Source organism: Marinobacter lipolyticus SM19, assembly GCF_000397065.2.
GTDB classification, from domain to species: domain Bacteria; phylum Pseudomonadota; class Gammaproteobacteria; order Pseudomonadales; family Oleiphilaceae; genus Marinobacter; species Marinobacter lipolyticus.
This window is the reverse complement of the sequence record NZ_KE007306.1, coordinates 354,448-411,288: the sequence shown is the minus strand read 5'-3', so window position 1 is coordinate 411,288 and position 56,841 is coordinate 354,448. Positions and strand designations below refer to the sequence as shown.

Sequence of the window (56,841 nt, the reverse complement as noted above, 5' to 3'; positions counted from 1 at the left end):
GAACAGAAAGCGAGAAGTTCACGAGTTGACAAACTTTCACAAGTGATATCAGGCCAACTGCGCACCCGAGCCGGGTGTCATGCGAACAGGTCGATGGGCGTTTTTCCCGTTTTTCCGGGCACCTCTCGCACCAGTCTGGGAACCAGGAATCCGGGTAACATTGCCAGCAGGTTTCGCACAAGCTCTCGTGCCCGGTCGTCGGTGACGTCAAAGTGGTGCGCACCGGCAACCGGATCGAAGGCGTGAAGGTAGTAGGGTAGCACGCCTGCGTCAAATAGCCGTTCGCTGAGTTCGCAAAGCACGTCCGCGTTGTCGTTGACCCCCTTCAGGATGACGCTCTGGTTGAGCAGAGTGACGCCGGCTGACCGCAATTGGCCAAGCACCTGGCGGGTTTGCAGGTCCAGTTCCGCGGGGTGGTTAACGTGGAGTACCATCACGGCCTGCAAGCGCGTCCTCGAAAGCCAGGCCAGCAGGGAGTCGCACACCCGCTGGGGGATCACCACCGGTAACCGGGTGTGAATGCGCAGTCGTCGAATGTGGGGGATGGTGCTGATGGATTCTGCCCAGGCGGCGAGTAGCCTGTCATTGACGGCCAGGGGGTCCCCGCCACTGAAGATGACTTCATTTATTTCGCTGTCCCGGGCCAGGGTGTCGATGACATGGGCCCGGTCCGCAGCCGATAAACGGTGTTCTTCATAGGGGAAGTGGCGGCGGAAGCAGTAGCGGCAGTTAATGGCGCATTGTCCGGTCACCATCAGCAGTGCCCGACTGCGGTACTTGCGGATCAACCCCGTGGCTTTCAGGGCGCCGGACTCCTGTAGGGGATCGGAAACGTAGCCTTCCACAGGCTCGTTCTCCGCGGTTAGCGGAAGCACCTGACGTAATAGCGGGTCGTGGGGATTTCCCCGGGTTATCCGGCTCAGATAGGGTTCCGGTACCCGAACCGGAAACAGCCGGTGGCCTTGTCTGGCGCCAGCCAGCCATTGTTCCGGATCCAGATCCAGCCGTTCGAGCAGTTGCTCCGGGCTGGTTATGGACTCCGAAAGCAGTTGTTGCCAGCTGCGGGAGTCGTTATCGGCCAGCCGGGCTTCTATACGGGTGGGGGTTCGCTGTATCATAGCGACCCTTGATTTTTTAATTGCATCTTTTCGGGTGAACATTTCATGGCTTCATATTCTACCAACGAATTTCGCAGCGGTCTTAAGGTTTTGCTGGATGGTGACCCCTGCGTAATTCTTGAGAACGAATTCGTAAAGCCGGGTAAAGGTCAGGCCTTTAACCGGGTAAAACTCCGTAACCTGATGAGCAACCGGGTGTGGGAACGCACTTTCAAGTCCGGCGAAAGTCTGGAAGCGGCTGACGTCATGGATCAGGATATGGAGTATCTGTACACCGACGGTGAATTCTGGCATTTCATGCTGACCGACGGCTCCTTTGAACAGTTTCCTGCCGATGCCAAGGCTGTAGGCGATACTGTGAAGTGGCTGAAAGAGCAGGATGTGTATACGGTCACCCTGTACAACGGAGCGCCGCTGTCTGTTACACCACCAAACTTTGTCGAGCTCGAAGTCGTGGATACGGATCCCGGCATGAAAGGCGATACCGCCCAGGGTGGGTCCAAGCCGGCTACCCTGTCTACCGGTGCTGTAGTTAACGTGCCGCTGTTCATTACCATCGGTGAAGTGCTGAAAGTTGATACCCGCTCCGGTGAGTACGTCAACCGCGTCAAGAGCAGCTGACGGCTGTTGTTGTGATCGACGCGTTAGAGTGGCAGCCATCGGCTTCGCTAAGCGCCCTCAAAAGCCGCGCAGACCAGCTTGCCTGGGTGCGCGGTTTTTTTGCGCAAAGGGGCGTGCTGGAAGTGGAAACGCCGGTGCTGGGTCGTCACGGTGTGACGGATCCTAATCTGGACGGTATTTACGCCAATTCTTCTGCCCTGGCGGGCGGTGCCGCCGGGGGGTGGCTCCAGACCTCACCGGAATATCACATGAAGCGCTTGCTGGCTGCTGGCTCCGGAGCCATTTTCCAGATCTCCAAAGTGTTTCGGGACGGTGAGCGCGGACGTCGTCACAATCCGGAATTTTCCATGCTGGAGTGGTACCGGCCGGGGTATACGGACAGCGAGCTGATGGCGGAAGTGGGCGATCTGGTGTGCGGCTGGCTGGGGTGTGCTCAGCCCGGGGTGATGAGTTATCGGAATGCTTTATACCAGTATGCCGGACTGGACCCCTTCCTGGCTTCCGATCGGGAGTTGACGCGCCGCTGCGAGGCCTGGTTGGAGCCGGAGCAAGCCATGACGCTGGGGCGTGACGGCTGCCTGGATCTGTTGATGAGCTATCTGGTGGAGCCGGCCCTGGCGGAACATGGTCCGGTGTTTATCACCGGCTACCCGGAATCCCAGGCCGCACTGGCCAGGGTCAGTGAGCGTGATGGAGTGCGCCAGGCGCATCGCTTTGAGCTGTATGTTCAGGGGATTGAGTTGTGCAATGGCTATTGGGAGCTGACCGAGCCGGCTGAGCAGAGCCGACGGTTTGCCGTTGACAATCAGGTCCGGCGTCAGTCGGGGAAACCCGAGATGGCGATTGATACGGCTTTCCTGGAGGCTTTAAAGGCGGGGATTCCGGAATGTTCCGGTGTCGCGCTTGGGCTGGATCGACTCTTGATGCTGAAGCTGGGAACCAGTGATATCGCCGATGTTCTCGCCTTCCCTTTTGAGCGGGCCTGACAGCCCCTGGCGATGTGCCGGGGCTGTCTGAGGCCTGATCAGGCGATGGTGCCGAAGGCTTCCCCCATTCTGACGGTTTTCTCCGGCACCTCGTCTTCATTCCACGTGACCGAGCCTTTCGGCATCATCAGCACCACGGTTGAGCCCAAGCGGAAGCGGCCCATTTCCTGACCTTTCTCGAATTGAATGTCCGGTTGGTCACCATCGTAACGGGTGGATGTGATCAGCCCGGTTCCGGGCGCCACGACACCGCTCCAGGTGGTTTCAACGCTGCCGACAATCATCGCTCCAACCAATACCATCGCCATCGGGCCGGCATCGGTGTCGAAAATACAGGCCACGCGTTCGTTCCTGGCAAAGAGATTGGGCACGTTTTCGGCAGTGACCGGGTTTACGGAAAACAACTTGCCGGGGATGTACACCATTTCCCGGAGCTTGCCAGCGAGGGGCATGTGGATCCGGTGGTAGTCCTTGGGCGAGAGGTAGATGGTGGCGAATTCGCCTTCTGCAAACTCTGCAGCCCGCTGTTCGTCGCCCCCGAGCAGTTCCGTCAGGCTGAAGGACTGGCCTTTGGCCTGAAATACCCGGTCACCGGTGACCTGTCCGAGCTGGCTTATGGCGCCGTCCACCGGGCTGACCAGTACCGAGTCCCTGCTGTCCACCGGGCGCACGCCTGGCTTCAGGGCGCGCGTGAAAAAGGCGTTAAAGCTTGGATACGCTTCCGGGTTTGATTCCGCCGCTTCGCTCATGTTTACGCCATAGCGGCCGATAAACCATCGAACAACGCGGTTCTTGAGCGCCGGCGTGCGGTCATAGTCCGCCAGGCGACCTGCCAGCCGTGAAACAGCCAGCTGGGGTGTAATGTACTGGCTTAAAACGAAGAGCTTGTTGAACATTAAATGGGATCCTTTGCGCTCGAAGGCGCGAAGTTTACCAAATACAGCGGCTTGTATAGAAATTGTTTCACAGCTTCGCGGTTCAAGCCGGCCCTTGCTATTATCAGCACTGATTCGGTGGTGCGATTACGATAATAATTTCCCGATACCTATTACATAAGGCGTTCTCTCTTCCCATGTTGCTTATTATCGGTGCGGTCATAGTAGTTGCGAGTGTTCTCGGTGGGTACATCCTGCACGGCGGGAACCTGATGGTGCTGTGGCAGCCCACCGAGATCCTGATTATCGGTGGAGCGGCTGTCGGCTCCTTTATTATCGCGAATCCGATGCACACCGTTAAAGAGGTGTTTCAGGGAGTCATGCGCCTGTTGACAGGCTCTCCGTACAATAAGGCGTTCTATATGGATCTCCTGAGCCTTTTGTACGACATCTTCGACAAGTCCCGCAAACAGGGTGTCATGGCTATCGAGGAGGACATCGATAACCCCGAGTCCAGCCAGATCTTTTCCCGCTACCCGGCGATCATGAAGTCCAGCCATTTATTGGCGTTTGTGACCGACTACCTGCGCATCATCAGTTCCGGCAACATGGCCACCCATGAACTCGAAGGCATGATGGAAAATGAGATCGATAGCCGTCAGCACGAACTGGAAGAGCCGGTGCATGCGGTCAATAAAATAGCTGATGCCTTGCCCGGCCTGGGTATCGTGGCGGCGGTACTGGGTATCGTGATTACCATGAACTTCCTGTCTGAAGGGCCAGAAAAAATTGGTCTCAGCGTGGCTGCGGCACTGGTGGGTACCTTCCTCGGGATCTGGATGGGGTATGGCTTTGTTGGCCCAACCTCCATCGCCCTTGAGCACGCCGTCAAGTACGAGCTGAAAGCGTATGAGTGTGTGAAAGCGTCAGTTGTGGCAACGGTCTCTGGTCAGGCGCCGCAAATGGCGATCGAATTTGGCCGCAAAGCGTTGCCAACGGACAAGCGCCCGGGATTCCAGGAGCTTAACGACCACGTTCGGTCGAAGTAGGGCCAGCCAGGGGCTGTTGGAGCAGGTTTGTGGAAGAACAACCGATCATTGTAAAGCGTAAAAAGAAGGTTGCCGGTGGTCACCATGGTGGCTCCTGGAAGGTTGCCTTCGCGGACTTCGCGACGGCGATGATGGCGTTCTTCCTGGTGCTGTGGTTAACCGCCACCGCTTCTCCTGAGCAAAAGCGGGCGGTGGAAGGCTACTTCAAGGATCCGGTGGGATTTACCGAGGGTGGCTCACCAAATCCGGTTGATCTCGAAGGCAGTGCCTCGGTGGTCAATGAAAGTACTGTGGATATCGAAAGGAGCGATATTCAGATCGAAGACCAGGTGGTGGAAGAGCTGGCGGAAACCCTTGAGCAACGCAAGATGGAAGAGTTGTTTCAGGAGCTCCAGGACCGCATAGAGCAAAGCGAAACACTGCAGGAGTTCAAGGATCAGCTGCTGATTGATATTACCAGTGAGGGTCTGCGTATCCAGATTGTGGATCGCTCTCAGCGCCCGATGTTTGACAGTGGTCGGGCCGAGCTCAAGTACTACTCCCAGGATATTCTGTTCGAACTGGCCAAACCCCTTGGGGCGGTCAGCAACAAACTGAGTATTACCGGTCATACCGATGCCACGCCATTCAATGGGCGCCCGGGCTACACCAACTGGGAATTGTCCGCGGATCGCGCCAATACCGCTCGCCGGGCTCTGGTTGCCGGTGGGGTTGGTTCAGGTCAGATTGCCCGTGTGGTCGGTTTGAGTGATTCCGTGCTGTTTGATAAGGACGACCCCACTGCGCCGGTGAATCGCCGCATTTCGATTATTGTCCTCAACAAGAAAGCGGCGCAAGGTATCCAGAACAATGCGGGGAGTGGTGATGAGCCCCTGATTGACCTGACCCGGCCAACGGAAGCAGAACAGGACGAGGCGATGGAAACCCTCAAGCAGGGTGACTGGATGCGTGAGCAGGAAGAGCCCGCCGAGGGCGAACTCAACTGGTAAGGGTAAGTCGGGTCAGTCCAGCTTGAGACCCCGTGACTGCTGTTCCGCCATGTCCTTGAGGATGCGATGGAAGCTCTTCAGGCGAGGATAGCTGATGCGTCCATCCTCGGCAGCCACGTCAATGGCGCAGCCGGGATCGCCCAGATGGCGGCAGTTGCGGAAACGACAGTGTCCGATCAGGTCGCGGATTTCCCGAAACCCGTATTCAATCTCCTGCGGCGTCATATGCCAGAGCCCAAACTCCCGGATGCCCGGGGAATCAATCAAGTCACCACCGATGGCAAGGTGGAACAGTTTGGCGGTCGTCGTGGTATGGGTGCCCTTTCCCGTGCTCTCCGACAGCGCCCCGACCCTGAGCGACTCATCCGGCAGCAAGGTCTGGATAATGGACGACTTTCCAACGCCTGACTGACCCACAAAAACGCTGGTCTGATCCCGGACAAGAGCCTCCACCTGCGGTGACGGCGTGCTTCCGGATGCCGTTGCGGACGTGCGAACCACCTGATACCCCAGTGCCTCGTAGCGCGCCAGTAGTTCATCGATATCCTGACGGTTCTGGTCGGTCAGAAGATCGGTCTTGTTCAGCAGGATCACCACCGGAATGTCGGTGCTCTCGGCCGCCACCAGATACCGGTCAATCAGGTTGTCATGGGGCTCCGGCTCCGAAGCGATCACCAGAATAATGTGATCGATATTCGCCGCCACCGGTTTCAGAGCACCGAAGTTGTCCGGGCGCTGCAGCAGGTTGGTGCGATCACAGCGGGCAACGATGACTCCGGTTTCGCTCTTGCCGGGCCGCCAGATAACTTTGTCACCGGTGACCAGGCTGTCGATGTTGGCGCGCACAAAACAGCGCACCACCTGACCCTGGTGTTCGCCTTCCAGCGCTTCCACATCCAGCTGCTGACCGTAGTGAGCAATAATCAGCCCCTGCTGCTCAGGGCCCAGCTCACCGGCTTCCGTCAGTTCCTCAATGGCCTTCTCCTTTCGGGAAACCCGCGCCGTCCGTTCCGCCTGGATTTTCTTGATGCGCCATTGCTGCTGTTTGTTCAGTCGCCGTTTAGCCATGAAGTAATTTCTGGATTCTTGATGAAGGGTGGTATTTGCTGTGACATCATACGCTAACCTGAGGATCGCAGCCCGCACGATTGGCATCAACCTCTGAGAATTTATCTGACTTTACGGGCACTGGCGGGTGCCACGCTCCGGGACACGCTACAAGCACATCCCTGTGCGCTTGATCTCCGGCCATCCATGGCCTCCGACAGTCCCGGACCGTGACACCCGCCAGCACCCTGCACCAAACCGACAGTTTTGAGGAATTACGCATGGCGGACGTGAATAACCTGGTATGGATTGATCTGGAAATGACCGGTCTGGATCCGGAAAAGGAACGAATTATCGAGATGGCAACCATCGTCACCGACTCGGAGCTGAACGTGGTGGCCGAAGGCCCGGTGATTGCCATCCATCAGTCAGATAGCCTGCTCGACGCCATGGATGAATGGTGCACCAAAACTCATGGAGAGAACGGTCTCACCCAGCGGGTGAAAGACAGCAAGGTCTCCGAACGCGAAGCAGAACTGGAAACCCTTGAGTTCCTGAAGCAGTATCTGGAGCCCGGCAAGTCACCACTGTGTGGCAATAGCATCGGCCAGGATCGGCGCTTTCTGGTGAAATACATGCCGGAACTGGAAGGCTTCTTCCATTACCGGAATCTGGATGTCAGCACTATCAAGGAACTGGCGCGGCGCTGGCGGCCGGATGTGCTGGCCGGTGTGCAGAAGAAGGGCAGTCATCTGGCGCTGGATGATATTCGGGACTCCATCAACGAGCTGCGCCACTACCGGGAAAACTTCTTCAAATTATAAGCCGTGCTGCCTCAGGGCCCATTGGACGTGTTCCCGCACCAAGTCTGATGGGTAGTCGGCACGCTTCTTCAGGGCCTCGATCACCGGGATGGTTGAGGGCGCATTGCCGAGGCCGACCGCCAGGTTGCGGAGCCAGCCTTCGTAGCCGGTACGGCGAATGGCCGAACCCTCGGTGCGTTTCAGGAACTGTTCCTCCGTCCACATAAACAGCTCGGCAAGTTCGCTGTTGTTCAGGCCGTGCCGCGGCTGGAAGTCGGGTTCGCGGGTGGGTTTGCTGAATTTGTTCCAGGGGCAGACCAACTGACAGTCGTCGCAGCCGAACACCCGGTTGCCCATCAGCGGGCGCAGCTCTTCGGGGATGCTACCCTTGAGTTCGATGGTCAGGTAACTGATGCACCGGCGGGCGTCCAGCAGGTGAGGGCCCTTGAAAGCGTCTGTCGGGCAGAGGTCCAGGCAGGCGCTGCAGCTGCCGCAGTGATCGGCTTCAAACGGCTCGTCCACCGGCAGCGGGGCGCTGGTGAAGATTTCTCCCAGGAAAAAAAACGAACCGGCCTTGGGATGAATAACCATATTGTTCTTGCCAATCCAGCCCAGGCCCGCGCGTTGGGCCAGGGCCCTTTCCAGTACCGGTGCGCTGTCCACGAACGCGCGGTAATCGTGGCCGCTGACCGCCTCGTCAATGCGTTTGGCCAAGGTGGCCAGGCGCTTTCGCATCAATTTATGGTAGTCCCGACCCAGTGCGTAGCGGGTGACGTAGGCTTTTTCCCGGTTAGTAAGCGCTTCTTTCGGGCTGTCCGGTGATGCCAGGTAATCCAGGCGTACGGAAATCACCCGCAGGGTCCCGGGCACCAGGGATGTGGGCGTATAGCGCTTGTCGCCATGGTCTCCCATGTACGTCATTTCGCCATGGTAGCCTTTTGCCAGCCAGCTCTTGAGACGCTCACCATGGATGCCAGTATCCGGCAAGGTTATGCCCGCGTCACTGAAACCCAGTTCCCGTGCCCAGGAGCGAATGGATTCCGGCAGGTTTTCAATCACAGTGGTTGGTTTTGCGGTCATTTCCATGGGATCAGGGTGAACGTACGGAATTTTAATCTGATTAAGTTATGACCTTTTTCTCTGTTTTGCTATTCTTTACAGGTATCTGGCCAATTTTCTTAAACTGATTTCTTTAGCTGGAGCGCGGGTGCATGCCCCTGTCTGATCTACACAGTCTACCAGAAGACCTGTATTCCGCAGATGCCGTGCGGGAGATCGATCGTTATGTGATTGATGAAAAAGGGGTTAATGGTTTCGATCTGATGCAGGCGGCAGCGGCCTCGGTTTTTCGTCGGTTGGTGAAACGGTGGCCTGAGCCAGGCCGGATTCTGGTGCTGTGTGGTGCTGGAAATAATGGCGGCGATGGTTATCTGGTGGCTGCCGCTGCCAAACGACACGGTCTGGATGTGAACTGTGTAGCTGTAGCTCCGGTCAGGAAGCTGTCGGGCGATGCCCGTCTGGCCTGGCAGAAAGCAAAACAGGATGGGGTTGGTATTGTCGCGTGTGCCGGTATGGCTCCGGATGAACTGGATGCCCTGTTTGGATCAGCAAATCTGCTTGTGGACGCCATGCTGGGTACCGGCGTTACTGGAGCGCCGCGGGAGCCGTTTGCGGAGATGATCCGCCGCTGTGAGTCTGCCCGCGTACCCGTTGTTGCGGTGGATCTGCCATCGGGGCTGGACGCGACAACAGGCGCGGCAGCAGGGGATGTGATCCGGGCGGATATGACGGTCACCTTTATCGGTTTGAAGGCGGGCCTGTTTACCGGGCACGGACCGGAAGCCTGCGGTGACATCTGTTTCGAGTCACTGGAAACGGAGCCGTGGCTGGAGGGCTGTGGACAGCAGCCCCTGGCGCTCCGTGCTGACTGGGCCTCCGTGTCGACTTCCTTGCCGCGTCGGCCAGTTACTGCCCATAAGGGGCGTTTTGGTCACGTGTTGATAGTAGCTGGTGATAGGGGGTTTGGGGGTGCGGGAATTCTGGCTGCCGAAGCGGCTTCCCGTGCTGGTGCGGGGCTGGTCACCCTGGCGACGCGTCCTGAGTATGTTGCACCGGCCCTGGCACGTTGCCCGTCGATTATGGTTCAGGGGCTGATCCATGGCTCAGAACTGCCTGCTTTGCTGGATGTTGCTGATGTGGTCGTATGCGGCCCGGGCATTGGCCGGAGTGCCTGGGGGCAGCAAATGCTCGAGCAGGTGGTGGCCAGTGGCAGGCCCAGGGTTTTGGATGCCGATGCGTTGAATCTGATGGCTTCCCGGGTTGCGGTAAAGGACGATGACCATATCCTGACGCCTCATCCGGGTGAAGCCGCGCGGTTGCTTAACTGTGAGGTAGCTGAAATCGAAGTGGACAGGATCAAGGCTGCCGACCGATTGTGTCAGGTGTTTGGTGGGACGGTGTTGCTCAAGGGCGCAGGTACCGTCATCGCATCAGGAGTGGAAGTGCCCCGGATCGTTTCTGGCAGTAATCCGGGCATGGCGACGGGAGGCATGGGGGACGTGCTTTCAGGTATCATTGGCGCTCTGTACGGGCAGCTGGGTAACCCACTACACGCTGCCAGCATTGGGGCCTGCCTGCATTTGGCAGCAGCCAATCTTGCCGCCCGGAGTAAGGGTTTTATGGGGCTGTTGCCGGGCGATGTGATTGATGCCGTGCCGTCGGTATTGGCAGAAACCGAAAGGAAGCGTGGCAGCTTGCAAGCGATAGAGTCGGGAACGTAATGCAATCTGATCAACAGGAATTCCACATCTTTCTGGCTGATGAAGCCGCCACAGAGGCCCTGGGTGGGCAGCTGGCAAAAGCGGTCGTGGGTGCCGGGCATGGAGGGACCCTATTCCTGAAGGGCAACCTGGGGATGGGCAAAACCACGCTGAGCCGGGGTTTCATGAGAGGGCTGGGGCATGAAGGGGCGGTCAAGAGCCCGACATACACCCTGGTGGAGCCCTACGAACACCTCCAGCCGGCGGCATACCATTTCGATCTCTACCGGCTGGGTGATCCGGAAGAATTGGAATACATGGGGATTCGGGATTATTTCGAGGGTGGCAATGCCTGCCTGATCGAGTGGCCGGAAAGAGGGCGGGGCGTTTTGCCTCAAGCAGACCTTGTGATCTCCCTTGAGCGGGATGGCGAGGGGCGTTCAGCGAGGCTGGTGCCAGGAACGAAGAACGGTGAGTCACTGTTGGCGATGCTACAGGATGCTGGCAACAAGCGATCCGAAGCAGTTTCGGGTCAGGACAAGCGCAGGTGAGCAGTATGACAATCATCAGAACACTAAGAACCTTCATGACAACCGGCATGCTTGCCATGCTGGTGATCTGGCCGGTAGCTGCTCTGGCGGGCAAAGACGTGGAAAGTGTGCGTATCTGGCCGGCACCTGACCATACAAGGCTGGTGCTGGATATCGCGGGTAAGGTGGAGCACAACGTGTTTTCATTGTCAGGACCTTCAAGGTTGGTGATCGATATGAAGGATGTCACCCTGAAGGCCGATTTTTCTGCGCTGGACCTGTCCGGGAGCCCGATTCAGAGGATTCGGAGCGCCCCCCGCAACGGTAATGACCTGCGGGTCGTGCTGGACCTGAAAAGCGAAATCAAGCCCCGCAGTTTCCAGCTGGAGCCCAATCAGCAGTATGGTCATCGTCTGGTGGTGGACCTGATCGATGAAGGCGGACTGAAGGTGCAGAAACCCGCCAAGCCCACCGTTACCGATAACGCCAATGGCAAACGGGATGTCATCGTGGTGATTGATGCAGGCCATGGTGGTGAGGATCCGGGGGCGATCGGCCCGAGAGGGACTCGCGAGAAGGACGTTGTGTTGTCCATGGCGAAAACCCTGCAGCGGATCATTGACGGGAAACCCGGCTTCACGGCCAAGCTGACACGCACGGGCGATTATTACATCGACCTTCGCAGCCGGACCCTGCTCGCCAGGAAGCACAATGCGGACCTGTTTGTATCGGTCCATGCTGATGCTTTCAGAACGCCGCAACCTCGGGGAGCCTCGGTGTTTGCGTTGTCCAAACGCGGCGCAACCAGTGAATCCGCACGCTGGCTCGCTCAGAGCGAAAACCGCTCCGACCTGATTGGTGGTGCCGGCGGAGTGTCGTTGAACGGCCGGGATGAAATGCTGGCGGGTGTGCTTCTGGACCTGTCCATGACCGCCAGTATTAACTCCAGTCTGGGAATCGGTAGTTCAATTCTTGGTAAGCTCGGGAATGTCACCAAGCTGCACAAGCGTGGCGTAGAGCAGGCAGCCTTCGTGGTGCTGAAGTCGCCGGATATCCCGTCACTGCTGGTGGAGGCGGGTTTTATATCCAACCCGCAGGAAGAGAGGAACCTGGCCAGCTCATCCTATCAGCGCAAACTGGCCAATGCCGTTTTCGACGGTATTTACGACTATTTCTCAGACACGCCTCCGCCGGGAACGCTACTGGCCGCGCAGAAATCGAGCAGGCAGGGCGGTAACTCGGTGAGTCAGTACAGGATTCGGCGTGGCGATACCCTGTCAGATCTGGCGCGGGAGAACCAGATTTCTGTTAACGAGTTGATGCGATTTAACGGCCTGAACAACGACCGTGTTATGGTAGGGCAAACCATTCGTATTCCCGCTTCCTGAACAAGAGGTTTTTCCGAAACATGCCCGCCATACGATTGCTGTCTCCACGGCTTGCGAACCAGATTGCCGCAGGCGAAGTGGTGGAGCGCCCCGCTTCTGTCGTCAAGGAACTGGTGGAAAACGCCCTCGATGCCGGCGCCAACCGGGTTGATATCGATGTAGAGCAGGGTGGCGTGAAGCTGATTCGGGTGCGGGACGATGGATTCGGTATCGGTGAAGCCGATTTACCCCTGGCGCTCAGTCGCCACGCGACCAGCAAGATCGAGAGCCTGGATGACCTGGAGGCAGTCGCCTCCTTGGGATTTCGTGGTGAGGCCCTGGCCAGTATCAGTTCCGTATCCCGGCTTGCCCTGACGTCCCGTACGGAAGCGCAGGAAGCGGCATCCCGTGTTGAAGTGGAAGGTCGTGACATGGACGCCCGGATTTCACCCGCTGCCCACCCGGTTGGCACCACCGTAGAAGTGCGGGATCTGTTCTTCAATACGCCTGCCCGACGCAAATTTCTGCGAACTGAAAAAACCGAGTTCAATCACGTCGAGGAGTGCGTTCGGCGGCAGGCACTGAGCCGGTTTGATGCCGGATTTACCTTGCGCCACAACCAGCGAGTGGTTCAGAGCCTGCGTCCGGCGGAGAATCCCCTGGATCGGGAGCGCCGTATTGGTTCCCTGTGCGGGCAGCAGTTCATTGATAATGCCGTGGTGATTGATGCCGAGGCTACCGGGCTACGCCTCTGGGGCTGGGTCGCCCTGCCGACTTTTTCACGCAGTCAGGCGGACCTGCAGTACTTTTTCGTTAATGGCCGGGTCATTCGTGACCGCCTGGTCGCGCACGCCGTGCGGCAGGCCTACCGGGATGTGCTGTACAACAATCGTCATCCGGCGTTTGTCCTTTACCTGGAAGTGGCCCCGGCCACGGTAGATGTGAATGTTCACCCGACCAAGCACGAAGTGCGATTCCGGGACGGCAGGCTGGTACACGATTTCATTTTCCGGACCCTTCACAAGGCGCTTGCGGATGTTCGCCCCGATGATCATCTGCGTGGCGCCGTTGCGCAGTCGGCGGTGCGGGAAGAGGTCGGAGGCACGGGCGTTGTTGGTGGTGCATCGTCTTTTTCTGGTGGCAATGCGCCATCGTCTGCCGACCAGGGGATCTCCCGTAGTTGGGGAGAAACCGCGTCCGTATTTCCGCCCCAGGGAAGTGGCGGGCATCAGCAGCAACAACCGCACCATGAGTGGCAGGCGCGGGATCAGATGGGGTTCTATCAGTCCCTGAACGAGGGGGGCGGCCTGGCGGGGCGCCAGCAGAGCGCGCCAGTACCAGAAATTACCGTTGGGCATCCCACGCCGCCGGCAGATGGTGAAGCTGAACCGCCACTGGGCTACGCGATTGCCCAGTTGCACGGTATCTATATCCTGGCCCAGAGCCGGCAAGGCATGATTGTCGTCGATATGCATGCGGCCCATGAGCGTATTACCTATGAGCGCATGAAGCGGGCGCTGGAAGCCCAGGATCTGAAAAGTCAGCCGTTGCTTGTGCCGGTATCACTGGCGGTCAGCCAGAAAGAGGCGGCGCTGGCGGAAACCCATGGCAATGAGCTCCAGCAGTTAGGGCTCCAGGTGGAGCGAATCGGTCCGGAAACCCTCGCCATTCGGCAGGTTCCAGCGCTTTTACGGGGAGCGGATACCGAGCAATTAGTGCGGGACATACTGGCCGACCTGATTGAAAACGGTCAGAGTGACCGGGTCGAGGCGGTGACTCACGAATTGTTGGGTACCATGGCCTGCCATGGATCAGTGCGGGCAAACCGACAACTGACCATCCCGGAAATGAACACGCTGTTGCGGGATATGGAAGCAACCGAACGCAGTGGCCAGTGCAATCATGGTCGTCCCACCTGGACGGTGGTGACTCTCTCCGAGCTGGACAAACTGTTCCTCAGGGGACGATAAGAGCGCCATGACCGATCATCTGCCCCCGGCGTCCCAATTGCCACCAGCCATTTTCCTGATGGGGCCGACGGCTTCCGGCAAGACCGACCTGGCCATGGCGTTGTGTGACCAGTTGCCATGCGACATTATCAGCGTCGACTCGGCGATGATTTACCGGGGTATGGATATTGGTACCGCAAAGCCTTCAGCGAAAGAGCTTGCCCGGGCGCCCCACCGTCTGATTGATATCTGTGATCCGGCCGAAAGCTATTCGGCTGCCGATTTCCGGCGGGATGCGTTGCGGGAGATGGCTGACATTACGCGGGCTGGCAGAATTCCGCTGCTGGTAGGTGGCACCATGATGTATTTCAAGGCGCTGCTCCATGGTATGTCGAACCTGCCATCGGCGGACCCGAAACTTCGTCGCGAGCTGGAAAAGGAAGCTGGAGAAAAGGGTTGGGCGGCACTGCACGAGGAGCTGGCATACCGGGATCCGGTCGCCGCAGGGCTGATACATCCGAACAATCGTCAACGGCTGATAAGAGCCCTGGAAGTCATACGTCTGACGGGGCGACCGATCTCGGAACTCTGGCAACATTCGGGTAAGGATGGCGCCGATGAGCAAGGTGAACCCTCAAATGTCGAGGATTACACCTATTTTACTCAATGGCAGGCAGACGAATCCTCATCGCTTCCGTATACTGTGGTGCAACTTGCTGTTGCTCCGTCCGACAGAAAAGTTCTTCATGAGCGGATACGTCTGCGATTCATGAACATGCTTGCGGCAGGCTTTCTGGAGGAAGTCCGGGCACTGATGGCTCGGGGAGACCTGGATGCAGGTTTGCCTTCCATGCGTTGTGTCGGCTACCGCCAGGCTTGGCATTACCTGGCCGGCGATGATGACTATGACACCATGATCAGCAAGGGTGTGGCTGCGACCCGCCAGTTGGCGAAACGGCAGTTAACCTGGTTGCGCAAGTGGTCCGACGTGGACTGGCTCGACAGTGACGATAGATATATCACTGAAGCGGCCTTGAAAATTATCAGACTTCGCACCACATTTAACTCTGAAAAATGACGATCTGCACTTACTTATAAACAGGAGAAAACACATGTCAAAAGGGCATTCTTTACAAGACCCTTACCTCAATGCCTTGCGCAAGGAACGCATTCCGGTTTCCATCTTTCTGGTCAACGGCATAAAGCTGCAGGGCCAGATTGAATCTTTTGACCAATTCGTGATTTTGCTGAAAAACACTGTCAGCCAGATGGTCTACAAACACGCCATTTCTACCGTTGTACCGGCCCGGAATGTACGCATTCCGCCGCAGGCGCCCGGCGGTGAAGGCGAGGCTGAAGACTGAGTTGTCCGGTTTCCCTGTATTGCCACCCGCGTTTCCGACGAACCCCTGGCGGTTCCTAGGGGCGCGGGTGTTTGTTTTTATGCGGCTAACGGTTTGACTGTTTCGGAGTTGTTACCACTTGTTTGAGCGTCCCGACGTTGGTGAAAGGGCAATTGTCGTCCATATTGATTTTTCCTCTCACGAAGAGACCGAAGATCCGGATGAGTTTCAGGAGTTGGTGGCATCTGCCGGTGTAGAATCGGTGGGGCTGGTGACCGGCTCCAGAAAGCAACCAAGTCCCCGCCTGTTCGTTGGCGAGGGCAAGCTGGAAGAGATCCGCGACGCGGTCGCGGCTCATGAGGCCGACGTGGTGCTGTTCAATCATGCCCTGAGCCCTTCCCAGGAGCGTAACATAGAGCGTGAGCTCAAATGTCGAGTGCTGGACCGCACAGGTGTGATTCTGGATATCTTTGCCCAGCGTGCACGCACCCATGAAGGTAAGCTTCAGGTAGAGCTTGCCCAGCTGGAACACATGTCGACACGACTGGTTCGTGGCTGGACTCACCTTGAGCGCCAGAAAGGTGGTATCGGTCTGCGTGGGCCTGGTGAAACCCAGCTGGAAACGGATCGCCGGTTGCTTCGTGAGCGCATCAAGTCCATTCACAAGCGGCTGGAGAAAGTTCGGCGCCAGCGTAATCAGGGGCGTCGAGCCCGCAAGCGTGCGGACATTCCCACCGTTTCTCTGGTGGGTTACACCAACGCGGGTAAATCGACCCTGTTCAACCATATCACCACGTCGTCCGTATACGCTGCGGACCAGTTATTTGCTACCTTGGATCCGACGTTAAGGCGGCTGGAACTTCCGGACATTGGTCCAGTCGTATTGGCAGATACTGTCGGGTTTATCCGACACTTGCCCCACAAGCTTGTGGAAGCCTTCCGCGCGACGCTTGAAGAAACCATAGAAGCAACCCTGTTGCTCCATATTATCGACTGTCATGATAGTCGTCGTGACGAGAACATGGAGCAGGTGGAGGAAGTGCTTGCAGAAATCGGCGCTGATGAGGTTCCAGTGCTTCAGGTCTTTAATAAAATCGACCTGCTTGATAATTTTACTCCGCGCATTGAGCGTAATGAGGATGGCTTGCCAGTCAGGGTATGGTTGTCCGCGGTAACCGGTGAGGGGATCCAGGGGCTGTTTGACGCGATCGTTGAGCGTCTGGCCGAGGATGTTATTCATCAGTTTGTATTGCTGGGCCCACGGGACGGCAAGCTCCGGGCACTGCTGCATCAGGCCGGTTCGGTTTTGAGTGAAGAGCACCGGGACAGTGGTGATACGGTGCTGGAAGTTCGCCTGCAGTACCGGGACTGGCTCCAGTTGTTGAGCCGTGCCGGCAGTCAGGAAAGCGATATCAGATTAGACGCAAGGGAGGCGTAAGCCGGCAACGCTATTGCCGGGGCGCTCATAAATCCCTAGTATTTGCAGCCATTCTATCAGTCAGGAACGGAGAGCATTATGGCCTGGAACGAACCGGGTGGTAACCGCAACGACAATGACCCTTGGGGAACCGGTGGTGGTCGTGGCGGCAATGATCAAGGTCCGCCAGACCTCGATGAGGCGCTGAAAAAAGGTCTCGACAAACTGAACAGGATGCTGGGTGGGAAGGGCGGTCGCTCCGGCGGCTCCGGTGGTTCTTCATCCGGTGGTGGTGGGTTTGGTGCCATTCTGGCACTGATTGCCATCATTGGTTTGGGGTACGTTGTATTCCAGTCCTTCTACACAGTGGATGAGCAGGAGAGGGCAGTCGTCCTGCGCTTTGGTGAGTTCAGTCGCACAGAGGAGCCTGGTCTCCGCTTTAAGGTGCCGCTGATTGACGATGTCACCAAGGTTCGTGTGACGAATGTTCGGACCGCCGAGTCCAGCGGTCAGATGCTGACCCAGGACGAGAACCTGGTAACCGTGGACCTTCAGGTCCAGTATCGTGTCGGTGATGCCAAGGCGTACGTCTTGAACATCAGGGACTCCAATCAGGCCCTGGCGTTTGCTACGGACAGTGCGTTGCGTCATGAAGTGGGCAGCTCCACCCTGGACGGGGTACTGACCGAAGGTCGTGCTGAGCTGGCTGTTCGCGTTGAGCAGCGCCTGCAGAGTTTCCTGCGTGACTATGGCGCTGGCCTGGAAATCGTGCGTGTGAACGTTGAAAGTACTCAGCCGCCACCCGCCGTGCAGGACGCATTCCGTGAAGTCCAGCGTGCCCGTGAAGATGAGCAGCAGGTCAAGGAAGAGGCGGAAACCTATCGTAACAAGGTTGTGCCGGAGGCCCGTGGTCAGGCCCAGCGCATGATAGAAGAAGCCAATGCTTACAAGGAAGAGGTTATCGAGCGTGCCAACGGTGAAACCGCTCGCTTCCTGGCCATGCTGGAGGTGTACCAGATGTCTCCGGAAGTGACCCGTGAGCGTATGTACCTGCAGGCGCTTGAAGGGGTGTTGTCCAGTACCAGCAAGGTTCTGGTGGACACTCAAAGCAGTGGCAACATGATGTATCTGCCGCTGGATCGCCTGACCCAGGGGCGTATTTCCAGCAACAGTGGATCGACCAGCTCCGGCAGCAAACCTGATATCTCAACCCTCACCGATCAGGTGATTCAGGAACTGCGTGGACGGCAGGATACCGGCATTCGGAGGAGCAGATAATTATGGGACCCAAAGGTGTAGTGGGCCTTGCAGGCGCCCTCATTGTAGTCCTGCTGGTTTTGTCGAGCGTTTACATCATTCCCGAGACCCATCGCGGCGTGAAGCTTCGCTTTGGTGAGCTGGTAGAAACGGATATGCAGGCAGGCCTGCACTTCAAAGTACCGGTGATTGACCAGATCCGCGAGTTCGATATTCGCGTGCTGACCATGGATCTGCCTTCCCGCCAGTACCTGACCATCGAGAAGAAGCCTCTGGATGTGGATTCCTATATCGCCTGGAAAATCCGCGATGTGGACCAGTTTTATCGGGCAACCGGTGGTGATGAATACCGCGCCCAGTCCCTGCTGCTGTCCCGGGTGGACAATGGTCTGCGTGACGAGTTCGGTGTGCGGACCATGGTTGAAGTGGTCTCCGGACAGCGTGATGAGCTGATGCACACGCTGCGGGATCGGGTTAACGAAACCTCTCTGAAAGAGTTCGGTATCGAAGTTCTGGATATCCGGGTCAAGGCGATCGAGTTCCCCGGTGAGGTCAGTCAGAACGTCTATCGCCGGATGGCGACTGAGCGTGAAAAGCTGGCCCAGGAGTTCCGTTCGCGCGGTCGTGAGCTGGCGGAGGGTATTCGAGCCGATGCCGATCGTCAGCGCACGGTCATCCTGGCAGAAGCATTTGCCGAGGCGGAGGAAACCCGTGGTGAAGGTGATGGTGAGGCGGCGCGAATCTATGCCGATGCTTATGGGGCCAATGAGGAGTTCTACAGCTTCTATCGTAGCCTGCAGGCGTACCAGAACACCTTCTCAAGCAAGGATGACATCATGGTGATTGATTCCAACAGTGACTTCCTCCGATTCCTCAAGGATCCGCAGGGCGGTCGCTGAGGGGCATTGCCCTTAGCTAAAACCGGAATACCTCGGTATTCCGGTTTTTTTGTGCCCGCCAACAGTGTAAAATTCTGCCGGTTTTGGTTCGGGTTTTTTCTCCTGCTCCCGAATTCGCCTTAAATCCTGTGCATTCCCGCCAACCTTGATGGCTGCGGGGCAGAACGGACAACGGAATCTCATGACAGTATCTGATCGCTGGTTACTGCCGGATGGTGTGGAAGACATTCTCCCGCCTCTTGCAGGACAGATTGAATCCCTGCGCCGGGACGTAATGGACACTTGCCAGCGCTGGGGGTACCAGCTGGTAATCCCGCCGCTGATTGAATACCTGGAATCCCTGTTTACCGGAACCGGCCACGATCTTGAATTGCAGACGTTCAAACTGACCGATCAGCTGACCGGCAGGATGATGGGCGTTCGCGCGGATATGACACCCCAGGCGGCCAGGATCGATGCCCATACCCTGGGACAGGAAGGCATTACCCGGTTGTGTTACGCCGGCCATGTCCTGCATACCCGTCCGCGGCACATGCTCACTGGCCGTACTCCGATCCAGGCCGGTTGTGAGCTGTTTGGCAGTGCCTCCGAAGCCGCGGATATGGAAGTGATCAGCCTGATGCTGGAGACCCTGAGGGTGTCCGGCATGCCCAGGGTGCACCTGGATCTGGCCCATGTGTCGATCTATGAGACGCTGATGGGGGAAGCCAGCTTCGACCGGGATACTGAAGCGGCCATCTTCGATGCCATGGCGCGCAAGTCGGTCCCTGAGCTGGATAAGTTGCTTGGTTCCTGTGATCCCTTGTCTGCGGGTGGTCGCCTGCGTCAACTGGCACGGGTCAGTGGTGGTGCGGAGGCGCTGCAGGAAGCCAGAAAGATTCTTGAAGGCGCGCCGGAGGCATTGCTGGGAGCCCTCGATCAATTGGGGCGCGTGGCGGACATGTTGACCCGGGATTTTCCGGAAATCAGTTTCGGATTCGATTTCTGTGAATTGCGCGGTTACAACTATCACACCGGTCTGGTGTTTGCCGCCTACGCGCCGGGACATGGCGACGCGGTTGCCAAGGGTGGCCGTTATGATGCGATTGGCAGTGACTTCGGCCGCGCCAGACCCGCGACCGGGTTCAGCCTGGATGTGCGTGCCCTGGTCTCGCTCGGCGAGCGTGTGGTGCGCCGGCCCGGTGCCGTCTGGGCGCCGGCCGATGTCGACCCTGCGCTGGAAGGGGTGATTGCCGGGTTACGGCTGACAGAAATAGTGGTCAGGGCGTTGCCTGACGAGTCGGATGCGGATCCGGCTGCAAAGGGTTGTGACAGAATTTTGGTAAAGCGTGACGGCCAGTGGGTCGTGGATCAACTGAGCTGAATTGAGAGAACATCATGGGTAAAAATGTAGTTGTGCTGGGCACCCAGTGGGGTGATGAAGGCAAGGGCAAGATTGTTGATCTGCTGACGGACAAAGTGGCAGCCGTGGTTCGTTTCCAGGGCGGTCATAACGCCGGCCACACTCTGGTTATTGAAGGCAAGAAGACCGCGTTGCACCTGATCCCCTCCGGCATCCTTCGTCAGAATGTGCAGTGTCTGATCGGTAACGGCGTTGTGTTGTCACCGGAAGCCCTCCTCAAGGAGGTGCGTGAGTTGGAAGCTAACGGTGTGGCAGTGCGTGACCGCCTGCGTATCAGTCTGGCGTGCCCCATTATTCTCCGAACCCACGTCCGTATTGACCAGGCCCGCGAGCGTGCCAAGGGTAACGAGAAGATTGGGACCACAGGTCGTGGTATCGGGCCGGCATACGAAGACAAAGTTTCCCGCCGTGGCGTTCGTCTTGGGGATCTGTGCAATCCGATCGCTTTCGAAGAGAAGCTGCGGGAAATTATGTCCTACCACAACTTCGTGCTGACCGAGTATTTCAAGGAAGAGGCCGAAGATATTGATGCCGCACTGGCCGAACTGAAGCAGATGGGCGAGGAAATCCTGCCCATGGCCGCGGACGTCACCGATATCCTGCACGATTACCGCAAACGCGGTGAAAATATCCTGTTTGAGGGTGCCCAGGGCTCCCTGTTGGACATCGATCTGGGTACCTACCCGTATGTGACCTCATCCAATACCACGGCGGGCGGCACGGCGACCGGCTCCGGTTTTGGCCCGTTGTTCCTCGATTACGTTCTGGGCATCACCAAGGCTTACACCACTCGTGTGGGTTCAGGTCCGTTCCCGACCGAGCTGTTTGACGACATGGGGCAGCACCTGGCGGTGAAGGGCAATGAAATTGGCACCACTACCGGGCGTTCCCGTCGTTGTGGCTGGTTTGATGCGGTGGCCCTGCGCCATGCTATCCAGATCAACAGCGTTTCCGGTATTTGCCTGACCAAGCTGGACGTGCTGGATGGCATGGACACAGTGAAGGTGTGTGTGGGTTACAAAACGCCACAGGGTGAGATTTTCCGTCCGCCCATCGGTTGTGATACGTACAAAGATATTGAGCCGGTATACGCTGAGTTGCCGGGCTGGAAGGAGAGCACTTTTGGCCTGACCAGTCTGGAGCAGCTGCCGGAAAACGCGAAAGCGTATATCCGCTTCCTGGAAGAACAGATCGAGGCGCCGATCGACATCATCTCAACCGGGCCTGATCGGGTGGAGACGGTAACGCTCCGCCATCCGTTCGGCGAATAAGTTATAGCTCACAAAAAACCCGCTTTCGAGCGGGTTTTTTGTGAGCGGAGTCAGCAAGTCAGGGCTTGTTGGCAATGATCGTTGCGCGCTTCGGTCCGGGATAGCCTTCAATGGTTTTGCTGTGGTCATCGGGATCGAGGAAGTCCACGAGAGAATTGAACCGCATCCAGTCGGTCTGGCGCTGCTCCTCAATCGTGGTCTCGGTGACATCCACCACCCGCGCGTCCCTGAATCCGGTGCGGTCGAGCCATCGCATCAAGGTGTCACAGCTGGGAAGGAACCACACGTTGCGCATCTGGCCGTAACGGTCCTCCGGCATCAGGCTGTAGCCTTCCGGGCCGTCTACAACCAGTGTTTCCAGCACCAGCTCACCTCCCCGGCGCAGGGTGTCCTTCAGTTCCAGCAGGTGATCCAGCGGTGAGCGTCGGTGATAGAGCACGCCCATGGAGAACGTGGTATCAAACGATTCCAGTTTTCCGGGAAGATCTTCCATGCGCACTGGTACAAGATCAACTGGCACATCTCCCAGGTATTTTTTTACGCTGAGGAACTGAAACAGGAACAATAGTCCGGGGTCGATGCCGATCACCCGTGCGGCGCCTTCCCCCAGCATACGCCAGCAGTGGTAACCTGAGCCGCAGCCCACGTCGAGGATGCGTCGTCCGGTTAAATCAGACAGGTAGGGCGAAACCCGGTCCCATTTCCAGTCCGAGTGCCATTCAGTGTCGATGTAGGTGCCAAAGAAATCAAAGGGCCCCTTGCGCCAGGGCATGAGTCCTCTTAAGCCGGATTCCAGCTGTTCAAGCTGTGACTCGTTGAGCAGTGTTTCCGCGCGCAGGGTAACGGCGGACGTGTCCAGTCTGGCTTGGGTATCGGAAACGTCGGGAAGCTGTGCCAGTGCCGCCATCCAGCGGGCGATGTCGCCGTGCGGATTGTCCTCGAACCGACGCCGGAGTTGTTGGGTCAGCAGGTTGGACCAGCGTTCCTGGCCCTCGTTATTGAGTTCGTTGAGGAGGGCCTGATAGCAGCCCTGCCAGTCAAAGGTTGCCATGGAAGCTCCTCAGGCAGCAGATTTGATGGCCAGCATGGAGACAAAGTTGAAGCACTGATACCAGACGATGACCTGGTCAAAGCCGGCCTGCTGCAGTCGCGTGCGGTGATCGTTCAGACTTTCCGGAATCAGGACCTGCTCAATGGCGGAGCGCTTCTGGCTGATTTCCAGGTCGGAATAGCCGTTGGCCCGTTTGAACTCATGGTGCAGGCGGGTCTGGGTTTCCTGCTCTTCATCTGATTCGAAGCGGATCTTTTCCGACAGGATCAGTACGCCTCCCGGGCGAGTGGCGGTCGCAATGCGTGCCAGCAGTGCCGCTCGCTGCTCCGGTGGCACAAACTGCAGCGTAAAGTTCAGAGTGGTGACCGAGGCATTACTGAGCTCGGTGTCCATAATATCCTCGCAGCGCAGGCTGACAGGCAGGGAGCTGTCATCCAGGGCGATGTAGTGCTCACAACGTTCAATCATGGCTTGTGAATTGTCCACACCAACGAGGCTGCAGTCATCAAAGGAAATACCGTGCCTCATAGCCAGGGTGGAGGCGCCGAGGGAGCACCCCAGATCGTAGCAATTGGAGCCCGCCTGGACGTACTGTTCGGTGATCACCTCAATCATCGGGATGATGGTGGTGTATCCGGGAACGGAGCGACGAATCATATCCGGGAAAACCCGGGCCACTGAGGCATCGAAGCGAAAATCCTCGGGATTGCGCTCGGTGGCGAACAGGCGATCGGTTTCCTGCAGCGGTTGGCGTGGTTTGTTACTCATTGCCGGCGGTGTCCTCTGACGGCTCCTGAGTAGGCGCCCGTTTGCATCTCACACCCCGGTTTTTGTAGTCCACAACGATGCCACGGAAGTCCGGGTCCACGTCTGCTGCGATCGCCAGGTAGCCCTGTTCACAAACGGCATGCAGTTCAGAGGACTTCGGTGACATGCGGAACTCGTCACCGGGAGTGACATGAATGGCCTGGAATTCGCCGACCGGCACATTGTCCTTGTTGTTGGAGTGATCAATCCGACCACTGACTTCAAGGACCACCACGGTGGCGATGGCTGTGCCGATGGCGGTAGCGATCAGATTGCGGACCGTGAACCTGGCCTCTTTCTCGCTCATCAGAAAATCTCCGGGTTAATGCGTCTGTCCGGTCGTTAGTACTGACCGGGAATATTGATGGGTGGTGCCTGCAAGGCGGCGAGCTGTTCTCGCATGGCCAAAACCTGGTCCGACCAGAATCTGGGCTGGGTGAACCAGGGGAAGAACCTCGGAAAGGCCGGGTCATCCCACCGATTCGCCAGCCACGCGCAGTGGGCTATTTGCCGGTAGCAGCGCAGGGGCTCTATCAGGTGGCGTTCGCGTCGGTTGAAATCGCGAAACATCTCATAACCTTCCAGCAGTTCGCCGAATTGGGCACTCCGTTCGGCATCGTCGCCATTGAGCAGCAACCACAGGTCCTGGATGGCGGGCCCGGTGCGGCAATCGTCCAGGTCGACGAACAGCATCTGTTCCTCACGACACAGTATGTTGCCTGCGTGGCAATCGCCGTGGAGTCTCAGGCTTTCACATTCGCCCGCTTCATCTATTCTGCGGGCGCAAGCATCATACAGATCGGGAATCAGGCTGTCCCAGGCTGGACGCAGGTCTGCCGGGATCCAGTCGCCGTCTATCAGGATCTGATTCTTGCTGGTGATCCCGTCAAGAATATTGAACGCCGGGCGGTGCAGGAACGGTTTGCTGGCACCAATGTTGTGTAGCTGCCCCAGCCATTGGCCTAGCCGGTACAGGGTATCCGTGACGCTGGTGTCCGGTGCCTGACCGCCACGTTGGGGAAAGACCGCAAAGTGGAATTCCTGCCACTGGCCCAGGGTATCACCAGAGGGCATCGCCATCGGCGCGACAACCGGGATATCCGCTGCCGCCAGCTCGGCGGTGAAGTTGTGTTCCTCACGGATCTGAGCCTCGGTCCAGCGTCCTGGGCGATAGAACTTGGCAATGATGGGTGAACTGTCTTCAACACCGACCTGATAGACCCGGTTTTCGTAACTGTTCAGGGCAAACAGGCGGCCGTTTATGACGAAACCTGCGCTTTCCATGGCGTCCAGAATAGTATCGGGAGTCAGGGCGTCGTAAGGATGGCTTGAGGTTTCTGTCATAGGATCAGTATTAGCGCCTTGAGTCTTGTCTGGCCTGCATGTGGCTGAGGTGGTACCAGTTTTCATCCAGTTCCCATCGGACACGGTCAATACTGGCAGCGCTCAGTATTATATCACCTGCCCTGGCCTGGACCTGGGCGAGTTCACGCTCTGCCCGCTGCCAGTCCCGATGGTTGTCACCCAGGTTCTGCATGCTCGGAAAAATGGTCGTCAGTGCCTGGCGGGTGGGGATGTTGTGGGAACGCAGGGAACTCATGATGGCCGTGTTGCCTTCCACCCTCAGCACCCGGTGCTGGTAGGGGTAGTCCGCTACTACGGCGTCAGCTTTCAGGTTGTGGTTCAGGCTGATTACTTCAAACCCTCGCCAGCCGAGCCAGCCCACAAACAGGGCCGCAACCACCATGACCGTTAAAAACTGCTTCCTGTCCGACATCTCACACCTGCTTCCTGCATTAACGTGATCCCCACAGTATAACGTTTCCCACGTGGTATCGTAATGCGAATACGGGTGTGTCTGCCGGCTTTTTCGCGGTATCCGCGATTTGCGATACAGTCCACTGGCAGGCAGCAATGATACAGATATCAATGATAAGGCAGGTGTGAATGGCGCAGCTGGAGAAACTCCAGGCAGATACAGTGGTGATCGGGGCCGGTGTTGTCGGGCTGGCCATTGCCCGGGCTCTGGCAATCCAGGGCAGGGAGGTGCTGGTGCTGGAGGCGGGCGATCATTTTGGTGAAGGTATTTCTTCCCGCAACAGTGAAGTTATCCACGCAGGCATCTATTACCCACAGGGTTCCCTGAAAGCGCGCCTTTGCGTGCAGGGGCGTGATCAGCTCTATGGCTACTGCCAGAAACGTCTCATTGGCCACCGCAAAACCGGTAAGTGGATTGTGGCCACCCGCCGGTCCCAGATGTCTAAGCTTGAAAGCATCCAGGTGCAGGCCAGGCTTAATGGTGTGGCGCTGGCCATGGAGGGTGCGGATGCGGTGAAGAAATACCTGCCAGGAGTATCCGCCTGTGCGGCCCTGTATTCTCCGGAAACGGGTATTGTCGACAGTCATGGCTTGATGGTATCCCTGTTGGCCGACCTGGAATGCGCGGGTGGGCAGTTGGTGAGGCGTGCACCGGTGGAAGCCGCCCGTTCTGATGACACGGCGCACCGCCTGACCGTCGGCGGATCCATGCCTTGTGAGTTGTTGGCCCGTTGCGTCATCAATGCGGCGGGGCTTGGTGCAGTGCCGTTGGCGGAAAACTGGGAGGGGCTGCCGGATGCCGGTCGACCGGAGCAATGGTTCGCTCGAGGCGTTTACTTCAGTTACAACGGTCGCCATCCTTTCAGCACCTTGATCTACCCGGTACCAGAACCTGGCGGCCTCGGGGTGCACCTGACGCTCGATCTTGCCGGACAGGCCCGTTTCGGGCCGGACGTGGAGTGGATTTCCGCCGAGGACTACACCGTCAACCCGGCCCGGGTCAAAGCGTTTGTCGAGGGTATCAGGCAATGGTGGCCGGAAATGGACGCCAGCCGCCTGCAGCCGGCCTATGCGGGTATTCGCCCAAAACTGACGGGCCCCGACGGAGGTTTTTCCGATTTCCGGATCGACGGACCGGAGGATCATGGGGTGCCGGGAATGGTAAACCTGTTCGGCATCGAGTCACCGGGCCTGACGTCCTGCCTGGCCATTGCCGATTATGTCGCTGCCAGAGTCTGACCTGATTGTCGGATTACGGCTTCGCCTAATCCGACCTACACGGGCAGGAATTTCAGACCCAAGCCGTAGGTCGGATTAGGCGAAGCCGTAATCCGACAAATTTCCGGCAAACGGCGTTAGCCGGGTGTCCGGGCCAGTGCCCACACCTGCACATCTTCGGCGCCAGCGTCTATCAATGCCGTCGCCAGCATTCTGGCGGTGGCGCCGGTGGTGACCACATCATCCACCAGGGCTATCCGTGCTGGTACTGAACCGCAGACCTCGAACATGCCGCGCAGGTTGTGCAGCCGTGCTTCGCGGCCAAGCTCCCGCTGTGGCCTGGCGTGTCGGAGGCGTCTGATCCGGGTGGCAGACCAGGGCACGTTCAGTGCCAGGGAGAGCTGCTCCGCTATATCTTCTGCCTGGTTGAATCCCCTCTGGCGCCTGCGTTTGCGGTGCATGGGAGCGGGCACGATCAGGTCTGGTCTGAGCTCAGGCCTGGTTTGCAAGTGTCGGGACAGGTGCTCCGAAAGGCCGGCCATCAGTGGTCGCGCATATTGCCTCTGGCCGTTGTATTTGTATCGACTAATCATGCCGTCAACCGGGTATTGGTATCGCCAGGGCGCGATGGTCTGGCTGAAAGGCGGCGGCGTGGACAGGCATTCACCGCAGGTATGCGTGTCAGAGTGGAAAGCCAGGGGCAGGGCGCAACGTTGACAATGCCAGCGGTTAACCGGTAAGTCCTCGTGGCAGCCTTTGCATAAGCCGTTGATTGTCCTGTAGTCCAGGCAGGCGACACAGCTTCCTGCTGTTTTCTCGCTGTTAACCTTTAGTGCTGTCAAGGTTGACAGGAATCTCAGTCCCTTTATCATTCGTCTATCCGTAAACCAGTAACCCTACAAAGGTTAACAGGGCCCTATTATGACCGCTACAACTCCCCGTCACGACTGGACACTTCAGGAAGCCCGTGAACTGTTCCAGCTTCCTTTCAATGACTTGCTGTTCCGCGCCCAGAGCGTTCACCGGGAATTCTTTGATCCCAACGAAGTGCAGGTCAGCACGCTGTTGTCGATCAAGACCGGTGCGTGTCCCGAGGATTGTAAGTACTGTCCCCAGAGCGGTCATTACAACACGGGCCTTGAGAAAGAAAAGCTTTTGGAAATTGAGAAGGTGGTCGCAGAAGCACAGGCCGCCCGCGAGAAAGGCGCCTCCCGTTTCTGTATGGGCGCTGCGTGGCGAAGCCCCACCAAGAAGGACATGCCGTACGTTCTGGATATGGTACGTCAGGTGAAATCCCTGGGACTGGAAACCTGTATGACCCTGGGTATGCTCCAGGAAGATCAGGCAAAAGAGCTCGCCGATGCGGGACTGGATTACTACAACCACAACCTCGACACCTCCGAGAAGTATTACAGCCATATCATCACCACCCGCACCTACCAGGATCGTCTTGATACTCTCGACAATGTCCGCAAGGCCGGCATGAAAGTCTGTTGTGGCGGCATCATGGGCATGGGTGAGGACGAGGATGACCGCGTCGGTCTGCTGGTCCAGTTGGCGAACCTGCCCCATCACCCCGAGAGTGTACCGGTCAACATGCTGGTAAAGGTGAAAGGCACCCCCATGGAAGATGTGGAAGACCTGGATCCGTTTGATTTCGTGAGGATTATTGCCGTCGCCCGCATCATGATGCCGGAATCCCACGTGCGCCTGTCCGCCGGGCGAGAAAACATGAATGAGCAGATGCAGGCCCTGTGCTTCATGGCTGGTGCCAACTCCATTTTCTATGGCGAGAAGTTGCTGACGACTGCCAATCCGGAGGCCGATGCCGACATGGCGCTGTTCCGCCGTCTGGGAATCCGTCCTGAGCAGCGGGAGCAATGTGCGACCGAGGAGCAGGAAGAAGAGTCGATTGCCGAGGCAGTCGAGTACGAAGCCACTCGCCACATGTTCTACGACGCAACCCGGGAATCCGCGTAACCGGAAGTCCTGTAGGTCGGTTTAGGTATTCACCGAACACCGTAAACCGACAAGCGCCGTCACCAATGCTCAGGAATTGACCAGTGCGAGACTTCGCGGCAGAACTTGAACAGCGTAAACAGTCCGGCCTGCACCGACACCGCCGACTGATTTCCGGCCCCCAGCAGCCGTCTCTGACCTCCGATGGTCAGAGTCTGCTGTCGTTCTGCAGTAACGATTACCTCGGTCTGGCCAATCATCCCGCGAACATCGAAGCGTTTGTTAATGCTCTGCCGGAGACCGGTCTGGGTGGCGCGGCGTCGCACCTGATTTGTGGCCACCACGATGCTCACCACCGTCTGGAGGAGCGTCTGGCGGCCTTTACCCAGCGCAGTGCCGCGTTGTTCTTCTCCACCGGTTATATGGCCAACATGGGGGCGATTTCTGCCCTTGCCGGACGGGGAGATACGATCTTCTCGGATCGCCTCAATCACGCGTCCATTATTGATGGCTGCATTCTCAGTCGGGCCAAAGTTCGCCGTTACCCCCACAGTGATATGGCGGCATTGGAGCGGATGCTGGACGAAACGTCGGGTCACAAACTGGTGGTCACCGATGGGGTGTTCAGCATGGATGGCGATATCGCACCGCTAAGGGAGCTGGCGGCATTGTGCAAGACCCATGATGCCTTGCTGGTGGTGGACGATGCCCACGGTGTTGGTGTGCTGGGTCCCCAGGGGCGTGGCAGCGTGGCGGAACTGGGGTTGTCCGAGGACGATGTTCCGGTATTGATCGGTACCCTGGGTAAGGCAGTGGGGACCAGCGGTGCCTTTGTGGCCGGGCCGCAGATTCTGATGGATTACCTGGTGCAGAAGGCCAGAACCTACATTTACACCACCGCGATGCCGCCGGCGATTGCTGAGGCAACGGTTGCCAGCCTCGACTTGATCGAGCGGGATGATGAGCGGCGGGCGCACCTGCGTGACTTGATCGAGCGTTTCCGGCGCGGGGCCGCCAACCTTGGGTATCAGCTGATGCCTTCGGACACACCGATCCAGCCCATCATGGTAGGTGATAACTGGTCTGCGCTGGCACTGAGTAAGGCGCTGGAGCAAAAAGGATTGCTGGTCACCGCCATTCGTCCGCCCACGGTGCCCGAAGGGGAGGCGCGACTGCGGGTGACACTGAGTGCAGCCCATACCCGGGCTGATGTGGATCGCTTGCTGGCTGGCCTGTCTGCCTGCCGCGCATTGTCAGGTAGTGTTGTGGAACAGTCCGCATGACCGCTGGTTATACAGGCCCGTTGGTTGTTGTCGGTGGCTGGGGGGTTCGAAGCGACATGCTGTCTGACCTCTATGACCTCTGGCCGGGAGAGGTGATACCCGTCAGCCTTGATGACGAGCTGATGACCGGCTGCGACTCGGTCAGTGGAGTTGCAGACGAGCTGCTTGGCCGTTTCCCGATGCCTGCGGTGTGGCTGGGGTGGTCCCTGGGTTCACAAGTAGCTATGGCAGCGGCCGCCCGCCGTACCGGTGCTGTCACTGCCGTGATCACTGTAGGGGGATTCCCCCGATTCACCGAAACTATTGGATGGCCCTCCGGCATGCCACAAGGCGAGTTTGAGGCGTTTGCCAAGGGTGTCATCCGGGATCCGGATCGCTACTGGACGCACTTTCTGTTGTTGATGATTAACGGTGACTGGCGGGAACGTCTGGCCCGCAAAAGGCTGAGGTTCTGGCTGGAGCAGGGCCCGCCGGTGTCCAGTGCAAATCTTGTCAAGGGGCTGGGTTGGCTACGGCAGGAAGATCACAGATCCCTGTGGGGTAATCTCGGTGTGCCGGCGTTGCACCTCATGGGCGAGAAAGACGTTGTGGTCAGGCCCTGGAGCGAGTGGTCTGGGCGGTCCATGCAAAGCCGCGCTGGTGTGATACCGGGCATGGCCCACTGGCCAACAGGTGAAGCTGCCAGTGATTGTCACCAGGCCATGGCAGCTTTCCTGGCTGGCGCGCGGGAGGTAGATCAATGGACGTCCTGATGCGATCACCCGGCGAGGCCCAGCGCAACGACCAACCGCGAAAGCAGGACATTGCCCGGGATTTTGGCGGGGCGTCTGATACCTACGAATCCGCGTCGCGGCTTCAGCGCCACATGGGCAATATAATGCTGGATCGGCTTGGCCCATGGCGACCTGGAAGTGATGAACCAGAGATTCTCGACCTGGGCTGTGGTACCGGTTGGTATACGCGCACATTACGGCAGGCTTATCCCGAGGCTCACGTTACCGGTGTTGATCTGTCTCCGGGCATGATTGGTCACGCCAGGTCCAACAGTCCGGCTGACATTGATTGGCTGGTGGCAGACGCGGGGTGTATACCGTTTCCGGACAACAGCGTCGATATCGTCTTCAGCAATCTGATGATTCAGTGGTGCGAGCGTCCCCTCTCGGTTCTGGCAGAATGCAGGCGTTTGTTGCGCCCCGGGGGTGTGCTGGTTTGCTCAACGTTGCTGGACGGCACCCTGAAAGAGCTGGAACAGGCCTGGGCGAAGGCTGATCCGGGGCGGAGGCATGTAAATCGATTTGAGGCCGCATCCGCCATCAAGCGAATGGTGGATGAGGTACTGCCAGGTGGGGAAGTCACAACAGGCACCGTGACGCTGGACTATTCGTCCCCCCTGGCGCTTACCCGTGAGCTCAAATCCCTGGGTGCGGGTTATAAAGGGCAGGATCGTCGTCGCACGGTGACCGCTCCGGGGCGTGTCCGTGCGATGTGTGCGAATTATCCTCGAACCCGGGAAGACAACGTTCTCGCGTCCTATCAGGCGTGCTGGATTAACTATCAATCCCCCTCTCTTGACTGCTGAACAGGTTGCACATGGCCAGGAAAAGCTTTTTTGTCACAGGTACAGACACCGAAGTGGGTAAGACCATTGTATCGTCCGCCATTCTGGAAGCCGCCAGGGTGATGGGCAAGCGGACCATCGGGATGAAACCGGTGGCGTCCGGCTGCGACCGGACAGCGGAAGGGCTACGGAACGAAGACGCGCTGATGCTGCAAGCAGCGATGACGGAATCTTTAGCTTATGACCGCATCAATCCTGTGACTCTGGAACCGGCAATAGCGCCCCATGTGGCGGCAGAACAGGCCGGTCGGCAGCTGACCGCACAACGGCTGGTCGGCTTTTGCCGGGGGCTGCAGATGCAGCCGGCGGACCTGATGCTGATTGAAGGCGCGGGAGGCTGGCGGGTTCCCCTGAATGACCGGGAAACCTATTCGGAAGTGCCGAAGGAGCTAGGTGCGGGGGTTATCCTGGTGGTGCCTCTGAAGCTGGGATGTATTAACCATGCCCTGCTGAGCGCGGAAGCCATTCGTAACGATGGCCTGACTCTGGCGGGTTGGGTGGCAAACCGCCCGGAACAGGAAGCGATGAGTTGTGAACAGGAAACCCTGAACTACCTCTTGATGCATCTTGGCGCGCCTTGCCTCGGGGTTCTGCCCTGGCTTCAGGAGCCAAATCCCCGGGAGCTGGCGGCATCGCTTAACATTGACGTGCTGTTTGAAAATTAATCAGCTTTGTGGCTTACTAAGCTGAATCCGGGTCATCAGGTATCGCAGTTATGATCAGTAACACACTGGGTATTGGTATTCAGGGCATCCAGGAAGGCATGGCGGGCATGGAGAATGCAGCCCGGAAGATTGCCCGTGGTGGTGCTGATGGTCCCCAGGGCACTGCCGAGGGTGCGGGTTCCCTGGTTGAGCCCATAGTCGAGCTGAACCTTTATGAACGCAGTGTTGAAGCGTCCGCACAGGTCGTTAAAACTGCGGATGAGACGCTCGGCACGCTGCTGGATATCATGGCCTGATTGCAACCCCTTATCCCCACTGACTTGGTTTTTCGAGCCAACTGATGATTTCCGGCGCCATTCCTTCCATTAATTCGGTCTACTCGTCGTCGGCAGTCACCGCCGGTAAGCCTGTTGTTGCTGGTGCAAGGGAGCCGGGACCGGTCGCGCCATCCTCGGAGCAGGATCAGTCCTCTTCCGTCCGCAAATCGGCCGGAGATCCCCGAAATGTCCAGGCCCTGGATGAAGCGCAGCTCAGGGAATTGACCGAGCTTAAGGCGCGAGACCGGGAAGTGCGGGCCCACGAAGCCGCGCACAAGGCGGTTGGTGGCCAGCACGCAGGCGCCATTTCCTATGACTACCAGCGCGGGCCCGATGGCGCCCGGTATGCCGTGGGCGGCGAAGTATCCATTGATATCTCGCCGGTACAGGGTGATCCGGAAGCCACCATCGAAAAAATGCGGGTCGTTCGCGCCGCGGCTATGGCTCCCGCGGAGCCTTCCTCCCAGGATCGGGCTGTCGCAGCTGAGGCAACGCAGATTATGCTGCAGGCCCAAACGGATCTTTATCGGCAGGCCAGTGACACCTATCAATCGGTATCGAAAATGAACGATTCTGATACGAAGTCAGAGCGTTCATCCTTCCAATCTGTAATGGCCTGATTGGACAACCTTTTCTCCTCGGAGTGGCGCTGCATCCGCGCCATTCCAGTCTTTTCCGGCCACAAATTGCAACACAAATTTCCAGTCGGGCTATTGACAATTCTGTACCTCTAAACGTATGTTTCAAACAAGTGTTTAATTAAGGCTGTGTTGCGATAGCATCACGGTGTCTGAGCAAACCCCAAGGCCAAGTACTGCAACCTGGGTTGCAGATGTGACCGAAAACCTGAGGTGGATTACATGCCTGAATACAAAGCGCCCCTGCGTGACATCAAATTCGTAATGAACGAGCTGCTGGACAGCGAGCAGCACTACGCAAAGCTGGAAGGTGCCGAGGATGCAACTCCGGATATGGTGGACGCCATTATCGGGGAAGGTGCCAAGTTCTGTGAGCAGGTTCTGTCTCCGCTGAACCAGGTGGGTGACAACGAAGGTTGTAGCTGGAGCGAAGACGGTGTCAAAACACCGACCGGCTTCAAAGAAGCCTACCAGCAGTACGTTGAAGGTGGCTGGCCGTCCATGACCGCCGATCCCAACTACGGTGGTCAGGGCCTGCCGCACTCCCTCGGGCTGGTCATGAGCGAAATGGTCGGCACTTCCAACTGGTCCTGGGGTATGTACCCGGGTCTGAGCCACGGCGCCACCAATACGATTGAAGCTCACGGCACCGAAGAGCAGAAGCAGACTTACCTCACCAAACTGATCAGCGGTGAGTGGACCGGCACCATGTGCCTGACCGAGCCGCACTGTGGTTCCGACCTGGGTACCCTGCGTTCCAAGGCCGAGCCGAATGCTGACGGCAGCTACGCCATCACCGGTACCAAGATCTTCATCTCTGCCGGTGAGCACGACATGGCAGAGAACATCGTTCACATCGTTCTGGCACGTCTGCCGGGCGCTCCGGAAGGCACCAAGGGTATTTCCCTGTTCATCGTGCCGAAGAACCTGCCGAACGAAGACGGTTCTTCCGGTGAGCGTAACGCCGTCTCCTGCGGCTCCATTGAGCACAAGATGGGTATCCATGGCAACGCCACCTGTGTAATGAACTTCGACGGCGCCAAGGGCTGGCTGATCGGACCCGAGAACCGCGGCTTGAACTGCATGTTCACCTTCATGAACACGGCGCGTATCGGTACCGCCATCCAGGGTCTGGGTGCGGCCGAGCTGGGCTTCCAGGGCTCACTGGCTTATGCCAAAGAGCGTCTGGCCATGCGTTCACTGAGCGGTCCCAAGAACCCGGAAGGCATTGCTGATCCGATCATCGTTCACCCGGACGTTCGTCGCATGCTGCTGACCCAGAAAGCGGTTGCCGAGGGTGCTCGCGCGCTGATCTATCTGACCGCACAGCAGGCCGATATTGTTCACAGCGGCAAGTCCGAAGAAGATCGCAAGGCCGCTGACGAAGCCCTTGGCTTCCTCACCCCGATCGCCAAGGCGTTCCTGACCGAAATCGGATACGAGTCAGCCAACCTGGGCATGCAGGTGTTCGGTGGTCACGGTTTCATCTCCGAGTGGGGGATGGAGCAGAACGTACGTGACGCCCGTATCGGCATGATCTACGAGGGCACCACCGGTATCCAGGCGCTGGATCTGCTGGGCCGCAAGGTTCTGATGACCCAGGGCGAGTCCCTGAAGGGCTTCACCAAGCAGGTGCACGTATTCTGTAAGGAAAACGCTGATAACGAACAGCTGAAGGAATTCCTGGAGCCGCTGGCGGCCCTGAACAAGGAATGGGGCGATCTGACCATGAAGATCGGCATGACCGCCATGAAGAACCGCGAAGAGGTCGGTGCCGCGTCCGTGGACTACCTGATGTATTCCGGTTACGCCGTGTTTGCCTACCTCTGGGCCCGTATGGCCAAGGTAGCGCTGGACAAGATGGCAGACGGAACCAGCGAAGAGTTGTTCTACAACGCCAAGGTGCAGACCGCGCGCTTCTACTTCAAGCGTATGCTGCCCCGAGCCAAGGGACATGCCGAGAGCATGCTGGCCGGCGCTGACAGCCTGATGGATATGCCGGAAGAAGCCTTCGCCATCTAAGGCGCGGGCAGGCATACCCAGAAAAGCCCGCTCTCCCCGGAGGCGGGCTTTTTTCATGAGTTAGGCTCGCCAATAGGGTAGAATACGCCCCTATAAAAATAACCTTGAGCGGACACATAGCCGAGAGGTACGCCAAAGCACATAGCTGGGGGCGTGCTGACAGACTGACTGGAATTTTGGAGAGTTATTAGATGGCTGATTATCAGGCACCTTTACGTGACATGCGCTTTGTTCTGAACGAAGTATTCGATGCACCGGCACTCTGGGCATCTCTGCCAAAAGTTGCAGAGAATGTAGACCCGGAAACCGCTGATGCGATTCTGGAAGAAGCGGGCAAGATCACCAGTGGTGTACTGGCCCCGCTGAACCGCGAAGGTGATGAGCAGGGCAGTAAGTGGAATGACGGCGAGGTCACCGCTCCGGAAGGCTTCAAGGAAGCTTACCAGACGATTGTGGAAGGTGGCTGGAACGGCCTGGGTGGTAATACCGAGTTCGGCGGAATGGGTATGCCGAAGACCCTGGTAGCCCAGTTCGAGGAAATGATGCAGGGTGCCAACATGGCGTTCGGCCTGGCGCCGATGCTCACCGCTGGTGCGTGCCTGGCCCTGGATGCCCATGGCAGCCAGGAGCTCAAGGAAAAGTACCTCCCGAACATGTATTCCGGCGTCTGGTCTGGCGCCATGGATCTGACCGAGCCCCATGCCGGTACCGATCTGGGTATTATCCGCACCAAGGCCGAACCGAATGACGACGGCTCGTTTAATGTCACAGGTACCAAGATCTTCATCACCTGGGGCGAGCACGACATGGCGGAAAACATCATCCACCTGGTGCTGGCCAAGTTGCCGGACGCGCCGAAAGGGCCGAAGGGGATCTCCCTGTTCCTGGTGCCGAAGTTCATGGTGAACGAAGACGGCTCCCTGGGTGAGCGCAACAGTTTCAGCTGTGGCTCTATCGAGAAGAAAATGGGCATCAAGGGCTCCGCCACCTGTGTGATGAACTTCGACGGTGCCAAAGGCTGGCTCGTCGGTGAAGAAAACAAGGGTCTGGCGGCCATGTTCACCATGATGAACTACGAGCGTCTGGGTGTTGGAATCCAGGGTATTGGCGCGGCGGAAGCGTCCCTGCAAAGCGCTCGTGAGTACGCACTGGAGCGTATCCAGAGTCGCGCGCCCACCGGTGCCCAGGAAAAAGAGAAAGCGGCTGATCCGATTATCGTCCACCCCGATGTGCGTCGCATGCTGCTGACTATGAAGAGCTATATCGAAGGCGGTCGCACCTTCTCTACCTACGTTGCGCAATGGCTGGATATCTCCAAGTACGCTGAGGATGATGAGCGTCGCAAGCATGCTGAAGGCATGGTGGCGTTGCTGACACCGGTTGCCAAGGCATTCCTGACCGATCGCGGTCTGGATGCATGCATCATGGGGCAGCAGGTATTCGGTGGTCACGGCTTCATCCGTGAGTGGGGCCAGGAGCAGCTGGTTCGCGACTGCCGCATCACCCAGATCTACGAGGGTACCAACGGTATCCAGGCGCTGGACCTGATGGGCCGGAAGGTCGTTGGCAGTCAGGGTAAGCTGTACGAGCTGTTTGCCAGTGATGTGGCGTCCTTTATCGAGGAAAACAGCGATGATGAGCACCTGCGTCCATACCTCGAGCCACTGGCTGCCGCGTTTGAGCGTCTGTCTGATGTAACAGAGCACGTGATCAACCAGGCGGGGGACAACCCCAATGCCATTGGTGCTGCGTCCGTGGACTACCTGGACCTGTTTGGTCTGACGGCTCTGGGCTACATGTGGGCGAAGATCGTCAGGGCCGCTGCTCCGAAAGCGGAAAGTGACACCTCCGGTTTCTACACCGGCAAGCTGAAGACAGCGCGGTTCTACTTTGACCGTCTGTTGCCGAAGACGGTATCACTGGCGGAAGGTATCCGCAGTGGTAGTGACTCGATGATGGCGCTGACAGCCGAGGAATTCTGATCAACGACGGTCAGATTTCGAAGCAGTGAAAACAAAAAGGCAGATCCTGTGAGGGATCTGCCTTTTTTGTCGCCTATGACAATTCAGCGATGTACATCTCCGGCTGGTATGAGGGGGTTAGAGATTCTCCAGACGTTCCGGATTCCTGATGAATCGGTTTTCATTCCCCTGAAGTTCACTGACCAGACGGTGGCGGGTCAGTTCCTGGTCGTCAGGAGGATCGACCCGGTTCCAGCTTTTAAAGACCGAGGACGCGCCGACCCAGGGCAGGTCGTAGGTGTCGACCATGTAGGCAACCGCGCGGGCAACATCGCCCTTTACCTCTCCAGGGGGTTCAAAAAACTGGGCGCTTTCCCGGTTTCCACATTCATCTTCTCGTGCGCCAGCGCTGAGTTCTTCGTAGCGAGCGTTGCGGCGGCGTATTTCGACACGGCTGGTGACGGGCACTATGTTGTGGAGGTCGGAGGCTATCTGGCGATAGCGGTCATTCCGGCCGCACTGGCTGCTCGTGCCGCAGCCCAAAGCGCTACGAACTGCGGCGAGAGGGTAGATATGACCTTCTGTCATGGTGAACCCCTTGTTTTTAAACGGGGTTCTGCAGAAGAATGAGGTGCCTCCATCGGAGTAAAGTTTCCCCCAAAACTGGTCGCGGACAACCGTATCGGGATTACTGAATCGGGTGTTCTGACCATTGGTCAGGGATGGGGTCAATAGTATGAGCGTAATGATAAGGGCGCTTGTCTGGTTCATGCGTTCTTATACCTCGCTACAAAGGATAGGGCCTTTGCCGATCAGGCCCTAACGACCTTTACTTCAAGCGATCACGAATGCGCTCGTACCTTGCGCGAAGTTCCTCTCCGAATTGCTGGGCTTTCTGACGAGCTTCCTGAGTTGTATCTTCGGTATCGTGCAGAATTTTATCGAACTTGTGACGGAACTTTTCCCAGTCTTTTTCGAGATCGTCCCACTCATCCTTGACGTCTTCTCGGGCAAGGTGAAGTTGGACGCGTGCTTCGTCACGGTACTGTTTGATTTTCTCTGACAGTTTTTTGAGGTCATCCTGAAGCGTCATATGAAACACCTCCTTTGGTAGACGTTACCTTACAATGCTCCCGAAACTGAAAACCTGTCAAGAGGGGAGTGGGAGGGTCAGGTGTTGCGGGCTGCCAGCAGGGTGGCCATATCTTCCAGATGGCTCCAGGGAGAGCTGGGAGAAAATCCCTTGGTGGCGCGATCAATATCGCTGCACAGTTCCAGGGCTGAGTGGAGCTGGGGGCGGGAAAGCCGCCGCGCTGCCTGCTCTATGGTGCGGGCACGTTGTGGCTGGAAGACGCCGCGTTGCTTCAGGAAGGACGATGGGTTCTCACGTTGTGCGGTTGCTGACCGCAGTTCCATAGTCAGGTTCAGGTCGCGAACCAGTACCGCCAGCAACCCCAAAGGGTTCTCGCCTTCCTGCCTGAGTACCCCGATCATCTTGCGGGCATGAGGAGCCCGTCCGGCCAGAAGCTCCGTTACCAACTCGAATCCGGTAAAGCGGGAGCTGTCCTGGACGGCCTGTTCTATGGCTTCTTCATCAATGGTTTTACCGGTGCCAAAGAGAGCCAGCCGATCCAGCTCCTGGCTTGCAGCCAGGAGGTTGCCTTCAAGTCGCTCGGTGAGAATACTCAGGGCGCCCCGGGTCAGCTTCAGTCCCCGGGAATTGGCACGCTGTTGCAGCCAGCCGGCAAACTTGTCGCCGTCTACCGGCCATACGGGAACATGCACGCCCTTGTTCTGTAATTCCTTGTACCACTTCCTGCGCGTCTCGGCGGCGTCCAGTCTGGCACTGATCAGTAGCAGAACAATGTCTTCGGGGGGATCCTGAAGGACTCTCTCGAGGACTGCACGACCATCTCCGAGTTTTCCGGTGGGCAAGTGGATTTCGATGCGGCGTTTTTCGGCAAACAGGGACAGTGAGCCAAACTCCTCGCCTACGGTGTTCCAGTCCAGCTGGTGATCGGCGTGAAACGTCATGCGCTCCAGGAAGCCGGCATCCCTGGCAGCACTACGGACCTGGTCACAGCATTCCTGGACCAGCAGGGGTTCATCTCCGGAAATCAGATAGACCGGTGCCAGGGATTTCTTCAGTAACTGGGGAAGCTGGGCCGGTTGGGTCTTCATAATCAGCGCGTGTCTTGCTCTTGATCTTTGACGGCCTGTTCCCGCAATTGGGTAACCCGGGAGTCCGTCAAAGGTGCCAGCCGGAAAATGATCTGTTGTGCCAGCCGATCATAAAGCTGTTGCCTGAGCTCCTCTTCCTCCCGCTGCTTGGCGAGCACGTTGGTCTCGTCGTAGCGATAGGTTTCGCTGCTATTAAGACGGGTTTCCGCTATCAGGGGCAGGTCGTCGCGGGTCAGCACGTCCATGTCGACGGTCTGTCGGAGCGTGTATTCCGCCGCTGCGGCCTGAACCGTAATGGCGCTGGCGCGACGGTCTTGCCGGAATCCGCGAAGGCGCAGAATGTAATCCGCCTGTTCCGGCTCACGAACATCAATCTTGCCCAATTCAAGTTGCTCTTTGACAGCCTGACAAAGGTCATCCGGTATCTCTTTAACGCAGGAGACAGCCAGTGGTTGTAGACCAGGTGGCACCGGGGGTGCCCCCCGCAATTGAAAGCCGCACCCAGCCAGGACCAGGGACAGCAGGCCTGCCACTAAAATTCTGGCGTGGTGGAACGGGTGCGAGGCTACCATCTTAGTTGGCCACCACGTTGACCAGTTTGCCGGGAACCACTATGACCTTGCGAATTGTCTGGCCTTCGGTAAAGCGGACAACGTTTTCGTTTTCCAGTGCCAGTTGTTCCAGGCTTGCCTTGTCGATGTCCGCAGGGACATCCGCCTTGGCGCGGACCTTACCGTTGACCTGCAGCACCACCTGGATCTGACTACGCACCATGGCCTCTTTGTCGGCCTCTGGCCACTTGGCGTCCACCACGGGTTCCTCATGGCCCAATGCCTGCCACAGGCTGTGACAAATATGGGGAACGATGGGTGACAGTGTCAGCACTGCCACCTCCAGCGCCTCGTGACGAACGGCTCGGCTCTGGGGAGCATCATCGGTCAGTTTGCCCACGTCGTTCAGCAATTCCATCACCGCCGCGATGGCGGTGTTGAAGGTGAGGCGACGACTGATGTCATCACTCACTTTGGCAATGGTTTCATGGGTCTTGCGGCGCAGATCCTTCTGGGCATCGGTCAGGCTGCCCGCGTCCAGCGCTGGCATTTCGCCGCCGGCTGCCAGTTCACCCACCATGCGCCACAGGCGCTTGAGGAACCGGTGAGCCCCCTCCACGCCGCTGTCCGACCATTCCAGTGATTGCTCGGGCGGTGCCGCGAACATCATGAACAGTCGCACTGTGTCAGCACCGTGCTGATCGATAATCGCCTGAGGATCGATGCCGTTGTTCTTGGACTTCGACATCTTGGTGACACCACCAACCTCAACCGGCTGGCCGTCTTCCTTGTGAACTGCTCCAACAACCTGACCCTTGCTATCCCGTTCAACAGTGACGTCGGCTGGTGAGATCCAGGTCTTGCCGCCTTTGCCGTCTTCACGGTAGTAGGTCTCGGCCAGGACCATGCCCTGGCACAGCAGGCGGTTGAAAGGCTCTGAGCAGGTGACCAGGCCCACGTCCCGCAACAGTTTGTGGAAGAATCGTGCATACAACAGGTGCAGTATGGCGTGTTCGATACCGCCGATGTATTGATCTACCGGGAGCCAGTAGTTGGCCGCGGCCGGGTCCAGCATGCCCTTGTCATAGTTCGGGCTGCAGAAACGGGCGTAGTACCAGGACGACTCCATGAAAGTGTCGAAGGTGTCGGTTTCCAGCGTCGCGGCTTGACCCTCAAAGGTAGTTTTAGCCCACTCCGGATCCGCCTTGATGGGCGACTGGACGCCATTCATTTCAACGTCTTCTGGCAAGGACACTGGCAGCTGATCATCGGGGACCGGGCGTTCGGTGCCGTCCTCCAGGGTCATCATCGGAATTGGGGCACCCCAATAGCGCTGACGAGACACGCCCCAGTCACGCAGGCGATAGTTCACAGTGCGCTTGCCGATGCCGTTCTCTTCCAGGTAGTCAGCAATAGCATCAAAGGCTTCTTCGCTGGTCAGGCCGGTGTATTTTCCGGAGGAAACCAGGGTGCCCTTTTCGGTGAAGGCCTGTTCCTGCACATCGATCTCACGACCATCGCGGGCCGCAATCACCTGTTTGATTGGCAGGCGGTACTTCAGGGCAAACTCATGATCCCGTTCGTCGTGGCCGGGAACCGCCATCAGGGCGCCGGTGCCGTAATCCGTCAGTACGAAGTTGGCGATCCAGACGGGAATTTCTTCCTGAGTGAGGGGGTGGATCGCTTTGAAACCGGTGTCGATCCCTTTCTTCTCCATGGTGGCCAGATCGGCTTCAGCGACCTTGCTGTTGCGGCATTCTTCTACGAATTCCGCTACATCGCGATGGCGTTCGGCCGCAGCCTTGGCCAGGTAATGCTCCGCGGAAACGGCCATATAGCTGACGCCCATCAGGGTGTCGGGACGGGTGGTGTAAACCGTCAATCCATCTGTGCCATCTTTCAGCGGGAAGGTCAGTTCGGTACCGATGGACTTGCCGATCCAGTTTCGCTGCATGGTCTTGACCTGTTCCGGCCAGTCTTCCAGGTCGTCCAGATCGTTCAACAGTTCATCGGCGTAATCGGTGATGCGGATAAACCACTGGGGAATTTTCTTTTGTTCAACGAGGGCGCCGGAGCGCCAGCCGCGACCATCGACGACCTGCTCGTTGGCCAGTACGGTCTGATCCACGGGATCCCAGTTGACCGTGGACATCTTCTTGTACACCAGGCCTTTTTCATAAAGGCGGGCGAAGAACCACTGTTCCCAGCGGTAATAGTCCGGCTTGCAGGTGGCCAGTTCACGATTCCAGTCATATCCGAAACCCAGCTGCTTGAGCTGGTTCTTCATGTATTCAATGTTGGCGTAGGTCCACTTGGCAGGCGCGGTCTTGTTGGCGATCGCGGCATTTTCTGCAGGCAGGCCGAAGGCATCCCAGCCCATGGGCTGCATCACATTCTTACCCTGCATGCGCTGGTAGCGGGAAATGACGTCGCCAATGGTGTAGTTGCGGACGTGGCCCATGTGCAGTTTGCCGCTCGGGTACGGGAACATGGACAGGCAGTAGTACTTGGGCTTGCCGGGCTCTTCCTTGACGGTGAAGGTGTTGTTCTCTTCCCAGAAAGTGCGGGCATTCTGTTCTACATTACGTGGATTGTATTGCTCGTCCATTCCTGCCATTACCGAAATTACCTTGTGTGAAAAATAGAACCCTGTATCAAAACGATGTCCGGAGCGGGCCGAACATTCTAACGCACACGGAGGTTAACAGGTAGTCTGCCAAAAATCGTTTCATGTGCCAGACTTGTTATCAGGCGGGTAGGGCCGGGCAGAGGACAATTGCCCGGCCCCCGAACTTTGGTGAGGAGTCTATATGGCCGAGTCTGAACGCAGACATCTATCCGGAAAAGCCCTGGAAGTCTATGACCGGATGCTGGAACGGGTGCAGTCGCGCCTCAATGAGTTGCAGGAAACGTCCCTTCGGAATCTGGAAGAGGAAGTCCAGAAGGCGGTTGAGTTTGAGTACGAGCTGGAGGAAATGACCCGCGAGGAGGCAGACCTGTTGGGGGCCTATCTGTTGCGGGATCTGGAGCACCTCATGCACTTTGTGGAGGAGACCGGTGAGGGGCTGACGGAGTGGTTGCAGCTGGATATTGCGCTGCTTGAGCATCAGCTTGCGGACCGGCTGCTTTCTGTCGCGGACAAGACGTTGGTGGATAACCTGGAGCTGCGCCAGAAGCTGGAAAACCAGGAGGCTGGCCATTACATTTCCGGCGAGGTGGCTACCGCCGGGATGTTCCAGTGTCTGAATTGCGGCCACATGCGCTGCCTGACCGCGACCAGCCATCTGGAACCCTGTGAGGCCTGTGGTTCCCATTACTACGAACGCGTGACCAGCCGCTGGCCCCGTAAGTCGGAATAGCGGTGCACCGTGTCCCAACAAGTAGGTCGGATTAGGCGAAGCCGTAATCCGACACAGAAGTTCATGCCGATTGTTGGGTTACGCTTTGCTCATTGTGCCGTTCACCGGTAAATCCAACCTACGGTTTGGGGATAATCCGCTCCCTCACGAAGACAATGAGGATGAGCGCCAGGGTCAGCACGGGCCAGGAGCCTGTCTGCATGTAGGGCGTACTGCCTTTTGCAGTGAATACGTCACCGGTCAGGACCGCACGTTCGAATTGGGGAATGGTTTTAGCCAGTTGCCCCTTGTGATCGATGATTGCAGTGACGCCGTTGTTGGTGCCCCGAAGCATGTAGCGGCCGGTTTCCAGCGCCCGCATACGCGCAATCTGCAAGTGCTGCAGTGGGCCAATGGAATCGCCAAACCAGCCGTCGTTGCTGATGGTCAGCAGCAGGTCGGTGCCCCGGGCATTGCGGGCAACGAAATCCGGGTAAGCCACTTCATAGCAAATGAACGGCATGATGCGCGTGCCGTTGGCGATCAGAGGGGACTGGTTGGCCGGGCCCCGGCTAAAACTGGACATGGGCAGATCGAAGAATCCGATCAGTCCACGCAGCCATTGCTGAAGGGGCACGTACTCGCCGAACGGCACCAGTTTCTGCTTGTGGTACATGCCTTCCCCATTGCCAATAGCCATGATGCTGTTGTGGAACGTGAAGTCCTCAATGCGGTCGCTGAAGCCGTACCAGGGTATACCGGTGATCAGCGTGCTGTTGTCCCCCAGTTCTTCGGCAATATGATCGATGATCTTGCCGGCCTGGTCCTGGGGAATGGGGATGGCGGTTTCCGGCCACAGGATGAGATCAGTATCCCAGTAGTCGTCTGTAAGCCCGAGATATACAACGATCTGATCCCGAAGGAAGTCCGGGTCCCACTTGATCTGCTGGGGGATGTTGCCTTGCATGGAGGCAAAGGAGGTGGCTTCGTCACTGACGTTAGTCCATTCGATTTTCGATAATGCAGGACCGGTGACCCAGGGCAAGAGTGCCACTACAGCGACGAATCCGGCGCCTACTGAACGCTTGTTGAGCACCAGCCACCATGCACCGTAGATGGCGACGCCGGTAACGGTTATCCAGAAGGTTAGGCCATGTACGCCTACCAGTGGCGCAAAACCTCCCAAGGGCCCGTCCACATGGGCATTTCCGAGGTAAAGCCAGGGGAAGCCGGTCAGCAGCCAGCCACGAACCCAGTCACCGAGAATCCAGATAGCGGGAAACAGGAGTAGCCGGCGCACGAGGCTCTCTTTTGCCAATTTACCCCAGCCCCAGAAAGCGATAGCGTGAAATAACGCAAGGCCAGCCACGAATAAGACGGTCAGGAGGACCGCCAGGGGGATGGAGGTATTGCCATGCTCGCTGATGCTGATGTAGACCCAGCTGGCACCGCTGCCAAAAATTCCCAGACCGGTAAGCCATCCCGCCCGGAAAAGCTTGTGAGACGCCAGCGGAACGGTCGCCAGCAGGATCAGTACAAGAGAAACCGGGCCCAGCCACCACCACTGAAAGGGTGACAATGTCAGGGTTTGCAGGGCGCCCGCCACCACAAGGGTGACGGTTCTCAGCCAGGTTTTGCCTGACAGGCGCGTATCCGGAATCAGGGGGATGGTATCGTTATTGCTCACTACGGGTTACCTGCAGCAGACGGATGACTCGGTTATCGGCGTTCGCAATAGTAAATTGCAGCCCGCCAAATGCAACCGATTCGCCCCGCCTGGGCAGGTGGCCGAATTCTTTGAGTACCACACCGCCGATGGTGTCGAACTCTTCCTCATCCAGCTCCGTCTGGAAAAACTCATTGAAGTCATCCACCGGTGTGACGGCCTTGACGGCATAAGTGCCGTCCCCGCGGGCCTTGATGTGGGTTTCTTCATCGAAGTCGTGTTCATCTTCGATTTCACCAACGATCTGTTCCAGAACATCTTCGATGGTGATCAGGCCAGCCGTGCCGCCGTACTCGTCCACCACGATGGCCATGTGGTTGCGGTTTTCCTTGAACTCTTTCAACAGCTGGTTCAGGCGCTTGCTTTCCGGCACGAAAGTTGGCGGTCGCAGGATTTCACGAATGCACGACCAGTTGACCTCATTGTTCAGAGCCAAAGGCAGCAGATCCTTGGCAAGCAGTACGCCAATTACGTCGTCCTGGCTGTCGCCAATAACGGGAAAACGGCTGTGGGCAGAGGAGATGATTTCGCCAAGAAACTCTTTCGGTTCCTGGGCTGCCTTGACGGTGACCATCTGGGAGCGGGGGATCATGATCTCATCCACCCGCATGTCGATCACCTGCATGGCACCTTCGATGATGCTCATGGCATCGGTATCGATGATGTCCTGGGACTCGGCGTCCCGCAGGATTTCCAGCACGTCCTCGACGGACTCAGGCCCGCTGGAAAAGGCCTGTGATATACGCTCCAGCCAGGACTTGTTGCCCTGACTGCGACTCGACTGATCGTCGCTCATGAGTCTTGTTCCGCTTCCTCTGATTCGTAAGGATTGCCATACCCGAGCTGCCGCAGCAGCCGGACTTCGAGGGCTTCCATGACCTCGGCATCGTTATCTTCAATATGATCATAGCCCTGAAGATGCAGCATGCCATGCACAACCATGTGAGCCCAATGGGCCTCTGGTTCTTTATGCTGATCTTTGGCCTCTTTTTCAACAACCGGAGCACAAATGATGAGATCTCCGGCTAACGGAACTGTTATACCCGCTGGTGCCTCAAATGGGAAGGACAGGACATTGGTTGGCCCATTTTTGCCCCGGTACTGGCCATTGAGTTCCGCGCTTTCGTCAGTATCGACAATACGGATTGTGACTTCGGACGTGGTGTTCCCCAGCCAGGCACATTGAGCCCAGCGTTCAAAACTCTCCGCCGCGGGTACGCCGTGCGCTGAATGAGCCCGCTGCAGGTCTACTGTCAGTGTGTTCACTTGCCGGTGGCACTCCCGCCGTCAAAAGAGTCGTAGGCTTCCACGATGCGTTGGACCAGGGGGTGGCGAACCACGTCCCTGGCTTCAAAGCGTGTAAAGCCAATGCCAGAGACCTTGCTCAGCACGCCGGAGGCGTGAATCAGTCCGGAATTTTCACCGCGGGGCAGGTCAACCTGAGTCGTATCGCCGGTAATCACCGCCGTGGAGCCAAAGCCAATCCGCGTCAGGAACATCTTCATTTGTTCCCGGGTGGTGTTCTGACTCTCGTCCAGGATGATGAACGAGTTATTCAGGGTGCGGCCACGCATAAAGGCAAGGGGCGCAATTTCGATCACACTCTTTTCAATCAGCCGGGTGACATGGTCAAAGCCCAGCATCTCATAAAGGGCGTCGTACAGTGGGCGAAGGTAAGGGTCCACTTTCTGGGCCAGATCGCCCGGAAGGAAGCCCAGCTTCTCACCGGCTTCCACCGCCGGACGAACCAGCAGGATGCGTTTGACCTGCTCATCCTTCAAGGCTTCCACCGCACAGGCGACCGCCAACCAGGTCTTTCCGGTGCCGGCCGGGCCAATACCGAAGTTGATGTCATGGGTGCGGATATTGTGCACATACTTCTGCTGGTTGGCGCCGCGGGGCTTGGCCTGCAGTTTGGGGGTTTTGATGACGGTAACAGAGCCGTCGTAGGGAACATCTTCCGGCAGGCGCTCGAAGCCGGTTTCACGAATGAACAGGTGAACGGTATCGGGGGAAATATCGTCAGTGGCGTCGGTTTCCCGATACAGGTGCCGGATAACCTCGACGGCCGCAGCCACATGCTCGGTTTCGCCTTCCACACGGAAATGGTGGTTACGGCGGCCAATCTTGACCCGCATGCGCCGTTCAATGTGCTTGAGATGCTCATCGAACTGGCCACAGAGAGTGGTCAGCCGGTGCTGATCGACCGGGTGCAGATCAAATTGTCTGGAATCGTTGGCTTTCAAAGGTGCTCCGTTTTTACTCCCGTGGTTTGCCGGGAGTCAGCTTTTCTGAATTTTGAGTCAGGTCGGGGTGTGGGGCACCTTCCACAGACACGCTACGAGCACATCCATGTGCGCTTGTTTCGGGCCGTCCATGGCCCTCAACAGTCTGTGGAAGGTGCCCCACACCCCAACTTAACTAACTATTTGCAGGCCCGAAACTGAAAAACAAGTAGGTCGGATTAGACAAGGTCGTAATCCGACAAAATTCGAGGTCGCATGTTTTTGTTGGATTATTATTTCGTCTAATCCAACCTACGATAAAACCGCTTATTGGAATTTCCTCAGCGCGTGCACGCTCGTAGTCAGCGGAGAGTGGTGGGGCTTCCCTCCCAAAAATTTCGGAGGCCATGGATGGCCGGAGAGAAGCGCACACGGACGTGCTTGTAGCGGTTTTTGGGAGGGAAGCCCCACCACTCGCCATGCTCCAAGCTCGAACCAATAAGAGCCGAACCCTAAAACAACTCCGCGTTAACAGGCACGCCGCGTAAGGAGTTGGGATAAGCTTCAACAATCTCGACGTCGATGAAGTGCCCCACAACATTCGGATTCTCATGCCGGAAATTCACAATCCGGTTATTCTCCGTCCGGCCCGCGAATTCTCCCGGGTCTTTCTTGGACAGGCCAGTCACCAGAATACGCTGAGTCGTGCCCACCATCTTGCGGCTGATATCCATGACATTCTGATTCAACCGGTCCTGCAGAATGCTCAGGCGTTGCTTCTTCACCTCCATCGGAGTGTCATCCGGCAGATCCGACGCCGGAGTACCCGGGCGGGCGCTGTAAACGAAGCTGAAAGACATATCGAAGCCGATATCATTGATCAGCTTCATGGTGTCCTCAAAGTCTTTCTCGGTTTCGCCGGGGAATCCGATAATGAAATCCGACGAGAAGCTGATGTCCGGCCGGATCTTGCGCAGGCGGCGGAGCTTGGATTTGTACTCCAGCGCCGTGTGACCACGCTTCATGGCTGCCAGGATACGATCCGAACCGCTTTGAACCGGCAGGTGCAGATGGCTGACCAGTTCCGGGACCTGTTCGTACACCTCGATCATGGCATCGGTGAACTCCACCGGGTGTGACGTGGTATAGCGGATGCGGTCGATGCCGTCGATGGCGGCCACCAGGGTGATCAGTTCCGCCAGGTCCATGGTGTCGCCATCGTGGGTTTCACCACGGTAGGCGTTAACGTTCTGGCCCAGCAGGTTCACCTCACGCACGCCCTGGCTCGCCAGGTGTGCCACTTCTGCGATCACGTCGTCCGCCGGACGGCTGACTTCCTCGCCACGGGTGTAAGGCACCACGCAGAAGGTGCAGTATTTGCTGCAGCCTTCCATGATGGACACAAATGCCGATGGACCGTCAGCGCCGGGCTCGGGCAGGTTGTCGAACTTCTCGATTTCCGGAAAGCTGACGTCCACCACGCCAACACCGTTACCCTTGGAGCGCACTTCGGTAATCATGTCCGGCAGGCGGTGCAGGGTTTGTGGACCGAACACCATATCCACATACGGGGCGCGGTCGAGAATAGCCTGACCTTCCTGGCTGGCCACGCAGCCGCCCACGCCGATGATCAGGTCCGGTTTTTTGCTTTTGAGTCCCTTCCAGCGGCCGAGCTGGTGAAACACTTTCTCCTGGGCTTTCTCGCGAATGGAGCAGGTGTTCAGCAGAAGAATGTCGGCGTCATCGGGTGTGTCCGTCATTTCGACGGTTTCACCGGTTTTGAGCAGGTCCGCCATTCGGGCAGAATCGTACTCGTTCATCTGACAGCCGTGGGTCTTGATGTACAGCTTCTTGGCCATGATTCTCACGTATTCTGGTGGATGTGGCGCCGGGCTTGCGGTTGTATCCAGAGGCGCTAGCAAAAAAGGAACTGCGTATTATAACGGGGTGATCAATCCGCAACCACCATTGTCTCGGCTAGTTACTAGTTCCGTTATGGTATTATTCGCTTCGTCGGATCTCCGACAACCCAATAACCAACCCATACAACGCTATGACCCCTGAACGCCTGGCCCGAATCAAACAAACCCTGAACACCCGCCAACCGGATCTCAGCGTCCTTACCGACCAGGTTCATAAGCCCAGAAACCTGTCCGCCATCATCCGTTCCTGCGATGCGTTCGGCCTGGCCAATATGCACACTGTCTGGCCAAAAGAAGGTTTCCGCGCATTCCGTAAAACCGCCGGTGGCAGTTACAGCTGGGTGACCACCCATACCCATCGAACCATGGAAGACGCCATTGGTGCGCTGAAAGGGCAGGGTCACAAACTTTACGCCGCCCAGCTTTCCGATCGCGCCATCGATTACCGTGAAGCCGATTTCACGGTGCCCTGTACGGTGATCATGGGCAATGAAGTCGATGGGGTAAGCGCCAGTGCGGCCGAATTAGCGGACGAACACATCGTGATACCAATGATGGGCATGGTGGAGTCCCTGAACGTTTCCGCTGCCTGCGCCATCATTCTCGCCGAAGCCCAGCGCCAGCGAAAAGCCGCAGGGCTATACGATTACCGGCGTCTGCCGGACGACGAATACAACCGCCTGCTCTTCTGCTGGTGCCAGCCAACCGTCAAACGATATTGCGATGACCGCAACCTGCCGTATCCGCCCATTGATCCGGATACCGGCGAGCTTATTGATGGTGTCGGCTGGATGCAGGGCGTTCGTGAACTACGTAAGAATCGTCGCCGCTGGGATGATCCGCCGGTCGCACCGGCTATTGAGGAATCGGATCAGGGCTGATCCGACTTCCCGGTGATTTTCGGGCTACCATTTGTCCAGTTGAAGGCCGTGTGTTTTCAGGTAGTCGCCGTGTTCCTTCAGGTACGCTTTCGTTCTCTCCTGGAAATGCGATGGGTCCCCTTCAACGGGTTTGGCTTGTAGGCGCATTACTTCTACTTCGTTGCCGATCTGGCTCTGAATCCACATAACAATCTGCCCTCCTGGAGCCAAGCCGATTGTTAGGGTGTGACGTGGCACCTTTCGAACGTCGACATTTGTTACAACCCTCGCTGGCTCACGCATTCTCTCATTTAAACCCGCAGGGATTTGGATCAAGTGTGCGTAGTGCTCCTGCTCGGCAAAAGAAAACCAGTGTATCCAGATTAGTTCTGGGAACGGGTCTGTCGCCGCCCCCGGCCCAGCGGGGCCTTTTGGTCCCTTCCAGCAGCATTTCACAGTGCCTCCGGGTTGGCGCCAGCTGCGTTCGCCGCTTTTCTCCAGAAGAACATCCATAAGCCAAACGTCATAATGCTCTGGGGCTGCGAATGTGACTCGGCGGTGTTCTCCGGTATCGCTGGTTATGGACGTGCAGCCTTGGCAGGCAATCAATGTGATGCAGATCGCGCATCTGAGAAAGATGGTAAGCATCAGTTGTTCTCCGTGTTGAAGTAGACGGTCCGCTGTCTCCCTTCTTCGGGCATGTTGGTATTGAAGTTACGTAGAATTCTAAGGCTCAATGGAACACCCTTTATTGCTGTATTTATGCTGTTGTAATGAGCTGAGTAGTGGATGTAGCGCTGCATCAAAAGATTGAGCTGCGGAGTGTTCAATCTTGGAGAGTTCTCACCAGCGTCAATTTGCTCCTGCAGGCTTTGATGTATGGGGGTTAGTTCTTCTGGTATTTGTGTGTTCCCACTCTTTGGGATGGGCGTAAAAATAACACCCGACTGTTTGGCTAATCTATGCATTAGGGCAAGGGCAACGCGAGAGTATCCTCCATTGATGGAGCGGTACATACGGAGCGCAAGTTCGACCCTACCATCAGGAGCGGGATGCTCGGATCTTTTTGTGAGAATCTCCAGTCGCGGCTCTCTCTGACTCAGATTATTGCGGGTTTCTGTACCAGGAGAACGGGCAGTAGGCTGGGCAACGGGGAGGCTGTATTCTCCGACCCAACGTTCTGATTCGAGGTCTTTCTTCAGGACCTCCAGGGTATCCCACTGCATGGTTTCTTGGGGCCAAGGGAATCGGTCGCGGCTGATAGGGTGGAGAGGGCTGATTAGCACATCCTCTTGCTGCAGTTCAGGATATCCGCCTCCAATGTCAGAGTGTGCTCCAGGCAGTTTAATTTCCCGAAAGTTTGGAGGTAACTTTGTATCCGGGCCGCGGAGGCTATTAAGTGCAAATAGCTTCCGATGTTCCTGCTCGGCGGTCAGCTGAACAGCCTTTGTGACCTTCTTCGGATCGAGAAAAAGTCTGACTGGCACGTTATTGTCATTTGCTGCACTGAGATCCCCATTAGCGATGTTTAGTATTGCAGCCACAGAATCAAACAATCCTACAAATCTGATCTCCATCGCTTTAGGCCAAGCTAATCCACGGGCATGCAGGGCTTTTCCGAAGATACCTTTCTCTTTTCGGTTTATTTCGTAAACTGCATGTCGGGCTGCCGCAGCCCCTCTACTGAAGCCGAATATATCGAAAACTAATTTATGAATTTGTTTCCCCTGAACCCGACTCTCAATCTGTAAAGCCAGTTCTTCGAAGGTCTTTACCACTTGTTGGACAATTCCTGTATCTCCCATGCCGGTTGCTGCGCTGATTAAAGAATCCCCATCTCCGGTTTCAGTGCCTACACCTGCTGCGTACACTTTTAGCTGGTACCTACGGGAATTTTTGTCTTGTAAGTCTGTGTCTGGATACAGCTCCCAAAGTTTGGCCACGTTACTGGGCGTATTCCTGTAGCTGCTGCCCATCATTAACCCTAAGCATCGTCTACACTCGGCTATTTCGATCTCATCGTATTCGCCGGATTTCTGACATTCCTTTTCCAGTTCCTGTGCTAAAAGCTGGCTATTAAACGCATTATTCAACGTCCCATCAGTAAAAATCCCCACCTCAACATGAATCTCCGGCTCCTCTTCTTTCTGCTCGCTCGCGTCTTCCCCGGATTTAATGCCGGCAATGGTAGTAGCCATAACCGAGGCTGCTGATTCGAGGGTGGAGGACGCCTGTTGGGGCCGATGCTGCTGATACTCGTCCCTTTCAGGACGTGGGCGAGGCGCAGGAGCAGGCGAGCCCATGCAGAACGGTCCGCGCTTGATATCCTGTGGTGTCAGCTGAGACGTGTTCAGGTCCTGCATGGGGTAGCCGAGGCCAAAGGGCAGTTCGCTACTGGGTTTCCACTCACCTCCGTTGACCAGGTCGGGGTTCTCTCGCCATATGACCACCGGGGAGACGGGGCCTTCGTCCAGTGGTCCGTGGACGAGAAACGCATCGCCTGCAGCGACCAGATTCACGGTCAACTCGCAGAGGTCCACCCGGTCGTACGGCTGTAACCTGAGCAGTTGGCGCAGCTCCTGTTCGCGAAATTGTCCTGCGTTGATTTTGCGGCGGGTCTCGGAAGCTGCCAGGAACGGGCTTTCTATCCGTGGAATATCGTAGGGGGTCAAATCCATTGACCGCTTGATTTGCATCGTCACCACTCCTTGCTGACGTTTTGTTTTTCGGCGGGATAAGCATACCGAATTCCGGACCAATGTAACCGTTTTGTGTCACATTTCAGTCAGTCGGTGATCAATCGCTGGCTTGTTCCGGCAAAGGTTTGTTGATAAGTGCCGTCTTCAATCAGTTCCTGGACTGCGGCATCAAAGTGGTGCCTTAGCCAGATGCCCCGATCTGACAGATGAAACCGATAAGCGAGCTCATTTACGCCAAACTCATCGCCGTGATGAATCATGGCGCGCAGCCCCAGGCGGCTCAGAAGCGCCACGCCATCGGACTGGTACTCGATAGTGGCATCAATTCGCTCGAGCGCCAGCATATGCATGTTTTGCTCCAGCGAATTGGTGCGTTGAATCTGGATTCCCGGGTGATTCAGGAACTCACTTGGATAAAATCGTCCCCGAATGGTGCCAACTCTAAGGCCCTCGAGGCTTTCAATCGTGTTCAGTGGGCCTGTGTCGTACCGGGTGAAAATCACGAAGCCGTAAGTCAGGGCAATCGGCATACCGGTTATACCGGGTTGCTCCGGGTCGCCCACTATTTCAGGGAAAAGGACATCGGCCGTCCCGTCGCGGAACATCTTGTTGGCTCTTGCCCAGTGGTCAATATTCACTGCCTCGCAGTCGACATCCCGCAGCTTCAGGCGTTCTATAACGTGCTGAGTCCATTCTGCGTTGGCATTGGTAAGAGTCTGATCACTTGTTGGGCCATTCACTACAAGGCAGGGTGGTTCTGTGGCGGGAGCAGGTATTGACCACGCCAAAGCAGACAGTGCGAGAAAGATCCTGCAGATATGGTAAATAGCTGGAGTGTATAAAGACAGCGAGAGCACTTTCATTGCAGCCTACCATTGAAGGAAGTTCCTCCAGCTGTGCTTGGTACCCGCGGCTGGTAAGACGAGAACAACGTTTGTTCTCAATTAATATTAGGTCACTTGCCAGAAAACGAAAGGGATGTATGAGGTCGGAAGATAGGGAAGGGAGGTGTCGGGCGACACCTCCAGGTTCGGGTTTAGTCGCGGTTTTCAAGGTAGCGCTGCAGTTGCTCGCGTAGCGCCTTTGGTAGCCGAGTAATGGTCAGAGCGTCCTTGTCCTTGTCATAGTAGACCGCCTGGTTTACCAGGTCCGATGAGAATGACACGCTCATGCCACCGCCGGAACCGGCGATGCGCACCAGTTTCTTGACCTTGCGGTGGTCCGGGTGCAGTACGCCGCTCTCAGGCAGTTCGGCGGCCTGAGAGGCAAACTCTTTAAAGCGCTCCGGCTGATTCTCATCAAGGTAACCAGACAGGGCTTCAATGGCAACGGGTTCGCCCAGGGCGTGCTGCTCCTTGCAGAATTCATAGGCACGGGCGCGCACTTTACCGGCCTCTTCGGGCTCGGAGGTTTTTGCGAAAGCCTCCACCGCATCCAGGAATGTAACGGTTTCTTTTTCCACATCCACCTGATTGGTGAAACCACACAGCTTGATGAACAGGTCACCGCCTTCACCGGTACCACGGGCGTGCACCAGGGTCAGGTAATTCTCGCCGGGGTTGTCACCGCGCCAGTCGTCCAGTTCGATGCGGGCTGCCAGGTTCAGGCGGGAAAGGCTGAGAATATCGGTAGCATCCAGTGTCTGTTTGGCATCAAAACGCATGGCGCTGTCGTTTTCCAGGATCAGCAAATAGACCACCTCGGAATCGGCCAGAGCTTCGTGCACAATCATCAGGTGCCCCTCGAATTCCTCCTGGGCGCCGTTCAGCAGTTCCTGCCATTGTCCGAACAGGCGGTCGGTCAGGGAAGTGAAAGACTGCTTGTCTTCCAGGTAGTCCTTCAGCCAGCTGCTGAAAGGACTATCGCCGATATCATCGGAGAAGCGGCCGTATTTCTTGCCGGGTTTGCTGTTGAACAGGCGCTTCATCTGCTTGTGAAGGGCCTCGTAGTCGCCGCCCGGTTCGGTCAGGGCCTCGCCTGGACGAACCCGTGCCGGTTGTCCGGGCTGATACTGGCTGGCAAAGAGAGTACGAAGCTGCTTGATGGCCATGAAATCGCTTTTCCCTGGTTAGTAAAAAAACAAAGCCCTGAGGGCTAACCCCCAGGGCTTGGCATTGTACCGATTTTCCGGACCCGGTGAATTGTCGGATTACGCTTTGCTAATCCGACAACCAGCATGACGGAAACCTCCCGCAAAATCCGGTCGGTCACGGGGTGGGGTGCCTTTTTCTGCCGGAACAAAGGTGTCTGAGCGAAGCGAGTTCTTTTTCCAGAAGAAAAAGGTACCCCGCCCCGGGACCAGCCACCTTATGCCCGAAGTCCAGGCATCAAATCCGCTTGTGACGAACCAGATCCTGCACCAACTCATAAACCGCATCAGGGATATCCTGGTCGCTGTCTGCGGAAGCCGTAGCCGTCGCGACATCGGAACCCAGGTTAACCGCAACCGCAATCAGCCCATGGGCGGACAGCAGTTGAGCAGTACGGCGGCGATCTTCCGCCGTGCCGGCATTATCCTCGCTGAGTACGACCGTGGTCTTACCCTGATCAAACAGTGCGCGCTCTACAGCCAGTGCCAGTGCCGGCGCTTGCTTGCCGTTGCAGGCAATAATGGCCGGCTTCTGCGCCAGGCGGCGGGCACGTTCTTCCACGCTGACCGGTTCCAGGGATTCCACGTCACTCGCGGTACCGGCGATCATGCCAGCGCCCACCGTTACGTTGGTCAGCCTGTCGATCACGATAAAGCTGCCAGTCGCGTGGTTGCGTGGGTATGCGTCAAACGCGATTGGCTGGCTCAGGGTCAGCTCGCAAAGCCCAATTTCGTTGAGCTGAAGCTCTGTTGGGTTGTTCTTCTGCTCAAGGGTGTTCACGTCTGTCTGGTGGTGAATTGTCTTCACGGTGCCAGAGGTAAACGTTGGCCCTAGCTTGATGTCATACAGCCGGCCGGTTTCCAGGGGGGCGTCAGTCATCCACACGATGTTGGCGTTGAAACGGTTGCCCACTTCCGGCTCATCTTCCGCTTTGACCAGCATGTCACCACGGCTGATATCGATCTCATCATTCAGGGTGAGGGTGACGGCCTGGTCGATGTAAGCCTCTTCCACGTTCCCCTCAAAGGTGACGACCTCCTTGACCGTACTGGTGCGGCGGGACGGTAAGGCCATAACCTTGTCCCCGGGGTGGATAACACCAGAGGCAATAGTGCCGCAGAAGCCTCGGAAGTTCAGGTTGGGGCGGTTGACATACTGAACCGGGAAGCGGAAGTGCTCCAGGTTCTTGTCCCTGGAAACTTCCACGGTTTCCAGGATTTCCATCAACGGCTGGCCGGTAAACCAGGGCGTGTTCTCGCTCCGGTTAACCACATTGTCGCCTTCCAGAGCCGAGATCGGCACGAAACGGATATCCTTCAGGCCTAGCTTGGCGGCAAACGCCAGGTACTCGTCTTTGATCTCGTTGAAGCGCTCTTCACTGAAGTCCACCAGATCCATCTTGTTGATGGCGACCACAATGTGGCGGAGGCCCAGCAGGGAAGCGATATACGAGTGCCGGCGGGTCTGAGTCAGAACGCCGTAACGGGCGTCAATCATCAGGATTGCCAGCTGCGCAGTGGAAGCACCGGTGGCCATGTTGCGGGTGTACTGTTCATGGCCTGGCGTGTCGGCGATGATGAACTTGCGCTTGTCCGTGGAAAAATAACGGTAGGCCACATCAATGGTAATGCCCTGTTCCCGCTCTGCCTGCAAACCATCGACCAGCAATGCCAGGTCCAGCTTTTCACCGGTGGTGCCCACTTTGGCGCTGTCGGTTTTCAGGCTCGCCATGTGATCTTCATAGATCATCTTGGTGTCATGGAGCAGGCGGCCAATCAGGGTGCTTTTACCATCATCGACACTGCCGCAGGTCAGCAGGCGCAGCAGTTCCTTGTTCTCGTGTTGCTTCAGGTAGGCCTGAATATCTTCGGCGATCAGATCAGACTGGTGTGACATCTTAGAAGTACCCTTCCCGCTTTTTCTGTTCCATGGAGCCGGCTGAATCGTGGTCGATCACGCGACCCTGACGCTCGGAGCTGGTGGCCAGCAGCATTTCCTGAATAATCTCCGGCAGCGTGGTGGCTTCGGATTCGATGGCACCAGTGAGGGGATAGCAGCCCAGGGTGCGGAAGCGGATGGATTTCATCATCGGCTTTTCGCCTTCTTTCAGGGGCATGCGATCGTCGTCCACCATGATCAGTGTGCCGTCCCGCTCAACGACCGGACGCACGGCGGAGTAGTACAGCGGAACAATCTCGATATTTTCCAGG

53 protein-coding genes and 1 pseudogene are annotated in these 56,841 nt (G+C 57.3%); 28 read left to right on the top strand and 26 right to left on the bottom strand.

All coding sequences use genetic code 11. The features are described from left to right. Positions 1 to 77: 77 nt before the first annotated feature. On the bottom strand, positions 78 to 1,118 hold the full coding sequence (epmB, locus tag MARLIPOL_RS01885) for an EF-P beta-lysylation protein EpmB (RefSeq protein ID WP_036190277.1): 1,041 nt from the start codon (positions 1,116 to 1,118) through the stop codon (positions 78 to 80). Positions 1,119 to 1,163: 45 nt separating this feature from the next. Between epmB and efp the strand changes: the two genes are divergently transcribed. Further along, positions 1,164 to 1,739, top strand: a complete 576-nt coding sequence (efp, locus tag MARLIPOL_RS01880; protein WP_012136363.1) for an elongation factor P — start codon at positions 1,164 to 1,166, stop codon at positions 1,737 to 1,739. A gap of 11 nt (positions 1,740 to 1,750) precedes the next feature. Beyond that, entirely contained in the window at positions 1,751 to 2,725 is a 975-nt protein-coding gene (gene epmA, locus MARLIPOL_RS01875) for an EF-P lysine aminoacylase EpmA (RefSeq protein ID WP_012136362.1), read from the top strand. A gap of 38 nt (positions 2,726 to 2,763) precedes the next feature. On the opposite strand, the gene asd is transcribed toward epmA, so the two are convergent. After that, positions 2,764 to 3,621 carry an archaetidylserine decarboxylase gene (asd, locus tag MARLIPOL_RS01870; protein ID WP_012136361.1) on the bottom strand — a complete coding sequence of 286 codons (858 nt, stop codon included), beginning with the start codon at positions 3,619 to 3,621 and terminating at the stop codon, positions 2,764 to 2,766. 176 nt (positions 3,622 to 3,797) lie between these two features. On the opposite strand from asd, the gene motA reads away from it, so the two are divergent. Both motA and motB read left to right on the top strand, forming a co-directional pair. Then, positions 3,798 to 4,649, top strand: coding sequence for a flagellar motor stator protein MotA (motA, locus tag MARLIPOL_RS01865; protein ID WP_012136360.1), 852 nt, complete (start codon positions 3,798 to 3,800; stop codon positions 4,647 to 4,649). Between the two features lie 29 nt (positions 4,650 to 4,678). Continuing rightward, positions 4,679 to 5,638: a flagellar motor protein MotB gene (gene motB / locus MARLIPOL_RS01860; protein WP_012136359.1), complete on the top strand. Its 960-nt coding sequence runs from the start codon at positions 4,679 to 4,681 to the stop codon at positions 5,636 to 5,638. 12 nt (positions 5,639 to 5,650) lie between these two features. On the opposite strand, the gene rsgA is transcribed toward motB, so the two are convergent. After that, complete coding sequence (rsgA, locus tag MARLIPOL_RS01855; protein ID WP_012136358.1) at positions 5,651 to 6,706, bottom strand: small ribosomal subunit biogenesis GTPase RsgA; 1,056 nt, start codon at positions 6,704 to 6,706, stop codon at positions 5,651 to 5,653. Between the two features lie 260 nt (positions 6,707 to 6,966). On the opposite strand from rsgA, the gene orn reads away from it, so the two are divergent. Beyond that, positions 6,967 to 7,509: an oligoribonuclease gene (gene orn / locus MARLIPOL_RS01850; RefSeq protein WP_012136357.1), complete on the top strand. Its 543-nt coding sequence runs from the start codon at positions 6,967 to 6,969 to the stop codon at positions 7,507 to 7,509. Here the strand turns inward: orn and queG are convergent. After that, positions 7,504 to 8,574, bottom strand: coding sequence for a tRNA epoxyqueuosine(34) reductase QueG (queG, locus tag MARLIPOL_RS01845; RefSeq protein ID WP_036190275.1), 1,071 nt, complete (start codon positions 8,572 to 8,574; stop codon positions 7,504 to 7,506). The two genes, orn and queG, sit on opposite strands and share 6 nt — an antisense overlap. A 125-nt stretch (positions 8,575 to 8,699) precedes the next feature. On the opposite strand from queG, the gene MARLIPOL_RS01840 reads away from it, so the two are divergent. The 11 genes from MARLIPOL_RS01840 (at position 8,700) to MARLIPOL_RS01790 (ending at position 21,682) form a co-directional block, all read left to right on the top strand. Further along, complete coding sequence (locus MARLIPOL_RS01840; protein ID WP_012136355.1) at positions 8,700 to 10,268, top strand: bifunctional ADP-dependent NAD(P)H-hydrate dehydratase/NAD(P)H-hydrate epimerase; 1,569 nt, start codon at positions 8,700 to 8,702, stop codon at positions 10,266 to 10,268. Continuing rightward, positions 10,268 to 10,798 carry a tRNA (adenosine(37)-N6)-threonylcarbamoyltransferase complex ATPase subunit type 1 TsaE gene (tsaE, locus tag MARLIPOL_RS01835; RefSeq protein ID WP_012136354.1) on the top strand — a complete coding sequence of 177 codons (531 nt, stop codon included), beginning with the start codon at positions 10,268 to 10,270 and terminating at the stop codon, positions 10,796 to 10,798. The genes MARLIPOL_RS01840 and tsaE overlap by 1 nt, the downstream gene beginning before the upstream one ends. Before the next feature lie 35 nt (positions 10,799 to 10,833). After that, on the top strand, positions 10,834 to 12,165 hold the full coding sequence (locus MARLIPOL_RS01830) for an N-acetylmuramoyl-L-alanine amidase (RefSeq protein WP_036190544.1): 1,332 nt from the start codon (positions 10,834 to 10,836) through the stop codon (positions 12,163 to 12,165). Positions 12,166 to 12,185: 20 nt separating this feature from the next. Further along, positions 12,186 to 14,114: a DNA mismatch repair endonuclease MutL gene (gene mutL, locus MARLIPOL_RS01825; protein WP_012136352.1), complete on the top strand. Its 1,929-nt coding sequence runs from the start codon at positions 12,186 to 12,188 to the stop codon at positions 14,112 to 14,114. A 7-nt stretch (positions 14,115 to 14,121) separates the two neighbouring features. Then, the gene (gene miaA / locus MARLIPOL_RS01820) at positions 14,122 to 15,171 is read left to right on the top strand and encodes a tRNA (adenosine(37)-N6)-dimethylallyltransferase MiaA (protein ID WP_012136351.1); all 1,050 of its coding nucleotides are present in this window, start codon (positions 14,122 to 14,124) and stop codon (positions 15,169 to 15,171) included. A 34-nt stretch (positions 15,172 to 15,205) separates the two neighbouring features. Beyond that, entirely contained in the window at positions 15,206 to 15,457 is a 252-nt protein-coding gene (gene hfq / locus MARLIPOL_RS01815) for an RNA chaperone Hfq (RefSeq protein WP_012136350.1), read from the top strand. A gap of 118 nt (positions 15,458 to 15,575) precedes the next feature. Beyond that, positions 15,576 to 16,874, top strand: a complete 1,299-nt coding sequence (gene hflX / locus MARLIPOL_RS01810; protein ID WP_012136349.1) for a ribosome rescue GTPase HflX — start codon at positions 15,576 to 15,578, stop codon at positions 16,872 to 16,874. Positions 16,875 to 16,952: 78 nt separating this feature from the next. Beyond that, a complete protein-coding gene (gene hflK, locus MARLIPOL_RS01805) occupies positions 16,953 to 18,131 on the top strand; it encodes an FtsH protease activity modulator HflK (protein WP_012136348.1) in 1,179 nt (392 codons plus the stop codon). A gap of 2 nt (positions 18,132 to 18,133) precedes the next feature. After that, positions 18,134 to 19,009: a protease modulator HflC gene (gene hflC / locus MARLIPOL_RS01800; protein ID WP_012136347.1), complete on the top strand. Its 876-nt coding sequence runs from the start codon at positions 18,134 to 18,136 to the stop codon at positions 19,007 to 19,009. A 181-nt stretch (positions 19,010 to 19,190) separates the two neighbouring features. Further along, the gene (locus MARLIPOL_RS01795) at positions 19,191 to 20,372 is read left to right on the top strand and encodes an ATP phosphoribosyltransferase regulatory subunit (RefSeq protein WP_012136346.1); all 1,182 of its coding nucleotides are present in this window, start codon (positions 19,191 to 19,193) and stop codon (positions 20,370 to 20,372) included. Positions 20,373 to 20,386: 14 nt separating this feature from the next. Continuing rightward, positions 20,387 to 21,682: an adenylosuccinate synthase gene (locus tag MARLIPOL_RS01790; protein WP_012136345.1), complete on the top strand. Its 1,296-nt coding sequence runs from the start codon at positions 20,387 to 20,389 to the stop codon at positions 21,680 to 21,682. Between the two features lie 58 nt (positions 21,683 to 21,740). Here MARLIPOL_RS01790 and cmoB read toward each other — a convergent pair whose 3' ends face one another. From cmoB to MARLIPOL_RS01765, 5 genes are read right to left on the bottom strand one after another with little or no spacing between them, the layout of a single operon-like run. After that, positions 21,741 to 22,733, bottom strand: a complete 993-nt coding sequence (cmoB, locus tag MARLIPOL_RS01785; RefSeq protein WP_012136344.1) for a tRNA 5-methoxyuridine(34)/uridine 5-oxyacetic acid(34) synthase CmoB — start codon at positions 22,731 to 22,733, stop codon at positions 21,741 to 21,743. 9 nt (positions 22,734 to 22,742) lie between these two features. Beyond that, positions 22,743 to 23,501, bottom strand: a complete 759-nt coding sequence (gene cmoA, locus MARLIPOL_RS01780) for a carboxy-S-adenosyl-L-methionine synthase CmoA (protein ID WP_012136343.1) — start codon at positions 23,499 to 23,501, stop codon at positions 22,743 to 22,745. After that, positions 23,494 to 23,847: a hypothetical protein gene (locus MARLIPOL_RS01775; RefSeq protein WP_012136342.1), complete on the bottom strand. Its 354-nt coding sequence runs from the start codon at positions 23,845 to 23,847 to the stop codon at positions 23,494 to 23,496. The genes cmoA and MARLIPOL_RS01775 overlap by 8 nt, the downstream gene beginning before the upstream one ends. Before the next feature lie 35 nt (positions 23,848 to 23,882). Further along, positions 23,883 to 24,884, bottom strand: a complete 1,002-nt coding sequence (locus MARLIPOL_RS01770) for a serine/threonine protein kinase (RefSeq protein WP_012136341.1) — start codon at positions 24,882 to 24,884, stop codon at positions 23,883 to 23,885. 10 nt (positions 24,885 to 24,894) lie between these two features. Continuing rightward, complete coding sequence (locus tag MARLIPOL_RS01765) at positions 24,895 to 25,317, bottom strand: hypothetical protein (protein WP_012136340.1); 423 nt, start codon at positions 25,315 to 25,317, stop codon at positions 24,895 to 24,897. Between the two features lie 170 nt (positions 25,318 to 25,487). Between MARLIPOL_RS01765 and MARLIPOL_RS01760 the strand changes: the two genes are divergently transcribed. Continuing rightward, positions 25,488 to 26,597 (top strand): NAD(P)/FAD-dependent oxidoreductase, encoded by a 1,110-nt coding sequence (locus MARLIPOL_RS01760; protein WP_012136339.1) that lies wholly within the window; start codon positions 25,488 to 25,490, stop codon positions 26,595 to 26,597. Between the two features lie 116 nt (positions 26,598 to 26,713). Here the strand turns inward: MARLIPOL_RS01760 and MARLIPOL_RS01755 are convergent, their stop codons facing one another. Then, entirely contained in the window at positions 26,714 to 27,418 is a 705-nt protein-coding gene (locus MARLIPOL_RS01755) for a ComF family protein (protein WP_228677560.1), read from the bottom strand. A 79-nt stretch (positions 27,419 to 27,497) separates the two neighbouring features. Here MARLIPOL_RS01755 and bioB point away from each other — a divergent pair, with 79 nt between their 5' ends. The 9 genes from bioB (at position 27,498) to MARLIPOL_RS01710 (ending at position 37,060) form a co-directional block, all read left to right on the top strand. After that, positions 27,498 to 28,556: a biotin synthase BioB gene (bioB, locus tag MARLIPOL_RS01750; protein WP_012136337.1), complete on the top strand. Its 1,059-nt coding sequence runs from the start codon at positions 27,498 to 27,500 to the stop codon at positions 28,554 to 28,556. An 83-nt stretch (positions 28,557 to 28,639) separates the two neighbouring features. Continuing rightward, the gene (bioF, locus tag MARLIPOL_RS01745) at positions 28,640 to 29,818 is read left to right on the top strand and encodes an 8-amino-7-oxononanoate synthase (RefSeq protein ID WP_012136336.1); all 1,179 of its coding nucleotides are present in this window, start codon (positions 28,640 to 28,642) and stop codon (positions 29,816 to 29,818) included. Beyond that, positions 29,815 to 30,570 carry an alpha/beta fold hydrolase gene (locus tag MARLIPOL_RS01740; protein WP_012136335.1) on the top strand — a complete coding sequence of 252 codons (756 nt, stop codon included), beginning with the start codon at positions 29,815 to 29,817 and terminating at the stop codon, positions 30,568 to 30,570. Before bioF ends, MARLIPOL_RS01740 begins: the two co-directional genes overlap by 4 nt. Then, entirely contained in the window at positions 30,558 to 31,397 is an 840-nt protein-coding gene (gene bioC / locus MARLIPOL_RS01735; protein ID WP_012136334.1) for a malonyl-ACP O-methyltransferase BioC, read from the top strand. Before MARLIPOL_RS01740 ends, bioC begins: the two co-directional genes overlap by 13 nt. Before the next feature lie 11 nt (positions 31,398 to 31,408). Continuing rightward, entirely contained in the window at positions 31,409 to 32,101 is a 693-nt protein-coding gene (gene bioD, locus MARLIPOL_RS01730; protein ID WP_012136333.1) for a dethiobiotin synthase, read from the top strand. Positions 32,102 to 32,151: 50 nt separating this feature from the next. Beyond that, positions 32,152 to 32,397: a flagellar basal body rod C-terminal domain-containing protein gene (locus tag MARLIPOL_RS01725; RefSeq protein ID WP_012136332.1), complete on the top strand. Its 246-nt coding sequence runs from the start codon at positions 32,152 to 32,154 to the stop codon at positions 32,395 to 32,397. A 44-nt stretch (positions 32,398 to 32,441) separates the two neighbouring features. After that, complete coding sequence (locus tag MARLIPOL_RS01720) at positions 32,442 to 33,038, top strand: putative metalloprotease CJM1_0395 family protein (protein ID WP_012136331.1); 597 nt, start codon at positions 32,442 to 32,444, stop codon at positions 33,036 to 33,038. Between the two features lie 240 nt (positions 33,039 to 33,278). Continuing rightward, positions 33,279 to 35,078: an acyl-CoA dehydrogenase C-terminal domain-containing protein gene (locus tag MARLIPOL_RS01715; protein WP_012136330.1), complete on the top strand. Its 1,800-nt coding sequence runs from the start codon at positions 33,279 to 33,281 to the stop codon at positions 35,076 to 35,078. A 191-nt stretch (positions 35,079 to 35,269) separates the two neighbouring features. After that, the gene (locus MARLIPOL_RS01710; RefSeq protein WP_012136329.1) at positions 35,270 to 37,060 is read left to right on the top strand and encodes an acyl-CoA dehydrogenase C-terminal domain-containing protein; all 1,791 of its coding nucleotides are present in this window, start codon (positions 35,270 to 35,272) and stop codon (positions 37,058 to 37,060) included. Between the two features lie 117 nt (positions 37,061 to 37,177). On the opposite strand, the gene MARLIPOL_RS01705 is transcribed toward MARLIPOL_RS01710, so the two are convergent. From MARLIPOL_RS01705 to leuS, 5 genes are all read right to left on the bottom strand, one after another. Then, positions 37,178 to 37,627 carry an endonuclease gene (locus MARLIPOL_RS01705; protein ID WP_228677559.1) on the bottom strand — a complete coding sequence of 150 codons (450 nt, stop codon included), beginning with the start codon at positions 37,625 to 37,627 and terminating at the stop codon, positions 37,178 to 37,180. A 241-nt stretch (positions 37,628 to 37,868) separates the two neighbouring features. Continuing rightward, a complete protein-coding gene (locus MARLIPOL_RS01700; RefSeq protein WP_012136327.1) occupies positions 37,869 to 38,132 on the bottom strand; it encodes a hypothetical protein in 264 nt (87 codons plus the stop codon). 77 nt (positions 38,133 to 38,209) lie between these two features. Beyond that, positions 38,210 to 39,220, bottom strand: coding sequence for a DNA polymerase III subunit delta (gene holA / locus MARLIPOL_RS01695; protein ID WP_012136326.1), 1,011 nt, complete (start codon positions 39,218 to 39,220; stop codon positions 38,210 to 38,212). 2 nt (positions 39,221 to 39,222) lie between these two features. Beyond that, positions 39,223 to 39,690: an LPS-assembly lipoprotein LptE gene (locus tag MARLIPOL_RS01690; RefSeq protein WP_323807358.1), complete on the bottom strand. Its 468-nt coding sequence runs from the start codon at positions 39,688 to 39,690 to the stop codon at positions 39,223 to 39,225. A gap of 103 nt (positions 39,691 to 39,793) precedes the next feature. Beyond that, positions 39,794 to 42,379 (bottom strand): leucine--tRNA ligase, encoded by a 2,586-nt coding sequence (gene leuS / locus MARLIPOL_RS01685; RefSeq protein ID WP_012136324.1) that lies wholly within the window; start codon positions 42,377 to 42,379, stop codon positions 39,794 to 39,796. Positions 42,380 to 42,581: 202 nt separating this feature from the next. Here leuS and MARLIPOL_RS01680 point away from each other — a divergent pair, with 202 nt between their 5' ends. After that, a complete protein-coding gene (locus MARLIPOL_RS01680; RefSeq protein WP_012136323.1) occupies positions 42,582 to 43,130 on the top strand; it encodes a zinc ribbon-containing protein in 549 nt (182 codons plus the stop codon). 118 nt (positions 43,131 to 43,248) lie between these two features. Here MARLIPOL_RS01680 and lnt read toward each other — a convergent pair whose 3' ends face one another. From lnt to miaB, 5 genes are all read right to left on the bottom strand, one after another. Beyond that, entirely contained in the window at positions 43,249 to 44,778 is a 1,530-nt protein-coding gene (lnt, locus tag MARLIPOL_RS01675) for an apolipoprotein N-acyltransferase (protein ID WP_051123092.1), read from the bottom strand. A 7-nt stretch (positions 44,779 to 44,785) separates the two neighbouring features. Next, a complete protein-coding gene (locus MARLIPOL_RS01670) occupies positions 44,786 to 45,631 on the bottom strand; it encodes an HlyC/CorC family transporter (RefSeq protein WP_012136321.1) in 846 nt (281 codons plus the stop codon). Further along, positions 45,628 to 46,101, bottom strand: coding sequence for an rRNA maturation RNase YbeY (gene ybeY, locus MARLIPOL_RS01665; protein ID WP_012136320.1), 474 nt, complete (start codon positions 46,099 to 46,101; stop codon positions 45,628 to 45,630). The genes MARLIPOL_RS01670 and ybeY overlap by 4 nt, the downstream gene beginning before the upstream one ends. Next, entirely contained in the window at positions 46,098 to 47,081 is a 984-nt protein-coding gene (locus MARLIPOL_RS01660) for a PhoH family protein (RefSeq protein WP_012136319.1), read from the bottom strand. The genes ybeY and MARLIPOL_RS01660 overlap by 4 nt, the downstream gene beginning before the upstream one ends. 491 nt (positions 47,082 to 47,572) lie before the next feature. Continuing rightward, complete coding sequence (miaB, locus tag MARLIPOL_RS01655) at positions 47,573 to 48,919, bottom strand: tRNA (N6-isopentenyl adenosine(37)-C2)-methylthiotransferase MiaB (protein WP_012136318.1); 1,347 nt, start codon at positions 48,917 to 48,919, stop codon at positions 47,573 to 47,575. A 194-nt stretch (positions 48,920 to 49,113) separates the two neighbouring features. Between miaB and trmH the strand changes: the two genes are divergently transcribed. Further along, positions 49,114 to 49,863 carry a tRNA (guanosine(18)-2'-O)-methyltransferase TrmH gene (gene trmH / locus MARLIPOL_RS01650; RefSeq protein WP_012136317.1) on the top strand — a complete coding sequence of 250 codons (750 nt, stop codon included), beginning with the start codon at positions 49,114 to 49,116 and terminating at the stop codon, positions 49,861 to 49,863. Between the two features lie 24 nt (positions 49,864 to 49,887). On the opposite strand, the gene MARLIPOL_RS01645 is transcribed toward trmH, so the two are convergent. The 6 genes and pseudogenes from MARLIPOL_RS01645 to MARLIPOL_RS19010 all read right to left on the bottom strand — a co-directional run. Continuing rightward, complete coding sequence (locus tag MARLIPOL_RS01645) at positions 49,888 to 50,490, bottom strand: DUF2931 family protein (RefSeq protein ID WP_012136316.1); 603 nt, start codon at positions 50,488 to 50,490, stop codon at positions 49,888 to 49,890. Beyond that, positions 50,490 to 52,538 (bottom strand): phospholipase effector Tle1 domain-containing protein, encoded by a 2,049-nt coding sequence (locus tag MARLIPOL_RS01640; protein ID WP_012136315.1) that lies wholly within the window; start codon positions 52,536 to 52,538, stop codon positions 50,490 to 50,492. Before MARLIPOL_RS01640 ends, MARLIPOL_RS01645 begins: the two co-directional genes overlap by 1 nt. Before the next feature lie 89 nt (positions 52,539 to 52,627). Continuing rightward, entirely contained in the window at positions 52,628 to 53,281 is a 654-nt protein-coding gene (locus MARLIPOL_RS01635; protein WP_012136314.1) for a substrate-binding periplasmic protein, read from the bottom strand. A gap of 296 nt (positions 53,282 to 53,577) precedes the next feature. After that, the gene (locus tag MARLIPOL_RS01630; protein WP_012136313.1) at positions 53,578 to 54,591 is read right to left on the bottom strand and encodes a nucleoid-associated protein; all 1,014 of its coding nucleotides are present in this window, start codon (positions 54,589 to 54,591) and stop codon (positions 53,578 to 53,580) included. Positions 54,592 to 54,868: 277 nt separating this feature from the next. Next, the gene (cysN, locus tag MARLIPOL_RS01625; RefSeq protein WP_012136312.1) at positions 54,869 to 56,527 is read right to left on the bottom strand and encodes a sulfate adenylyltransferase subunit CysN; all 1,659 of its coding nucleotides are present in this window, start codon (positions 56,525 to 56,527) and stop codon (positions 54,869 to 54,871) included. Position 56,528: 1 nt separating this feature from the next. Beyond that, positions 56,529 to 56,841: pseudogene (locus MARLIPOL_RS19010) on the bottom strand (sulfate adenylyltransferase subunit CysD); the annotation flags it as partial.

Excerpts from the sequence above, each read along its gene's own strand:
- efp (WP_012136363.1), top strand. The coding sequence starts at position 1,164 with ATGGCTTCATATTCTACCAACGAATTTCGCAGCGGTCTTAAGGTTTTG.
- bioB (WP_012136337.1), top strand. The coding sequence starts at position 27,498 with ATGACCGCTACAACTCCCCGTCACGACTGGACACTTCAGGAAGCCCGT.
- MARLIPOL_RS01765 (WP_012136340.1), bottom strand. The coding sequence starts at position 25,317 with ATGTCGGACAGGAAGCAGTTTTTAACGGTCATGGTGGTTGCGGCCCTG.
- MARLIPOL_RS01715 (WP_012136330.1), top strand. The coding sequence starts at position 33,279 with ATGCCTGAATACAAAGCGCCCCTGCGTGACATCAAATTCGTAATGAAC.
- MARLIPOL_RS01775 (WP_012136342.1), bottom strand. The coding sequence starts at position 23,847 with ATGAGCGAGAAAGAGGCCAGGTTCACGGTCCGCAATCTGATCGCTACC.
- hflC (WP_012136347.1), top strand. The coding sequence starts at position 18,134 with ATGGGACCCAAAGGTGTAGTGGGCCTTGCAGGCGCCCTCATTGTAGTC.
- queG (WP_036190275.1), bottom strand. The coding sequence starts at position 8,574 with ATGGAAATGACCGCAAAACCAACCACTGTGATTGAAAACCTGCCGGAA.
- holA (WP_012136326.1), bottom strand. The coding sequence starts at position 39,220 with ATGAAGACCCAACCGGCCCAGCTTCCCCAGTTACTGAAGAAATCCCTG.
- MARLIPOL_RS01795 (WP_012136346.1), top strand. The coding sequence starts at position 19,191 with ATGACAGTATCTGATCGCTGGTTACTGCCGGATGGTGTGGAAGACATT.
- trmH (WP_012136317.1), top strand. The coding sequence starts at position 49,114 with ATGACCCCTGAACGCCTGGCCCGAATCAAACAAACCCTGAACACCCGC.
- MARLIPOL_RS01720 (WP_012136331.1), top strand. The coding sequence starts at position 32,442 with ATGATTTCCGGCGCCATTCCTTCCATTAATTCGGTCTACTCGTCGTCG.
- MARLIPOL_RS01630 (WP_012136313.1), bottom strand. The coding sequence starts at position 54,591 with ATGGCCATCAAGCAGCTTCGTACTCTCTTTGCCAGCCAGTATCAGCCC.
- epmB (WP_036190277.1), bottom strand. The coding sequence starts at position 1,118 with ATGATACAGCGAACCCCCACCCGTATAGAAGCCCGGCTGGCCGATAAC.
- rsgA (WP_012136358.1), bottom strand. The coding sequence starts at position 6,706 with ATGGCTAAACGGCGACTGAACAAACAGCAGCAATGGCGCATCAAGAAA.
- MARLIPOL_RS01760 (WP_012136339.1), top strand. The coding sequence starts at position 25,488 with ATGGCGCAGCTGGAGAAACTCCAGGCAGATACAGTGGTGATCGGGGCC.
- hflK (WP_012136348.1), top strand. The coding sequence starts at position 16,953 with ATGGCCTGGAACGAACCGGGTGGTAACCGCAACGACAATGACCCTTGG.
- orn (WP_012136357.1), top strand. The coding sequence starts at position 6,967 with ATGGCGGACGTGAATAACCTGGTATGGATTGATCTGGAAATGACCGGT.
- MARLIPOL_RS01640 (WP_012136315.1), bottom strand. The coding sequence starts at position 52,538 with ATGCAAATCAAGCGGTCAATGGATTTGACCCCCTACGATATTCCACGG.
- cysN (WP_012136312.1), bottom strand. The coding sequence starts at position 56,527 with ATGTCACACCAGTCTGATCTGATCGCCGAAGATATTCAGGCCTACCTG.
- MARLIPOL_RS01740 (WP_012136335.1), top strand. The coding sequence starts at position 29,815 with ATGACCGCTGGTTATACAGGCCCGTTGGTTGTTGTCGGTGGCTGGGGG.
- MARLIPOL_RS01710 (WP_012136329.1), top strand. The coding sequence starts at position 35,270 with ATGGCTGATTATCAGGCACCTTTACGTGACATGCGCTTTGTTCTGAAC.
- miaA (WP_012136351.1), top strand. The coding sequence starts at position 14,122 with ATGACCGATCATCTGCCCCCGGCGTCCCAATTGCCACCAGCCATTTTC.
- MARLIPOL_RS01700 (WP_012136327.1), bottom strand. The coding sequence starts at position 38,132 with ATGACGCTTCAGGATGACCTCAAAAAACTGTCAGAGAAAATCAAACAG.
- asd (WP_012136361.1), bottom strand. The coding sequence starts at position 3,621 with ATGTTCAACAAGCTCTTCGTTTTAAGCCAGTACATTACACCCCAGCTG.
- leuS (WP_012136324.1), bottom strand. The coding sequence starts at position 42,379 with ATGGACGAGCAATACAATCCACGTAATGTAGAACAGAATGCCCGCACT.
- cmoB (WP_012136344.1), bottom strand. The coding sequence starts at position 22,733 with ATGGCAACCTTTGACTGGCAGGGCTGCTATCAGGCCCTCCTCAACGAA.
- motA (WP_012136360.1), top strand. The coding sequence starts at position 3,798 with ATGTTGCTTATTATCGGTGCGGTCATAGTAGTTGCGAGTGTTCTCGGT.
- bioC (WP_012136334.1), top strand. The coding sequence starts at position 30,558 with ATGGACGTCCTGATGCGATCACCCGGCGAGGCCCAGCGCAACGACCAA.
- cmoA (WP_012136343.1), bottom strand. The coding sequence starts at position 23,501 with ATGAGTAACAAACCACGCCAACCGCTGCAGGAAACCGATCGCCTGTTC.
- MARLIPOL_RS01830 (WP_036190544.1), top strand. The coding sequence starts at position 10,834 with ATGACAACCGGCATGCTTGCCATGCTGGTGATCTGGCCGGTAGCTGCT.
- tsaE (WP_012136354.1), top strand. The coding sequence starts at position 10,268 with ATGCAATCTGATCAACAGGAATTCCACATCTTTCTGGCTGATGAAGCC.
- bioD (WP_012136333.1), top strand. The coding sequence starts at position 31,409 with ATGGCCAGGAAAAGCTTTTTTGTCACAGGTACAGACACCGAAGTGGGT.
- MARLIPOL_RS01680 (WP_012136323.1), top strand. The coding sequence starts at position 42,582 with ATGGCCGAGTCTGAACGCAGACATCTATCCGGAAAAGCCCTGGAAGTC.
- MARLIPOL_RS01670 (WP_012136321.1), bottom strand. The coding sequence starts at position 45,631 with ATGAGCGACGATCAGTCGAGTCGCAGTCAGGGCAACAAGTCCTGGCTG.
- MARLIPOL_RS01840 (WP_012136355.1), top strand. The coding sequence starts at position 8,700 with ATGCCCCTGTCTGATCTACACAGTCTACCAGAAGACCTGTATTCCGCA.
- MARLIPOL_RS01645 (WP_012136316.1), bottom strand. The coding sequence starts at position 50,490 with ATGCTTACCATCTTTCTCAGATGCGCGATCTGCATCACATTGATTGCC.
- MARLIPOL_RS01790 (WP_012136345.1), top strand. The coding sequence starts at position 20,387 with ATGGGTAAAAATGTAGTTGTGCTGGGCACCCAGTGGGGTGATGAAGGC.
- hfq (WP_012136350.1), top strand. The coding sequence starts at position 15,206 with ATGTCAAAAGGGCATTCTTTACAAGACCCTTACCTCAATGCCTTGCGC.
- MARLIPOL_RS01725 (WP_012136332.1), top strand. The coding sequence starts at position 32,152 with ATGATCAGTAACACACTGGGTATTGGTATTCAGGGCATCCAGGAAGGC.
- MARLIPOL_RS01770 (WP_012136341.1), bottom strand. The coding sequence starts at position 24,884 with ATGACAGAAACCTCAAGCCATCCTTACGACGCCCTGACTCCCGATACT.
- miaB (WP_012136318.1), bottom strand. The coding sequence starts at position 48,919 with ATGGCCAAGAAGCTGTACATCAAGACCCACGGCTGTCAGATGAACGAG.
- mutL (WP_012136352.1), top strand. The coding sequence starts at position 12,186 with ATGCCCGCCATACGATTGCTGTCTCCACGGCTTGCGAACCAGATTGCC.
- MARLIPOL_RS01705 (WP_228677559.1), bottom strand. The coding sequence starts at position 37,627 with ATGACAGAAGGTCATATCTACCCTCTCGCCGCAGTTCGTAGCGCTTTG.